Source organism: Methanogenium cariaci JCM 10550 (assembly GCF_001315945.1).
Classification (GTDB): Archaea; Halobacteriota; Methanomicrobia; order Methanomicrobiales; family Methanomicrobiaceae; genus Methanogenium; species Methanogenium cariaci.
Window position 1 is genome coordinate 1 of sequence record NZ_BBBG01000016.1, and the last position, 52,733, is coordinate 52,733.

The following is a 52,733-nucleotide window of genomic DNA, read 5'->3' on the forward strand; positions in this document are numbered from 1 at the left end:
CCACACCGCAAAGGAGACTTCGACCTTCAGACCGGGTGAGACCCAGTGTCTTAACCTGAGCGCGACCTACACTCCGCCCAGCCCGCCCAGTGGTGGCGGTGGTGGCGGAGGCAGTGGCGGCCTCATCAACCAGCCGCCCGTTGTCTCCCCCCCTGACGCTGTTCCGGGAGAAGCAGTGCTCACCACCTCATCCACCGGCAATCTGCTCGGCTCGGTGACGGTCAGTTCTGTGGACAAGAAGGCCTCCCTCTACCTTCCGAAAGGCACCGGAGTCCTTGACTCCGCGGGCAAACCCCTCTCCGCGATTCACATAGAAGAGGTCGCCACGTTACCCGCAGTCCCCGGCGGATTCACCTTTGAAGGCTACTCCTGCGAGTGCAAACCTGCGGGAGCCACCTTCAGCCCGGCCATCACCATCAGCTTCAGCATACCTGCTGACGAGTGGGTGGAAGGCAAGGCCTACACCATCAAATGCTACAACGCTGCCACCGGTCTCTGGGAAACCCTTGAGACCACGGTGAATGCGGCGACGCATACCGTGAGCGCCAAGGTCAGCCACTTCAGCTGCTTTGCCCTCTTCACCGAGTCGGCAACCGTGGCCACGGCAACAAAGGCACCGATCTCCGCGACCGCGGTGCCCACCACAACATCCGCAGCCATTCCCGCTGCTTCAGGATCTCCTGAAGCGGGCACCATTCCATGGATGACCATTCTCGTGGTCTGTATCGTGGTGGGTGTGGTGGCAGGCGGAGCCTACTACCTGAAGAAGGAGTAATCACTCCACCCTATTTTTGGCTGCAGACCTGCAGAAAAAGGAAAATAACCCGGCTCATTTACATCTGTTATCCGCTTTTTGAAGGTCTGCAACAGCACTGTTGATATGTGCTTTATTTTGGATATTTTGCGTGCATCTTCTGGATTTCACAGAATAAAGAAATATTGGAGCTGTGTCCTGACCCGATTCAGTGAATGTGACCAGATGCCACGGATGCCTTCGTGGCATGCACTCCGATAAAAAAGAGATTCTCTTTCTCCCCCCCTGCCTGTTCATTCCGGCTTCTCAATTCCTACTGTCTCACTCCGTCTCAACAGGGGGGGTGCATCTCATAAATGCCTCCCGTTCCTCTGCTATCTCCCACACGCCTGAGTGCAGAATCTTCTCTTTTGCCTCTTCGCGTGGTTGGTGGCCGTCATCTATTACGAGCATCCCGCCGGGTTTCACAATCCGGTGCAGTTCCCTTAGGAATGCATCGGGATCACCTATTGAATGGAACATATCCAGTGCATAGATGAGGTCTGCCGTATTGTCATCAATGGGGGGGACGAATATCCGTTCACCTGCACCGGCACGACATTTTTGAGTCCCTCTTTTTGTATCAGTTTTTGAACAGATGCGATTGCCAGTTCGTGAATATCGGCTGCATAGACCCGACCTCCTGCACCGGCCATCGCCGAGGCGTATTTGATATAACTGCCGGGGCCACATCCGTAATCAACAACAACCATGTCGTTCTCAATTCCAATTTTATCCAGAAGTTTTTCCGGCGGGTTCGCCATGTTTCGCATGCGAAACGAAGTGCCATAAGCTTAAAACCAATATTCGACATCGCTTCATGATTTCTGTTTGATTTTTGGGATTTTGTCATCATTTGATCTCCTCCGAATTTTTGTAGAAATGTGTTTTTTGTGTACCGGTTTTGCCCAGACAAAGAGTGGCAGGGCTGCAATCAGGCAGATTACGGCTGCAACCGTCATTGTGGTTGCACTAACCGATGCAAACATTTCAGGCCCTGCTCCGATACCCGCCTCTTTTGCTCCTGCAAGGGAGAACTGAACGGAAAAAATGATGGCCGCAGCCGCAACGCCGAGCGCCATTCCGAAATGCCTGCCTGTGCCGCTAAGGCTCGATGCGATGCCGGACTTTGCGGGTGGAAGGCCTCTCATAATTTCAATGTTGTTCGGGCTCTGGAAGAGGGCATACCCTGCTGCAAATACTGCCAGCACAGGAACTAAGAATCCGATGTTCCCATCCTGTATCGTGCCTGCAAATGCAAACAGTGCGAGAGCAGCGATACCAAGACCGGCTGTCATGTAATGTTTCCACTGGTACTTGTCATAGAGGCGGCCGGTGAGAGGCGCCCCCAACCGCGAGCACGGCAGGGATGATCATAAAGACCAGTCCTACCTGTGAAGGCGAATACCCGACTGCCTCCTCAAGATAAAACGGCACCGAGACATTCACCATAAACACCACAGTAAAGACGAGTACCATACTTACCACTGGCAGGATAAATGCCCGTTCGGAAAATACGGACAGATCCAGCAGCGGGTCGGGATGTGTTTTTTCACTCCGGTAAAAGAGAATGAACCCTGCCAGACTCGCCAGTCCTGATACAATCAGTGCACTGCTGCTGTGAGAGGCACCCCCCCGGCAACGATACCCAGGAAGAACATCAGCCCGGAGATGCCCATGACAAGCCCTGCTGCACCGCACCAGTCCATCTGTATCTGTCCGGTTGCGGGTTTTTTCAAATCCATCGAGCATACCCCCCCTGTAACCAGAAGCAGCAGTCCGAACGGGATATTAATCAAGAATATCGATTCCCACCCTGAGAGGTCAATCAGGAATCCTCCCAGAACCGGCCCCCCCGTGAGGCTTGCAAGTGCAATCGTTGCACCGAGCGCACCCATTGCTTTGCCATGTTCTTTGTATGAAAAAAGGCCGATGATCAATGCCATGGCGATTGAAGCCGCCATCGCAGCGCCTATTCCCTGCACTGTGCGCAGAGCAATTAACATCGGGAGTGTTGGCGCCAGGGCACAGCCCAAAGACGCAAGAGTGAATACACCCATCCCGGCAAGGAACATCCGTTCTTTCCCGGTGTACTCCGAGAGTTTCCCGAAGATGAGCAGGGTGGATGTCATCGCCACCAGATATGCGGTCATCGTCCATTGTGAAAGGGCAATATCCGCATGGAAGTATTCGGTGATTGTCGGGAGGGCAATGCCTATGATCATACTGTCCAGAACGGACATAAACATGCCAAGCAGGGTTACTGCCATAATCAGGGGGCGCCGGTTTTTTCGGGTGCCTGTTGTCTGGTTCGGATCTGCGTTCATAGTTCCTCCATTTGCCGGTCAGACCGTCTGTCTGACCCCTAAGGTATGTCATATCATCTCGAACAAAATGTATTAAATCAATTACAACTCATGGTGGTTGTAATAATGCCTGAGATGATTGAGAGCCTGAAGAAGCACGGTTTCACAGAGTATGAAGCAAAGGCGTATGTCGCGCTTGTGGGGGGGCTGGGGGGGATGGCAACCGCACGGGAAATCTGCGAAGTCAGCGGTGTTCCCCCAGGGGGGGCGGATATACACTGTGTTAAAAGTGCTTGCAGATAGCGGGTATATTGAGATACAGGACGGGACGCCCACCTTCTATCATGCACAGGATCCTGTGGAAGCATTCAGACTGCTGAAAGAGGAATACTGCAATGCCATTGACAATTCTGTCCTACAACTGAAAAAACTGCATTTTGAAGCCAAACCCCCCCCTTCACCGTTCTGGTCGATTCACAGTGACAAGGGAATCCGCAACCGGCTGAAAATGCTGATCCGAAATGCGGAAGAGGATCTGATCATATTTGCACAGGATCCATACATGCTCAGGCTTGTTCATGACGATCTGAAGACGGCCGGAAAGAGGGTTAATCTCTCGATTCTGGTGCCCGATAAAGGTGCATTCGCAGGGCTGAACCTGAGGGTGTATGAGATGAGTGAGCCACTTGCTGACATGTTTGTGGAAATGGCACAGAAAAGTTCGAAAATGAGGAAAGTTGGGTGGAAAACGGATCTCTTTATGATCATCGATGGTATGGATGCCATTACCGTGGGAAGTCAGTCGGGCAACCGTGTTGCAACCGTCATCAGCATGCCGCCTGTCTGCTTCATGATGAAGAAGCTCATTGAGATGCTGGACCCGGTTGTTGCGGGTTAGGTCAGGGGGGGTGTATGGAAGCAAGGGAGGGAGGTCGCAGGGGGGGTGATGGACGGGCATCACCCCCCCTGCTCCTGTTTTAACCAGTGAATTTTCCCGGAACGGGGGGGAATTTTCCCGCGTATCAGATGTTATAACCAGTGGGGCGAGATCGGTTGCTATTGTTTTAGAGGATTTCTACAGAGTCGAAATTGCTTAGCATATGCAGCTACCTCATAGCAATATTAATATATGAGTAAGTCACATTTTTGTAGCATGAAGATTTTATAATGCTTTTATGTGGTAACATATAATAGTATTACATAAATAATTCATGCCACTTCAACATAGTGGATTTTTTATTATTGTTATTGCCATAATTATATTTGCATTTTTAATGTAAGTATAGTTGTCAATACAATTATTTTTGATATTATTATATGGAGGTTAGTTGCATCGCCAAATGGAAAATGGTTAAAATTACAAATTGAGGAATAAAATGACATTCGAAACAGAATTCGCACAAAATGATATCACCCAGGGCTGTACAACGAGAAGAATTATTGTTGTCCAGCGAAATGATCCGAATTCTGATGCTGCTAAAAATTCGCGGAAACTCTCGGAGCTCAGAGAGTTAGCACATGCTGTAAATTATGTTGTTGTTGGCACATTTGTGCAATCAAGACATCCTGACCGGAAGTACCAGATAGGTCGCGGCAAGGTGGATGAACTTGCGGAGCTTGTGGAATCTCTGGATGCTGAAAAAGTTATTTTTAACAACCAACTCTCAATGACGCAGATCTACAATGTCTCTGAGACGTGCAAATGTGAAGTAATAGACCAGTTTCAGCTTATCCTCGAGATATTTGCTGCAAGAGCCACGACAAAGCGTGCAAAACTGCAGGTCGAGCTTGCGGAACTACAATATGAGCTTCCGAAAACAAAGGCCATCATTTCCCTGGTAAAAAAGAAGGAACGGCAGGGGGGGTTTATGGGCCTTGGGGGGGCTACGAAGATTCGTATGAGCAGGATATTAAGAAAAGGATCGCACGGATCAGGACCGAACTTCAGCAGGGAACCGGGAGCGAGGGACAACGCTTTTTCCGGCATGAAAAAGGATTTTCCCTTGTAGCTCTGGCAGGGTATACGAATGCGGGAAAAAGTACTCTTTTCCAGTCACTAATAGAGGAAGAGACAATCGTCAGGGACATGCTCTTTACGACACTCTCTCCTACAACACGTTCTCTCACGGTAAATTGGAGAAAAATGCTTCTGACAGATACGGTTGGATTTATCTCAGACCTCCCACACTGGATGGTGGATGCTTTCCGGTCAACGCTTGATGAGATATTCCTGGCTGATATCATTCTTCTTGTGGTGGATATGAGTGATCCGGTGGATATTATTCAAGAAAAACTGGCTGTCAGCATGATATCTTCTTGGGGAGAGCAGAGGGTGCTGAGATAGTTACTGCTCTTAATAAGGCCGATCTTATTCCTGAAGAAGAGCTGCAGGAAAAACTGCAGGTGATTCGTGAACTTGCTCCTGCTCCTGTCATGATATCTGCCAAATCAGGAGAAGGTCTTACCGAACTGAAACAATTTCTCTTTGAGAAACTTCCTACATGGGAACATTGCAGGATATCCATCCCGCTATCCGAAGAGGGTATGTCCATGGTATCGTGGCTTCATGATGAAGGCATTGTGCACACAGTCGAGTATGGGGATTCCATTCTTATGGAAATAGAAGCAAGGGATGAGATAATTCAAAAAGTAAAACCGTTTGCCATTTCTTCTTAATACTATTACCATTTTTTTTCTTTCTGGTCTGATGCAGTTTTATGCCGGGACAATAGAATCAGAACAATACAGGAAGATATGATCCGGAGGACGAATGGTTTGGCAGAATCAGATAGCTGCAGGGCCGTGAAAGTATCAGTGATTCAATACAGTGCACCTCACCACATTGATCAAACACCATCAGCATGATGCATACAGAATAACACAAAACAGACCATTCTTCACAATATCGGGATGGGATATAGATTACCCCGATCTCTATTCTTGTAAGAAAGCTCCATTTTTTTGTATTGTTTATGCGGGAACGTGCAAAAAATGGAGAAATTGTTAGTCTTACCGTGCTGGTATGACGAGTGAGCGCTCTCCGGCGGGCATGAACTCGCGGATTGCACCGGAGACAATAGCTGCGTATTCTCCCTGGTGACCAACATTCATTGCGTAGTTTGGATAGTTAGGTCCACACAGTTCGCCCATGAGACCGCGGTCTGCGGCCATAGCGAGTGAGTTTGCTGAACCACACTGGTCCTGAAGATCGTATCCGAAGTAACCAAGACGTGACCATCCTTCCTTGTGCATAAGCATGGAAAGGTACCATCCGTTCAGACCGGCAACCGGATGGCACCCCGTCATCAGCATGCCGCCCGTCTGCTTCATGATGAAGAAGCTCATTGAAATTCTTGACCCGGTTGTTGCGGGCTGAGGTATTCAGCCGTTTTTATTTCTGAATGTCCCCCCCCGCCTGTAGTAGAGTCTGGCGGCATTGGCCACGACAAAGACCGAGCTGATATGGTGGAGGACGGCGGCAAGGATGGGATTGAGCACCCCCCCGGCGGTTGCAAGGGCGATACCGATGGTGTTGAAGCCCACCGCCCAGGCATAGTTCTGGGTGATCGCCCGTTTCATCGCCTTCCCCCCCGCCGCAAGAATATCCGGTACCGCGGCGGGGGGGTCGTCACCGAGGACGACAATCTCCGCCGACCGTACGACCAGACCCGGATTGCGATGTCCGCCAATGGCGATCCCGACATCCGCCGCCGCGAGGGCCGGTGCATCATTGGTCCCGTCACCGACCATCACCACCTGACCTTCCTTCTGGAAGCGTTTCACCAGTGCAGTCTTATCCTCCGGTCTGCACCCGGCATGATACTCATCCGCCCCCCCAATCGCGGCGGCGACCCGTTGTGCCTCACCCTCCTCCTGGTCGCCGGTGGCCAGCACCACCCGGCTGATTCCGCACGCCCGCACGGCGTCGGCAAATCCGTCCACCGTATCGGGCAGGGCATCCCTGATGACAAAGACGCCACGAGGTTCGTCCTCGACGGCGAGCCAGACCGCCCGCCCTTCATACTGCACCGCAGGCAGAGTGATGCCTGCTGCCCGGAGGGTTTCCCCACTCCCGATGAAAACTATACTGTCGTCAATCATCGCCCGCACTCCCTGGCCGGGGGGGAGCTCTTCGCTCTCGGTCACTTCGGGCAGCGCACCGGTCTCCTGTACCTCGGCGTGCGCCGTGATCGCTGTGGCGATCGGATGGCAGAATCGGGCCTCAACCGCGGCTGCATATCTGAGCACCTCCCTCTCGTCGGCACCATTGAGCGTGACAACCTTCCCCACCACAGGCTCGGCCCGCGTGAGTGTCCCGGTCTTGTCGGTCACCAGGGTTTCTGCCCCGACCAGTCGTTCAAGAGGTTCTCCGCCCCGTGTAAGGACATGCATCCGGCTCAGTCGGCCAATTGTCGCGGCGAAGGCGGCCGGTGTGGCCAGGGCCCAGGCACAGGGGGGGCAGGCTACCGAGAGTACGGCGGCCGGGAGGTGAAGGTCACCGGTGATGAAGTACAACAGGCCTGCATACCCGGTCACCCCGATGAGAAATACCTGGACGATAGTCTCGGCATGCTGCTGGGTCTCTGATTTCTGTGCAAGGCTCTCCTCGATCTCCTTTGTGACCACCGAGAGATAGGTATCGTCTCCGTTTCGTGTCGCACTGACATGAATCGGTGCCGAGAGGTTGAGCGTTCCGGAAGTGACCTGGCTCCCGGCCTGCTTGAAGACCGGGTACGGCTCACCGGTGACGGCGGACTCGTCGACCGAAGAGTGCCCCCCCTCGGTGACCACACCGTCGACCGGGACCATCGCCCCCTTGGGGGGGACGATCACCAGATCACCGACAGAGACTTCATGCAGCCCGATCTCTCTGACAGTGTCGTCTTTGATTACCCGTGCGGTCTGTTTCCCTTCTTTCACGAGCCCCCCCTCGATACGCTCACGGTTTTTTCTGATAATGCTGGTGGCGATGAAGAGCCCGAGACCGATTACCCAGGCGACCAGCGCCCCCCCGCTCAGGGGGGGCTGGCCGTCCAGGAAGGTGACAACCATCACCGCGACGATGAGAAGTTCGGCGCTGACACGGTGCATCAGAATGATAGTCTTGAAAAGTCCCTCGGCGTAGAGCAGCAGGCAGATGATATAGGTGACCGTCCCTGCGAGGGCAAGGGCCGGATATCCAAAGACCTGATCCCCTGCAAAACAGAGGACGGAGACAAGTGCGGCGATGACTCGCAGGAGCATCACGTTGTGGTTCGGGCTGACAGCGGCAAGCAGTGCATCAACTCTTTTGAAAATGGCGGCGGCAGTCTGTTGAACTGGCATTATTGGTATCATACTCCTGTATCGTGCATAGAGAGAAAGAGAATGCAGAAAGGCAGTCTGAGATACTCTTTTTCAGAATACATCGATAAATATAGGAATTTCGGTATGGTTGATAATATCCCGAATTTTTGGTTATGCAAAAAACAGAACATTCAAAAGATAATTTGGGGAAACTGATTGGAAATAACAGGGGGGGATGGGGGGGAGAGGTATTGATGAACTAACCCTAACCGGTATGTTGAGCGATCGAACCCTCAGTTCACATCTGACTGACTCGTCTTGAAGTTCTCCAGGATATCCTGATAATCGCCCACCGTCTTTTCATAACTGCCCATTATTTTGGTGACGACAAACGGATAGACGAGAGGATCAATCTCAATGGCCTTCTGGTATGCTTCAACCGCCTTCCGGTTTGAATTGACCGCGGACATGTCTATCCTTTTCACGGAGGAGTCCCGTTCGGATGGTTTTTTGCCCAGTTCCTTGTACATATCCTTTAACTTACCCTGATCGTACATGGATTTGAAGAGGTATGCATCTCCCAGACCAATCCAGGCGGCGCTGCTGGATGGTTCCCGTTCGACTGCTGAATTATAGCAGGCGATCGCCTCGTCATACCGCTGTAGTTTGATCAGGAGGGCGCCTTTTTCAGAGTAGGAGCGCATCAGATCACTGGTTTCAACAGATTCTGCCTCAGCGGGAGAGATGTCATACATGCTGACCAGCGTCTCATAGGCATCAATCGCGCCTCCGAAATTCCCTGCATTTGTATTCAGTTCCGCCAGTTTCGTCCAGTCGGTTTTGGTTGTCAGGGTGCCTTTGTCTGCGAGGAGATGTGTCTGCATCTCTATGGCCGCGTTATATTGTTCAAGGCCGGTCAGTGCATCCACCTGCAGTTCCCTTGCCTCGATATTGGACGTATTTGCCTCGAGCACCCAGTCACTCGTCATCATTGCCAGATCATACTTCTCCACCCCCCCGATCAGGATCCCGGAAAGACCATTCCCTATCCCGGAGCGTACGTCGGTCTCCTGGTATACGTCTGGTGGAATGAGGATATAGGCAACCAGAATGGCAATAATAATTATTAAAATGGTCTGAATTTTCATATCAATGCAATTCTCTCTAAAATTAACGATATTTAATCCTGTTTAATCTGGTCATGCTGCATCGGGGGGGCTCAGGGAACCGGCACTCCGGTCTTCTCCCTCTCATCAGGGAACATGAAATGTTATTACCCGGTAAGTACTAAAAGGAGACTCATGAAACGTGCCGCACTATTGATCTCTTTTCTCGTTGTCGCCATGCTGCTGTTTCCCGCAGCATCCGGGGGGGCAGAACAGGTAGGGAGCATAGATAAACCGGGATCGCAGGTCGGATGGCTGACCATCATCTCCTCACCTTCCGGAGCACCGGTCTATATTGACGGAACCGTGGTAGGGATCACTCCCATCAACAGCAGAGAACTGAAATCCGGTTCTCACACCATCAAGATCACGCTGACGGGGGGGTATGAACCTACACTGCCACAAAGGAGGTCCAGGCCGGTGCGCAGTCTGGCATTGATGCAACGCTGAAGCAGGTACCCGTAACGACGGTGCCCACCACCATACCAACCACCCATGCAACCGCGGTGCCCACCCCCCCCACAAAACCCGTTGGCTCTGACAAAGTGGATACGGGTGAACTGCAACGTGAACGGTGCCGTGGTTACCTTTGACACCTCTTCCGTGGGATGCAGCATTACGAATGGATACTGCGATACCGAGGTTGTGACCACCGGCACGCCATACAAGACGTTTACCGTCAAAAAATCCGGCTACCAGACCTACACCGGCCAGGTGACGTCGTGGCCCGCAAACGGCCAGACTGTAAACCTGTACGCAACCCTGAACCCGATTCCCTCGCCTTCGTACGGGAGTATCCAGGTGACTTCCCAGCCTGCCGGTGCCATTGCCATCCTTGACGGCGGCACCCGGCAGCGTACTCCCACAACCTTCTCCTCCGTGCGTGCGGGTACCAGCCACACTATTCAGATTACGATGAGCGGCTACCAGTCGTACGGGACATCAGTCTACGTGAACGCGGGCCAGACGGCCACCGTGGATGCATACCTGACGCCCAACCCCCCCCAGCAGACCGGCTCCCTCAATATCAATTCCCAGCCCGAAGGGCGGATATCTATGTGGACGGGAGATTTGTGGCGGAAACCCCCCCGCATCTCGTCACCAACCTTGCTCCCGGTTCACATACTGTCCGGCTGCACAAGGCAGGCTATGATGAATATGCCACGACTGTCACCGTGAATGCCGGGCAGCAGACACCCCCCCTCACCGTTACCTTTACTCCCCCCCAGAAGCCGACGCTGGGATCCATCGAAGTGGGATCACTCCGGGCGGTTCATCTGTCTACCTTGACGGGAAATATATGGGACAGACCCCCCCGGCTGGCGGCTCTCTCGATCTCACGAGTGTCCGCGAGGGATCCCATACCATCCTCATCCGGCATACGGATTATCAGGACTACACCCAGACCGTATACGTGAAAGGCGGGAGTGTTGTGACCGTGAACCCCCCCATCTCACTCCAAATGCACCGTCGCCCGTGCCGGACACGACCGGACAGATAGTCGTCTCCTCAACCCCCCCGACCGGTGCCGAGGTGCTCCTCGATAATACGTTCCAGGGCATCACACCGGTAACCCTCTCCGACATCCCCCGCGGGCTCGCATGTCGTGACCGTGAAGCAGACCGGATATACCGATGCCTCCCAGACGGTCACCGTGACCGGTGGCCAGAGCACGACGGTCACTCTTGGTCTGGTGGCCGTTCCCCCCCCGACCACCAAGTCTCCCGTAACAGGGATTCCCGCAGTGGCGGCCTGTGCCATTATCGGTGCGGTTCTTGCCCTCGGGCGCAGAAAAGACTGAACAAATTCCTTTTTTACCTCTCTTTTTTGATTTGCCGTCTCGGTTATGCTCATGGATTACGGCAAAATAGGGGACTATTCAGAGTGCAGAATAATCTGGATAAGGCAGAGTCAAAAAGAATTCAGGAGAGGGTCACCATCGCCCCCCCGGCGATGATGAGCAGCACAATCAGGCAGCCAGCAGGTAATCCGGTCGGCCGAAGGGCTGGTCCAGGCCGGGTGTGCGGGACATCGTCCGCAGTCCCCCCCGGAGGTCAATCGTCAGACCGAGGACATTGGCCTTGCCGAGGGCGTTGGAGACGAGGGGGGGACGATGATCGGGGGGGTCAGCTCCTTTATTTTGCCTCTGAGCCCTGCCCCCGGATTGTATGCACGGGCCCGCTGGGCTTCCTGGATGCGTCTGCCCTCCAGCTGCAGGCTCGGGATGAACCGGATGGCAATCAAAAGCATCAGCGCGTAGTCCACCGGCAGGTGCAGTCTCCTGAGAGCGGTGATCAGATCCCGTGGCTGGGTGGAGATGATCATCAGCTGGAAGGTGAAGAGCATCACAAAGAACCGCAGCGAGAGAACGGCGGCAAAGTGCAGTGCCCCGGTCGTGACCGGTATGTGCCCGCCGATGACCGGAACGGCCGTGGGTATCAGGTAGCCGACCATGTCTCCGCTCTGCATGGTCAGCACCGTCAGAAATATCAGACCCGCACTCAGGAATATGAGCATCGGCACCTGTGCGAGCAGTTCGCGGCCGAAGCGCCCGACCAGCGCGAGGCTGAAGACCAGCAGTATCAGACCGGCGAGCACCAGCGGGTCGGTCGAGAGGATGGCCAGGGCGATGACGACCAGAAGAAAGCCGATCTTGGTGAGGGCGTTCATCCGGTGGAAGACACCGTCGATGCGTTTATACTGAAGAATCTCTGCCATTATACTGCACCTCCCTGATGCGGGTTTATCCGAGGTGATTCGTCCCTGCTCCATGTGGATGATACGCTGTGCATGCCGTCTGACCATGGACATGTCATGGCTGACCATCAGAACGGTGTGGCCCGCCTCCGAGAGGGACCGGATAATGCCCATGATGCGTTCGGCCTCCGCCGGGTCCAGACCGGTCGTCGGTTCATCGAGGATGATGACCTCCGGTCTCATCGCGACCACACAGGCAATAGCGAGGCGCTGGCGTTCCCCCCCCTGCTCATTGCACGGGGGGGAAACTGTGATGCACGTCCGCCGAGCCCCACCAGAGCGAGCACCTCCTGAATTCGTGCCTGTGCTTCTGCGGGGGGGTCGATACCGATGTTCTTCATGCCGAACTGCATCTCACGTTCAACGGTCTCCTCAAAGAGCATCGTGTCGGGGGGGTTCTGGAAGACAAGGCCCGCCTTCTCTGCGAGGCGGGTGACCCGTTCATCCGCCGCGTTCATGCCGCAGACGGTCACCGTCCCCCCCGACGTAGGGCGCAAAAGGCCGTTGAAGTGTTTGACGAGCGTCGTCTTCCCGGAGCCGTTCTCCCCCCCGATGATGGCGACGAGTTCCCCCCCCGGATAGATATCCAGACTGACTCCCGAGAGGGCGGGGGGGTCGTTCCGTAGTGGTGGACAAGGTTCTGCACCACTACACGGGGGGGTTCGCCCTTCCTGGCAACCCCTGCGGTCTCCACCCGGTCTCCGTTTGCTTCAGTCTCATCGGTGTAGGTGGCAAAGAATTCCTCTGCGGTCTCGTCCCGGGTGAGACGGCCGTCTTCGATGGTGATGACCCGGTCGGCGATGGCGGCGAGTGCACGGGGGGGTTTCTGTTCGACCACGATGATCGTCCTGCCCGCCTCCTTGAGCCGGGCGAGGATGGCGATGATGCTCTCGGTTGCTGCGGTATCCAGCTCTGCGGTTGCCTCGTCCAGTATCAGGCATGCGGTGCCGGAGGCAAGGGTCGCCGCCAGTGCCACCCGCTGCTTCTGCCCGCCGGAGAGGGAATGAGGCTCCCGGTAGCGAAACCCGGTCAGGCTGGTGAATGCGAGCATCTCTTCCAGCCGGGTTTGGACGTCTTCGGCCTGCAGGCCACGGTTCTCCAGACCGGAGAGCACCTCCTCTTCCACCGTGGTGAATATCAGCTGGGCATCGGCATCGTCAAAGACGACCCCCCCGACCTGTTTCCCTATCTCCCCCCCCATGTCCGTATAGCTGCGCACGTCCCGGCCGCATATCGAGAGAGTGCCTGTTGTCCTGCCTTCGTATTCATGGCAGAGGACACCTGCCGCCGCCAGACAGAAGGTGGTCTTGCCCGCTCCGGTGGTGCCGTTCACCAGCACACACTCCCCCCCTGTGGGATGCTGAGGTTGATCTTCGAGTGCGGGCCCTGTCCCCCCCTGCGGGTAGGTGTAGGAGAAGTCGGTGAATTGGAATGCCGGGGTATCCGGGTCTGCCGATTCGTCTGTGGCCATATCCGTATGCGCCTGCACCTCCTCTCCCTGTGCCCCCCCCGCATCAGAATCTTTGCGGAAGGGATGTAGAGCAGCTGGGCGATGACGGCGTTGGCAACGGCCGTGAGAATGATGACGGGTGACACCACGAGGATAAAGGAACCGACGGTGAAGCCTTCGCCGGGTGCGGATATGAAGCCTGCCGCAATGACGACGATGCTGATCGAAAGAAAGGTGAACCCGCTGGCAAGGGTGGCGCCGAAGGTGGCCACGGTGGGTGCGACCGGGATATGTTTCCGGGTCGCCGAATACAACGCCATACAGACCAGCGCCCCCCCAGCGGTTCGGATATGAGGTTTGCCGGAGGGAAGATGGAGTGGCTTATAAGAGCGGAGATGATGCCCGCCACGATGCCGATGCCGATGGTGTCCCGTACGTTCGGCCGGATGAGGATGATCGCCAGGCAGTAGAGGGCGATGATCGGGTTGGATACGATTGCCGTCGGAATGATATTCAACAGATAGCGGAGAATGGCGCCGATGGCAAGGAGGATGCCCACGATGGCGATATCACGCGATTTCATGGCAATCTCCTCCGTATCTGTGTCGGGGGGGGTCTTGGGGGGGGATGGGCGAATGCGTATCATCGATGTATATTGTTGTACATCAGTGCTTAAATATGTAATGTTCTTATTCCCATGGTGCAAAAAACGAGAGAGAACGATTACCATCTCATTTTGCCCGTTTGAGCGAATTACCTGAGTAGACTGTAGACTACAGCGATTCATTTTTCCGATTTTCGTCAGGAGAATCTATTTGATAATTCATGATTTCTCCTTCAAAGGAAATGGTTTTGCAAAGGCAGTGAAAATAGTTCCCGTTACTTTCCGTAAATAGCGAAGGGGGGGTAGCATTTATTTAAAAAGTGGATAAAAAATTATGATAAGGATTCAGAAACGTTATTAATATATTCAATGGCAGATTCTGCATTCACGTTTCCCTTATTGATATATTCTTCTGCAGTATCATAATCCTCTTTTCCCATATATTCTGCACCAGTACCATAATTATACCCTGCGTCTGAACATTCTTCCAATGCTTTGATATAATTGTTTTTAGACGGTTCAAGTTCGGGAGATACCGTTAAAGCTTCTAATTCTGCTTTGTAGTTATCAGATATCAGCATTATACCTGCGCTATATATCATTAATCCGTCAGTATCTGAATTATCTGTTGATTTGGTTACATTGTCCAGTAATTTTGTGATTTCATCACTAGATTCCGTTAATAATGAAAGGAATTCCTGATCCTGGTACGAACCTGAAGTTGTACTTTCTGGTGTGGGGGGGGTTAATTCCGGGCTCTCACTATCCGAAGAAGCAGTACATCCGGCAGAGAGCACAATAACCATTCCAATGAATAAAACCAAAAATAGTTTAAAACATTTCATGATATGAAATTATATAATAGAATATTTATCCATTCTGAATTGAAATTTGTGGAGAATATCCCTGCTTTCCCCCCCCGCCTCTGGATCCCGGAAATATTGAGATTTGGTTGGCATAAAAACGAATTTTAACAGCATCCGGGGTGAAAAATATGGTCTCTTCGTAGTGAAAATGAGATCCGGTTCGCTGCAATTCAACAGAACCGCACAAAAAAATGGTCAAAAAAAGGTCAGCGTGCCATGAAGACCGGCACCTGCAGTTTGCTGATCAGTTTAGGGAAGAGGCTGTTGCCGCTGGACCGCGGGTTTCTTCCGTATGCGCCCATGACAATCAGGCCGTATCCATCGCTTTCCGCCTCTCTGATGATCTCTTCCGATGCCGACCCTTCGACAATCTTTGATGTGGTCGAAATTTTTTCCCGGTTAAAGAAGAGCAGGACCTGTGCCATCTCGTCATTGATGTTTTTGCGCATGTCCCGCCAGATCTGGGACTCATAGTTCTCGATTCTGCTGCACATATTGGACTGGGTGCAGAAGTTGAATGCCATCGACTTGGAATCCCGTTTGTCCAGCACCGAGAACAAGACGACCTCCGCCTTCTTCTCGCGTGCAATCCGGAGTGCATAGAGCGCTCCCTTGTGGCTCCACATGGAGCCGTCCAGTAATACCAGTATCTTCATTGTTTCCATCTCCTAGAGCATTCCGAACATGGCATAGAGCATCACCAGGCCGACCGCGACCGTGATCACCAGCGTGAGCATTCCTATCTTCAGGAACTGCATAAAGGTGACGGCAACGCCTTCGCGTTCCGCGACACCGAGCACCACCACGTTTGCCGATGCGGCAATAGCCGTTCCGTTTCCGCCCATGCACGCACCCAGAGAGAGCGCCCACCAGAGCGGATAGACATCCATCGTGGCACTCATGTCATGGATGAGGGGGATGAGTGCAGCGGTAAGCGGGATATTGTCCACGATTGCCGAGGCAAAGGCCGAGAACCAGGCGATCACAAACATCGCCTCAAACTGGTTTGAGACCATGCTGATCATATACTGGGAGACCATCTCGATGATCCCGGTGTTGACGAGCGCCCCCCCACGATGACAAAGAGGCCTGCAAAGAAGAAGAGGGCGGTCCACTCGATCTTCTCAAATATTTCGTCCGGCTGTACCCTGCTCCATATGAGGATGATGGCAGCGCCGATGAGGCGACCTCCGCCGGTTCAAGGGCAAGCGATGGGTCGACGAACGGAAAGATCACGTGCAGGTAGGTGCCGATTGAGCTGTGGATAAAGAAGAGGACGACCACCATGAGGATGACCGTGACCGCCTTTTTAAAGAGCTTCATATCGGTGATCGCGGCCTGTTCATCCAGACTGTTGATGGTCTTGGTGATGACTTCCTTCTCTTCTCTGGTTACCTTCATCGACCTGCCGTAGATGACGAGGAAGATGATGAGCACCAGTACCATGTCGACTGCGGCAATCGGCCCCATTGTCGTGATGAACTCGTTAAAGGTCAGGCCCGCGGATGAGGCGATCATGATATTCGGGGGGTCACCGATGAGGGTGGCTGCACCGCCCACGTTGGACGAGATGATCTCTGCCAAAAGGAAGGGCACGGGATTCAGGTCCATCAGTTTGGTGATGTAGAGCAGCATCGGTGTCAAAAGCAGCACGGTCGTGACATTGTCCAGAAAGGCGCTGACGACGGCTGTTACGATAGAGAACAGGATGAGCACCATGATGGGGGGGCTGCCTTTGGCCATCTTTGCGGTACGGATGGCGATATATTCAAAAAGTCCGCTGTGCCGGGCCACATTGATGATGATCATCATTCCCATCAGGAGGAAGATGGTGCCGAAATCGATGTGCTCCAGCATGGAATCCCAGGGAACGATTCCCAGGAATACGACCACCGCAGCGCCTGCCATGGCGGCAACGGCGCGGTGGATACGCTCATCGATGATGAGGATATATGTCGCAATGAATACGACGAGTGCAAGGAGCTGTACAGTTGTTAACATTCTAAATCACGTCAGAATACGATTGTCGGTTGTGCCAGTGATTGCGCCAGCAGGATGCGTCTCCGCTCACTGCACAGGAATCGGGATGGTTGCTTGCATAACATTTCGGAAGAGCGACCATATCAAAGTCGGATGCTATTTTCAGGATGTCCTGCTGTTTGTTCCCCAGAAGCATGCGTCGCATGCAGGGAATGTTGCGTGAAGCAAGGCAGTGTTCATAGTCGTCCAGAAGACGGGTGCCGTAGTCCTCCTTTTTCTGGATGAACTCCTCGCCTGCCTCTTCGTCCAGAGAGGCCATGATGATCTCGGAGATCTGTGCGTCGGTGATAAATACCAGCGTGACCGTGGCGTTCTCGTATGTCGAGAGCAGTTCGCACAGGGACTCTGACACTTCGGTGACGGAAAAGTCCAGCGGAAGCAGAATCTTTTTGATCTCGTGCGGCCGCATCTCCTCTTCGGTGAGAATATATTCACTGTATTCCTTCTGGATCGCCTCGTATTTTGAGCCGACCACATCTTTGAATTTGCGTTTAATTAGGCCCTCGTAATATCGCATCTGTCTTCTCCTCTGCTCATACATGTATGACGAACTGAAAGGATATATGGGTAATTCATTCCGGGAATAAATAAATCTGTTGTTTCTATTGCAACAACAGAGAAAACAGGATCAGAAGTATCTCTTGGCCGCGTCCAGTTTTCGCTGGCATGCCGGGCAGAGGGTCTTGCGTTTCCGGTCCAGTTCGTCCAGGGTGGTCGGGCAGAACATGATGCATTCGCCGTTTCTGCAGTGGTCAAGGCCGAGCATATGGCAGAACTCGTGGGTGCCTTCCTTTACCACGCGGTCGATGGTATCATACATGTCGGCCTTCCGCCGGTAATAGCGGTTATCAAGGCGGGTCGTCGAGACGATGCCGGCACGCACCGACGGGCGGGCCAGCCCGAAGACGAAATCGCGCCCCCCCGGAATATAGAGGTCTTTTCCGGCGACGATGAGGATGTAGTCTCCGATACCATGCTGTCGGGTATAGATGTCCTGCATGCCGCCCAGTATTTTTGATGCGTTATACTGGCCGCGTGCGCCGTCAAAGCCACGCAGCATGACGGGATTCTCATGGAGGTCAACACGTGTACCTAAGATTGCCCCCCCGATTGCCTGCGCCACGGGGGATCTGAAGACCCTCCGGTGCCGTTGAATCCCAAAATATAAGGAAACTCATCCAAAATAACATTGTCAATGGGGAGCTATAAGCATATTGAAGAGCGTTTTTCCCGTTATATCATCGGAAATTATGTGTCCGCCACAGAAATCGGGGTCGGCAGAAATTTTACGGTGGCAGAAGCCTTCGCCGCGGCGGGGGTGACCGTCAAAACAACCGACGTCTTTGTGCAGCAGCCGCCGGGGGGGATTCCCTTCTTCCGGGACGATGTCTGCGCACCGGATCTCGCATGCTACCGCGGCACCGCACTCATCTATGCCGTCCGGCCGGGGATTGAGATGGTGCCCTGCATCATCGCGCTTGCCCGCTCGGTGAACGCGGACTGCATCATCTATCATCTGGGCAACGAGATATACGAGCGCGGCGGGCGCATCATTGACTGCGGCGTCGTGCTCCACCAGTATCATACCCGCATTTAAAACCCGTCAAAGAGGGTCTTCTGTGAACGGTCCGGCACGGGTTCAGGTTCCGCTACCGGCTCGGGGGGGAGGGCCGCCGTGGGTTCCGGGCGGGGGGGAGCGGGCAATGCCTTCTTCTGCACCTCAGGCACTGTCTTCTGTCCCTTTTTCAGCTTTTTCTTGGTATATCCCGCTCCTCTTCCCGCCGCTCTTTGGCAAGGCCCTTGATGATCCCTGCCGCCTTCTTCTTGTCGCCGATAAAGAACTCCAGTTCGTCCTTATCGAAGTGCAGCAGACGTGCGTAGTCTTCGGGGGGGTCTGCCTCGATCAGTTTGGTGATGGGCGTGAAAAAATCCTCGCGCAATGCAGTGCCGGGGGGGATATGGTAGTTCTCCCCGAGTTTTCCCATGATGCCGCTTCGGAGCGTCTTCTGTTTTCTTCCGGTGCCCATCCTGCGCCAGCGGGATGGGGGGGGCATGATGCGGGCGTGGATGCCCCTGCCTCCTGCCGCCTCCGCAGGCCCCCATCACCATCAGGGCGGAGGCATACTTCCAGAGCGTGTAGTACTGGCGGCGGTAGGTGCGGCCGATGAAACGGTCTGCGGTCGCAAGCGTCTGGTAGGCGTAGGCCTGCTCACCGGTGCCCTTCACCGCGCCCATGGACTCTTCAATCCACTGTTCTATGGTGTCCGGGGTGTCGTCCACCTCACGGGCGTAGCGCAGCAGGGTGTCATCGTCAGCCCCCCCGGCATGAATGGCCGTGATGAGTTCGAATATCGATGTCCGTTCGTCCTTCTGTGAGGTGTGCACATCCTGGCTTCCCACATGGTCGCTGCCGATGGCGGCGGCCTGGAGACTGTTGATGGCAGAGCGCATATCCCCCCCCGAATTATCCGCGATATGCTGCAGGGCCGCAGGGTCGCAGTCCACCTTTTCTGCTGCACAGATATAGCGCAGATGGGAGATGATCGTCGTTGCCCGGATCGCCCGAAACGGAACCGTGTCACAGAGGCTGCGTATGGACGGGTCAAGGCCGTAGAGGTCGTTGGCAATGAGGATGATGGGCTGCCGGGACGAACGGATGACGTCTGCTATCGCCCGTGCCCCCCCGCCGCGGTCGGCGTTGCCGTGAATATTGTCCGCCTCGTCAAAGATGATCAGACGCCGCCCGGTCCCCCCCGTCAGGCTTGCGGTGGTGCTGCCCGCACCTGCAATTCTCTCGATGACCCCCCCTTCGTGCGCTGGTCACTCGCGTTGAGTTCGATGACGTCCCAGTGCATATCACGGGCGAACGCATGGGCTGCGGTCGTCTTTCCGATGCCCGGTTTTCCGTAGAGGATGAGCGGCCGTGCGCCGGTATGCCAGGTTTGTCCCCCCCACTCCGCGATCTGGCGGATTGCCTGGCCGTTGCCGATGATATCCTGCAGACGCTGCGGCCGGTAGTGTGCAGCCCAATCCATGGATAATTCTCTGTGCCTGAAGAGTGAAAAATGCAGTGGTAACGGTTGGAAGCAGCGGAAAAATTCGTCGCCGTCTCCGGTGTCCCGGCCCTGTTCTTCATGGCCGCATGCACCCCCCCCGTTCCCACGGGAAGCCGGGCCCGCCATTGTCCCGGTATCCGGGAGCGATATGCATATTATTAACTAAACTGAACGCTGATGTTTGGTAGAAGATGGTGTAAATTGTGGTAGAATGTTCCACAGATGAGATTGCAAAAGCGGTACGCGATTATGATGGCGTTACCCGCAAACGGGCAATCGGAGAAATAATTAAATCGCTCCGTCTTGTAACCCCCCCCAACGTGCCGGTCTCCTTCGGGGATGACGCGGCACTCATACAGAACGGAGATACCGGCCTTCTTCTGGCAGCCGACGGGATATGGAGTCGGCTTCTGGATGCGGATCCCTACTGGGCAGGTTTTTGCGCAGTGCTGGTGAATGTGCATGATATCGCTGCGATGGGAGGGACTCCCCCCCTTGCCGTCGTGGATATTATGTCGGTCAAGGATGCAAAGGTCTGTCATGAAGTGCTGAGAGGGATGTACGAAGCATCGGAGAAGTTCTGTGTTCCCGTGGTGGGAGGACACCTTCATCCGGATGCGGAAATGAACGTGATTGATGTAGCAATCCTTGGTTGCGTTGACCCTGAATATGCAATATTTTCTCATACCGCAGGGGTGGGCGACCGGGTCATCGCAGCGATTGATCTAGAGGGACGGGTCCATCCGTCCTGTGCCATGAACTGGGACTCCGCGACCCTCCGGACGGCAGAAGAGGTGCGTGCACAGATTAAACTGATGCACACCCTCGGCCAGGAGAGACTGGTGAGTGCCGGTAAGGACATCAGCAACCCCGGTGTGATCGGCACGCTCGGTATGCTGCTGGAGAGCAGCAGGAAGGGTGCGGTGGTCTGCTTGGAAGACATCCCACGACCCGACCTCGATGCACTCGGACTCACCTTTGAACACTGGGTGCGCATGTATCCGGGCATGGGCTTTATTGTCACTGTGCCTGCCGAAGCCGTGGACACCGTTCTCACGCTCTTTTCCGATGTTGGTATGGCCGCAGCGGATATCGGTGTGGTAAACGATACCGGGCAACTCTTCATACGCCATTGCGAGAACGAGACCATGGTCTTTGACCTGAATGAACAGGGGGGGATCATGGGGGGGCTTCCCCCCCGGGATGACTAAGGAGGGGCGGCCAATGGTAATTGGGATTGGTGCCGGGACAAACCCGGAATCCGTCCGGACGACCATGGAACGCTGTTCCAAAACCGTTCCTCTCCGTTGTTTTACCCATCCCGATAACCGGGCATATTTTTCCGATGGGGATGATGTTGTCTACACGACGGTGCCGGAAGAGGCACTGGTGCAGGCGCTCTTCTCCGGCGATATTGATGCGGCGATACGTGGCAGTCTGCCTTCGAGTTCAACCCTGTCCGCACTGAAACAGGTGGCGGGCGTTTCTCGTCTGGAACGGATTGCCTTTCTGGAGACGGGAGATGGCATCAGGTTTCTGCTGGCACCGGTCGGAGTGGATGAGGGCTGGACGGTGGACGAGAAACTCTCTCTGCTTACCCGGGCACGAACGATGGCCCCCCCTGCCTTCGGGGGGGTGACCGACCGGGTGGCGGTACTCTCCGGCGGGCGCCTCGGTGACATCGGGCGTCATCCGGTGGTGGATAAAACCATTGCGGATGCAGAGGAGGTGGCCGCCCGTGCGGGGGGGTGTGACCATGCAGAAATTCTGATTGAGTCTGCCGTCCGTTCCCACGGTGTCATCATCGCTCCGGATGGCATATCCGGAAACCTTATTTTCCGTACACTTTGCCTCCTCGGAGGGGGGGGTTGCCCATGGTGCTCCGGTGGCAAATATCGACAGAATTTTTGTCGATACTTCGCGCGCCTCATCAGATTATTCAAATTCGGTATTCATTGCCAATTCGTTGATTAAAAAATAAAGGCGCATTGTTGCACAATCATATCGTGATTTGGTCACTAAAAATGCGTTTTTTAAAAATTCATCTCTGATTTGGTCAGGGTGTTTGAAATACACCGCGAATACTCCTCATTGTGGATTTCACAGGGCATATTACCTCGAATCGCCAGAAAGTTTATATATTAATTTGCTGATTTTCTTTCTGAGGTGCAATACATATGGCAAATGATCTACCTATCGCTGCAGTCGTGAGGATTGCAAAAAACAACGGCGCTGAGAGAGTTGGCAGCGATGCCGCACAGGCAATCGCAGATGCTGCTCAGGAATACATTGCTGAGCTGACCAGAGAAGCAAGCAAGTATGCCAAGCACGCTGGCCGGAAGACTATCAAGAAAGAAGATGTGGACCTTGCAGTCAACGAACTGAACCTCTAACATCCTTTCTTTTTGAAAAAAAGTTAATTTCAGATTATTCCTTTTGTACTCGGGATGTCGGTTCGCCCGGGAATTACTTCTGCAGCAGTTGAAAACGCGACACCGAAGGTCTTGAAGAGCGCCTCACAGATGTGGTGGTCATTCCTGCCGGTGGCGTTCATGTGTGCAGTGATGCCTGCGTGGATGCAGAGCGTGTAGAAGAAGTGCTCAAAGATGTCCGCGGGAATTGCTCCCAGCCCGTTCGCTGAGAACGTTGCGTCATACACCAGATAGCCCCGGCCCCCCCGAGGTCCAGGGTCACGACCGCGATGGCCTCGTCCATGGGAACTGCCATGTGGGCAAACCTCCGGATGCCCCCCCGCTTCTCCCCCCCCAGCGCTTCGGCGAGCGCCTCTCCGAGGACAATGGCCGTATCCTCGATGGTGTGGTGGCAGTCAATCTCCAGGTCGCCTGCCGCCTTCACGGTCAGACTGAACCTCCCGTGGCGTGCACAGGATTCCAGCATGTGGTCAAGGAACGGTATGCCGGTATCGATAACGATGGTCTCATCGGTATCCAGGTTCACCGCCACCGATATTTCAGTCTCGCGGGTCTTTCGCGTTACGTCTGCCTGTCTCATCTCTCTGCCTCTTCGATTGCTTCTTTCAGGGTGATAGTGCCCTTGTACAGCTGAACCGAGTACAATGGCCTCCACACCTATCTCACGCATTATTCGGACGTCCTGTGGCGTTGTGATGCCTCCTGAGGCGACAATGGGAATTGTCACGGCCTCTTTCAGGCGCCGCACCGGTTCTTCAGCGATGCCGTTGCACAATCCCTCCACATCGACATTGGTGAAGAGCAGGGCACCGGCACCCCGTTCTTCAAAGAGACGGGCCATGGTGATGACGTCACCGGCACTCTTCTCCCAGCCGTGCACGACCACCTTGCCGTCACGGGCATCCACCCCCCCGGCCATCACCGCCTCCTTGCCGTATGCGTCTGCGATCTCGGTGATCGCCTCCGGGCGGTCGGCGGCAAGCGTGCCGATGATCACACGGCTGACACCGGCGTCCAGCCAGCCTGCCGCATCCGCCGTGCTCCGTATCCCGCCGCCCAGCTGTATCTCGCGCCGGTGGAGCGGATGATCTCCTTGATGAGACTGACGTTTTTCTCAGCGGCACCAAAGGCCCCGTTCAGGTTGATCACATGCAGGGCGTCAGCGCCCTGCTGGAGCCACTCCTCTGCACGCAGGACCGGGTCGCCATAGGCCACGCGGTTCTTACGGTCGCCCTGCACCAACTGCACGCAGGTGCCGTCCAGGATATCGACTGCGGGAAATACCTTCATCTGTCTCACCTGATCAGCCGGTCAATCGGCATGACGAGGATATCCCGTGCACCGGCATTCCTCAGACGGGTGATCAGCTGGTAGACCCGTTCTTCATCGACCACCGCATGGACGGCAACAAGGCTCTCGTCCGATGCGACGTCCATCACCGTCGGCCCGCCCAGACCGGGCAGCACACTGCGCACTTCACTGAGGGCGTCCCGCTGCACGTTCATCATCAGGTAGCACTTGCCGCGGGCCGATATGACGCTCTCCAGGGCAAGCGTTATTTCATCAATCTTTTCCCGCCGCTGCGGGTGCTGCATGGCCGCATTGTTCCCGATGAGGATGGTCGTTGACCGGAGAACTTCTTCGATCACCGTCAGATGGTTGGTCTTCAGGGTCGTGCCGGAACTGGTCAAATCCACAATCGCGTCGGCGACCCCCCCGAGATAGGGCGTGGCCTCGCAGGCACCGCCAACCGGGAAGAGGCTGACCTCGATACCGCGTTTCTGGAAGAAATCCTCGGTCGTGTGCGGGAACTCGGTTGCGATGCGTTTGCCTGCCAGCTCCTCTGCGGTTGTGATGCCGGACTCCTCCGGTACCGCAAGCACCAGGGTGGCACTGCCCATCTTCAGATCCAGTATGTCGGTGACCGTGGTTCTGCGTTCCCGAACCATGTCGCGTCCGGTAATTCCCAGATCCGCGGCACCGTTTGCCACATATTCGGGAATATCGATCGGCCGGGCAAAGAGCACCTCGACAGCCGGGTCACAGGTCGGTGCGATGAGCTTGCGGCTGGATGAACTATGGAGGTGGAGACCTCCTTTCTCCAGAAGGTCAAGAATCGGGTCTGATATGCGTCCTTTGTTCGGTATTGCCAGCCGTATGTGCTCTCGTGTCTCGTCTGTCATATGTCTGTGTTCCGTTAGGGGGTGTTTAGAAGGTCTTCATCTCACCGCGGATGACCCGCTCGGTGACGGAGGTGATATTCTCAAGACCGGCATCGATGATCTCCTCGATACCGCGGCTGATGGCAGCTTCATCCGCTCCCTTTGCCGCGACAAACTGTGCGCCTGCGACGAGCGGCTGGTCAATCGGCCGTCCGATCTGGGAGAGCAGTCTGATGTAGAGGTCTTCGATGCCGTCCAGTTCCTGTGCGCACTGCTGGGCCAGTTCGGTGGAGAGGAGATTGTATATCTTACCGATATGGTTGATCGGGTTCTTTCCACTGGTGGCTCCATGCTCATCGGGCGGTGCGGGGTGATCAGACCGTTGGCACGGTTGCCCCCCCGGCCGACCGACCCGTCGTCTCCCATCTCCGCGGAGGTGCCGGTCACGGTCAGGAAGATTGCATTCTCCTTTTCGTAGTTGTCGCCGGTGTTGATGTCCACAGTCACCCGGCGGTCGGTGATACCGGAGGCGACCCGCTGGACCTCTTCGCCGACCCGGATGACGGCATCCTTGTAGTCGTTCATGTCGGCACAGAAGCGGTCGATCATCGGCACGCACAGGGTGAGTTTTATGTCTTCTTCCTGGCGCAGACCCATAATCTTGATATCGGTTCCGATGATGGGATTTTTCGGGCGGTATACATTGTCAAGGTGTTCGCTGACGGCAAGGATCACGTTCTCCAGGTCGGAGAAGGGAGCATGCCCCCACACCGAACGAGGTGTCGTTGGCATACGGCAGGTGTTTCTTTTCACAGGCACGGAAGACGTCCCGGAGATCCGATGAGCCGGTACCCATACGGCAGTCGACGATGACGTCCCGGTTCAGATCCATATATTCCAGGGTTTCGGAGAGATAATTGCGTGCGGCCTCGACAGCGATGGCATCGGTGGGGGGGATGGTCACGCCTTCGAAGGTCTTTGTGGCACGTCCGGTCAGGAGCACGTACGTGGGCCGGGTGATACAGCCGCCGCCGAATTTCGGGAGCGACTCGCCTGCCACGATCTCGCCCTGGTCGGTGTTGTGGTGCAGTACCGCACCGCATTCGTCCAGGTATGCCCGTGAAAGGGCCTGTGAAACGGCCTCTGCAATACCATCCGCAAGACTGTCGGGGGGGTGGCCGATACATTTGCGTTCTGCAAGTTCCAGTCTCTGCCGGTTCAGGGGGGGTGTCTCGTTGAGTGTCTCAACTGCAATATTTCGTACCATTGATATTCACGAACTCCTTAGATAACTAAAATGGGGGGGATTCGTTGAGACATAAGAATTTCCCTTGGGGGGGTAAAATATTACTTCGAGTAATATTCTGTTAAAAAAAGTGGTTCATCGCTGTTTCATGTGGGTTCTTCATATAAGTGAGTATATTTTTCACATGTTCCAAAGTCAGTCAATATCTTCAGAATATTATTGTTTTTTGGTTCTGACGAAAAGCAAGGGAGAGTGTGCCCCCTCCCTGCAAGACCCTCGCCAAGTGTGATGCGTCATACAGGAGGGGTAGGCGAACATCCCTTCTGTTACGCCTATTTTCGGGGATTCTTGTGTGCTGCAATTGTGTTCCCATCTACGTGGAGGGTAATTCCAGAGAAATTTACCCCCCCACAATTCAGCGAAGAGCCAAAAAAGTTTAGCTCTTAATCCGGACGTCAGACCGGACGGTAAGCCAGCACTCGCCGTTCCGGAATACCCGGACCATGCCGCCGCTCTCGGATATGGTGACGCCCACCGCAGATGATGCGGGTCAGGGAGGCTGTCGCCCGGTGCCTGCCGCCCATACCGTGGGGGAGGCTCAGATCCTCTCCTTTGACATCGATATAACGTCCGGCCGACTGGATGGTTCCCGTGGTGTCCACCACAAAGACACCGTCTAACTGGGCGAACTCCTTTACACTCTCCCAGTTGCCCCGGTTGGTGATGTCACGCACCTCCTTCCTGTGTCCCTGATAGGGATTGATGATGGCCGAGTGGGAATGGCTGAATATCTCCTCGGTATTGCCGATGATAAACGCGGTGCCTATCGAGTGGCCCTCCCGGCCTTCGACGGCAATCTCAAGGGCGAGCTGGAGAACCGCGGTCATCACGCCCCCCCGTGGCACGAGGTCGTCAAACTCCTGGACGCTGATGAACTCCTTGCCCTTGTCAATGTCATAGACGAGAATTGCATAGGGGAAGACGCCGACGACCTTGCCGAATTCATATTTCTGGGAGATATAGATCTGAACCGCGGCGTCGTGCAGGTGGCGCTCGGATATCTCCAGAATGTCGTGCATGGTGAGATCCCGCAACACATCGAGCTGCAGGTCCCGCACCCATATGACGGGGGGGATGTCGCAGCTGAACTCCACCGGTTCGATAAATGAGACGATTGCCTTGGCACCGACCTCCTCTGCGAGTGCGGCCGCTGCCTTCAGCATCGTCTGGGTCATACGATCTCCCGCACCAGTGCAGGGATATCGGAGGGCTTTCCCGCCACCGGGATGCCCAGCTTTCTGAGGCGTGCGATCTTGGAGACCGCATCGCCCTCGCCGCCTTCGATGATGGCGCCTGCGTGGCCCATCCGTTTCTCCGGCGGTGCGGAGATGCCCGCAATGTAGGTGACGAGGGGAAGACTGGTTGATTTTGCGCCCTCCTCCTCGAGGTTGCCGCCCACTTCTCCAATCAGGACGACGGCCTTTGTCTGCGGGTCGGACTCAAACCGTTCCAGCACCTCGGTAAAGGTCTGGCCAATAACCGGGTCGCCGCCGATGCCGACGACGGTCGACTGGCCGATACCGGCCCGCGTGAGTTCGTTGATCACCTCATAGGTGAGCGTGCCGCTGCGGGATATGATGCCCACGTTGCCGGGCATCGCAAGATGCGGGGGCATGATGCCCAGTTTCAGCTCGCCGGGAGAGAGCAGACCGGGACAGTTCGGCCGATGACCGTGCAGCCCTCCATCCGGGCAAAGGCAAGCGCCCGCATGGTGTCGTGCACCGGGATGCCCTCGGTGATCGCCGTCACCAGTTCGATTCCTCCGCTGGCCGCCTCCATGATGGAGTCGCCTGCCGCAAATCCGGGTACAAACAATACCGAGGTGGACGCGTCATGCTCTGCCAGTGCCTCGCGTACGCTGTTGTAGACCGGGACGCCGTGCACCTCCTGACCGCCCTTGCCGGGGGGGTGACCCCCCCTGCCACCACGCCGCGTCCGCCGGTCTCTTTTGCGTATTGGTTCATGAGGTCGATGTGGAAGGCCCCCTGATTGCCCGTTGCCCCCTGAACAATTATGCCTGTCGTATGGTCGCCGTATATCATATTGCTGCCTCCTTTACTGCCTGTTTCACGACTGCTTCCATCGTCTCAAGCATCTGGTAGCCGTTCTCTGCAAGGAGAGCCCGGCCTTCGTCTTCGTTGGTCCCGGCGAGCCGGGTGATGACGTGCTGATCGATGCCCGCGTCGATAATGCCTGTGCCACCTCGTCGCACCGGGTGATGCCGCCGAGGAGGTTGACGACGATGACTTTGACATCCGGCATGCCCGCCACCAGGCGCACGGCCTTCATGACGCGTTCGCGCCCGGCGCCGCCGCCGACATCGAGGAAGTTTGCCGCTTTGCCGTCGTAGTGCGCAATGAGGTCGAGAGTGGACATCGTCAGGCCTGCACCGTTCCCGATGACTCCAATCGAGCCGTCGAGTTCGACATAGGAGAAGCCGTTCTCTTCCGCCTCGCGTTCCCGCGGGGGTCAGGTCACGGTTCGCCGTGATGCCCTGACGTATCAGGCGTTGTCGTCGATGATGAGTTTAGCGTCTGCCGCAAAGACACCCTTCGGGGTTGTCACGAGGGGGGGTTGATCTCGGCTAAGAGGGCATCCGACCCGCAGAACGCCTTGTAGAGGTTGTTGATCACCGGGCCGAGTGCTTTCGGGGCAGTTCCCAGAATCTGGCGCATCAGGTATCCCGGCACGTCCGAGAGCAGGGAAGAGAACCCGGCACGCCGGAGGGCCTCCGGTCTCGTCCGGGCGGTCTCCTCGATATCGACCCCCCCGCCGGTCTCGGCAAAGAGGATCATCGGCTGGCGTGTCGTCCGGTCGATGGTGATGCTCACGTAGTATTCGTGTTCGATGGGCAGCTTCTCCTCGACGAGGATGGCCTTCGGGAGCAGACCTTTGATCGGGTGGGAGAAGAGACGGGTGGCCGCATTGACGGCGTCTGTCTTCGGTGCGATGATGACGCCGCCCGCCTTGCCCCGTCCGCCCACGTCCACCTGGGATTTGACGACGACGTCATTGGTGAACGGGTCGAGCTGGTCACTGAGTTCCTCCGGGCTGCTGATCACCACACTCTCGGGAATGGGGGGGATACCGTATCTGCTGAATATTTTTTTGCTTCAAATTCTAGGAGTTTCATCCGTTCGTTCCTCACTTCTGTCTTCCGAGTTCAAATCCGAGGTGCAGGGCCTTGAGGTTCAGGTCCTCCGTTCCCTTGGGCACGCTGTCAAGCACCGCCCGTTCAATGGCATCCTCGGAGACGATATTGGTGGCCGAAACCAGCGCACCGAGCATGATAATATTTGCAACGATCACCCGGCCCAGCGTATCCTTTGCCTCGGTGGTCGCGGGGGGGATTTCGATGCAGGTGCATCCCGGCCGTGAATGCACCAGTTCCGCGTCCACCAGCATGAGGGCATCGTCCGGTGCGTCTGCCCCCCCGTACTTCTCGAACCCCCCCTGCTGGGACATGATCACATAGATGTCCGGTATAGAGACCTTGGGTAGAGGATTGGTTCGTCGTCGATGACGTCCGCACTCATCGATGCCCCGCCTCGTGCCTCCGGGCCGTATACCTGTGTCTGCACGGCGTATTTGTTGCCGTAGAGAGCCGCCGCCCGACCGAGAATCACCGCAGAGAGAATGACGCCCTGTCCTCCGAACCCGGAGAAGATGACCTCGTGCCTCATCGGCGCACCCCCCATTGCCGGACGGTTACGATTGACGAATTCCCCCGACGGTGAAGTGCCCTTCGGGGGAAGGGTTTGCCTTCCTGTTCCATCCGGCGGGCCTTCTGGAGGAGGACGGCATGCGTCCGCATCCAGTCCACCTGATCGGTCACCTTGCGGAACTTGTTTCTCCTGCCGAATGCGGTCGGGCACTGCACCATCGCCTCGACAAACGAGAGCCCTTCGTTGGCAAGACCGGTCTCAATGGCTTCGTGAGTTCCTTGGTGTGGTAGGAGGTCCACCGGGCCACATGGTTCGCCCCCCCGGCGGCGACCGCGAGTTCTGCGAGGTCAAAGACCGGCTCGGCAGCCCCCCCGTAGGGGGGGGTGGTGGTGGAGATCATGCCGACCGGGGTGCAGGGACTGCCCTGTCCGCCGGTCATGCCGTAGATCATATTGTTCATACAGATGACGGTCAGATCGATATTACGCCTGCAGGCGTGAATGAAATGGTTGCCGCCGATGGCAGAGACGTCTCCGTCACCGGTGAAGACCACCACATTGAGATCGGGGTTTGCCATCTTCACGCCGGTCGCAAAGGCAAGGGCTCTCCCGTGGGTGGTGTGCAGGGAGTCGGTGGATATGTATCCCGGTGCACGGGAGGAGCAGCCGATACCGGAGACAAATACGGTGTCGTCTATCTCCCACTGCATGGTGTCCACCGCCTTGATGGCGCAGTTCATCACGGTGCCGTTCCCGCAGCCGGTGCAGAAGATATGCGGCAGCCGGTCTTCGCGGTACCATTTCTCAAAGACGCGGGTGGTCATTGTCTGACCTCCACTGCGGCATAGAGTTCCGCGGGGGTATGGATGTGCCCGCCGAGTTTGGGCATGGAGAGCACCTCTTGACCGGTCGTGTGCCGGGCGACTTCACGGGCCATCTGGCCGAGGTTCAGTTCGGGTACAATGAAGGTCTTCGCATTGGAAAAGAGCTTCAGCAGATCCTCCGGGAAGGGCCAGACGATGCGCAGGTTCAGGTGACCGATCTCTTCATTGGGGGGGTGGTCGTGCAGCACCTGCCGGACCGTCCGGGCACACGGCCCGTAGGTGACAAAGACAATCTCCGCGTCGGTATTGACCGCGTCATAATCGGCTATTTCGTGGCGTTTGGACTCCACCTTGTTGTAGAGACGTTTCACCAGTTTTTCGTGGACCTCGGGGGGGTCGGTGGTATCGGGATAGCCTCGCTCGTCGTGGGTGAGACCGGTGACATGCACCCGGTGGCCGCTCCCGAACTGTGCGAATCCGGGGGACGCCGTCCTCATCCGCCTCGAAGGGCAGTTTTCCCTCGGCGAGGGGGGGTTTTCTGGGCACGATATCGACCGCATCGGGGATGACAATCTTCTCCCGCATATGGCCTATCGTCTCATCCGACATCACAAAGGTGGGGGGGACCCGGAACCGGTCGGCGAGATTGAAGGCCTTGGCGGTCAGGTCATACATCTCCTGCACGGTTGACGGCACAACGGCAATCGTTGCCATATCGCCGTGGGAACCGAAGCGGCACTGCATCATATCTCCCTGTGCGGACATCGTCGGCTGGCCGGTCGAGGGACCGCCCCCCCGCTGGATGTTGACGACGACACAGGGTGTCTCGGTCATCACCGCGTAGCCGATGTTCTCCATCATGAGGGAGAATCCCGGCCCGGATGTGGCGGTCATCGAACGGGCGCCGGTCCACGACGCACCGATGATGGCCCCCATGCTCGCCAGCTCGTCCTCCATCTGGATGAAGGTGCCTCCCGCCTTCGGGAGTTTTAATGCCATCAGCTCTGCGACCTCGGTGGACGGAGTAATGGGGGGGTAGCCCCCGAAGAAATCACATCCGGCGGCAAGGGCCCCCTCACAGCAGGCCCTGTTTCCCTGCATGAATTCAATGTTGCTCAAAACTCAATCACCACACTTTCTTCAGAATAGGGATCTTCTTCGACCCAGTATATCGCCTGGTCGGGACAGATCATCTGGCAGGCACCGCATAGCTGCCTGCCGTAGAGCTTTCTCAGGCGGCAGTTGGTACACCGTTCGGGCCGGTCAAGGATGGGGGGGATCATAATGCCCCCCCGTTCATTGAGTTTCCTGCCTTCCTGAAATATATTGTATGGGCAGACAGTGGTGCAGAGGTTACAGCCCTTGCACCGCCGTTCATCGATTTTTAGTTTCATCCGGCACGTCCTGCTATTATTATTGTTCCGATCATTTACTAAAGGTATCGACAGTACTGATTAACATCCCGGATTGGGGGAAAATCAGAACATTTTGTCAAATCGTTTCTCTGCTTTGCGGCGGACGTCAAAGAAGAGGTCATTGCCCTCAGAGTCGATTGCAACGGTCAAAGGGAGGTCTCTGCACTCGATGGCCCAGACGGCCTCCGGCATGCCCAGGTCTTCAAAGAAGACGCCTTTCAGGGTCATGCGTGACGCCGCAAGGGCCGCACAGCCGCCGGTAAAGGCGAGGTAGACCCCCTCTGCCCGCAGCTCTTTTCGCACCGTCTCGCCCATGCCGCCCTTGCCGATCAGTGCCCGCACGCCCGCATCCACCAGAAACCCGGAGAGTTCGTTCATCCGTGCACTGGTCGTGGGACCCGCGGCGATGATCGTGTTGTCCTTCACCACCGGCCCACAGTGATAGACAGCCGCTCCCTGCGGGTCGAAGGGGATGCCTTTCTCCTGCATGCGCAGATGCGCCTCGTCGCGGGCGGTGTATATCATCCCGGAGAGGCTGACCCGTTCGCCCGCTTTCAGGCTGAGCACCTCGTCGCCGAGCGGGGTCGAAAGGCGGATCATGGATACTGCACCTCGACTGTCGCCCGGCGTGCGGCCCAGCACTGGACATTGAGCGCAACGGGAAGGGAGGCAGTGTGGCATCCGGCCTCCCGTATCCGCACCCCCCCCAGGCAGGTCGTCTTGCCGCCGAGGCCCATCGGGCCGATGCCGAGGGCGTTTACCGCGTCATAGATCTCCTGTTCGAGCGGGTTCATCTCTCCCAGCGGTCTGAGGAGCGCCTCTTTTGCAAGGCTCATCGCCCCGTCCGCGGTGGAGCCGATGCCGATGCCGAGGATGACCGGCGGACAGGGTTTGCCCCCGGCCCGCAGGACGGCCTCGGTGATAAAGCGGGCAATGTCTCCTGCCTCCGAGGGCAGACACATCTTCAGGGCGGAGACGTTCTCGGAACCGGCACTTCGGGAGCACCGTGAGGCGGAACGTCTCTCCCGGTGTGATATGCAGTGCAGGCATCCCTGTGCCGCAGTTGGTGCCCGTATTCTCCCGCGTCCGGGGGGGGAGACGACGTTGGGGGGGCGGAGGGGGGGAATTGCTGCGGTCGCCTCTCGCACGCCGTCCCGCACGCCTTCGGCGATCGCATCCGTGAACGGCACGTGGGGGGGGTATCGTGATGTAGAACACCGGGACCCCCCCGGTGTCCTGACAGATCGGGACCTGCTCTCGCTCTGCAGTGTTGATGTTTTCAAAAATGGCTTCCAGTTCACTGCGGGCAACCGGGTTATCCTCTGTGGCATACGCTCTCTCAAGTGCTGCCCTCACATCATCCGGCAGGTGTATCTCTGCCTCTCTCAGCGCATCGGTCGCTGCCTGTGCCACGGCTCTGCGCAGCTTCTCCTGATCGCTACATTCGGTCATAAATATCGTTCCATCTCTTACGTGTATCTGTTGAGATGTGCAATGCGATGGTAAAAAAAGTATATGCCCCCCCTCTGGGGGGGAATATAGATATTATTCTTTTCTTTCGACAACGATTCTGCCGGGTGACGGAAGCTTCTGGATACCGTGTTTCATGATATCCTTTACTCTGTCAACATTTGCCTCGGTGGTGTAGCAGGTGAAGATCTTCTGGTTTGCCTCGACACGTGCTGCACTGCTCACCGGTTTGCCGAATGCCTGTCTCATACCCTGTGAAACACGGTCAGCACCGGCACCGGTTGCCTGCTTGTTCTCACGGAGAACGTGGTGCGGGTAGGTGCGCAGCTTGAGGTGGAAGTTCATTCTGCCGATATCCTTGATGAGTTTACGGTTCACGTTAATACGAGCCGCTTCCATTGCGGTGTGGCGGATCTGGCATTTCTCATCAACCTGTATTGAGACGGCAACCGGGAAATCAGCCTGAAGATTTCCCATATCGAACTGCACAACTTTGCTTCCGGGTACGCCGCCCATATATTTTCGGCGTGTGTATGCCCTCTTTGTGACAGATCTGTACATTACTGCGGGTTTTCGGACCATTGCTTGTGACTCCTCTATGAATAAATGCGCTATAAAAAATGGAAATATATCCTTATATAACTTACCGAATAGTTGCGCTCTTTTCCATCGTTTCGAGGATATGTTTGCGCAATTCGGCAAATTTCGGTGCGGTCCGATCCCGCATACGGGGGGGCAGGTCGACCGTGATGACCTCTTCGATTCGGCCGGGCCCCGGACTCAGGATCACGATATTATCCGCAAGGAACACGGCTTCGTCCACGCTGTGCGTGACAAAAATAATCGTCTTCTGCGTCTCGGCCCAGATCTCCAGGAGTTCGCGCTGCATCACATTGCGGGTCTGTGCGTCCAGTGCCCCGAAGGGTTCGTCCATCAAAAGCACCTTGGGCTTGTTTGCAAGGGCCCGTGCAATGGCGACCCGCTGGCGCATGCCCCCGGAGAGTTCATGCGGGTAGCGTCCCGGAATTTCTCGAGATGGATGATCTTCAGGTATTTCTCCGCCTGTTCCCTGCGCTCTGCCTTGGGGATGCCCTGCATTTCCAGACCAAAGGCGATATTGTCGATGACACTCTTCCACGGAAAGAGGGAATACTCCTGAAAGACCATGCCGCGGTCGGTGTCTGTTCCTGTGACCGGTTTCCCGTCCAGGAGAATCGTGCCTTCCGTGCTGGTCTCCAGCCCTGCGATGATACGCAAAAGCGTGGTCTTTCCACAACCCGAGGCACCGACGATGCAGATGAACTGCTTATCCTCGATCTCCAGGTTTACGTCTTTGAGGGCGACGGTCGGTTCCCCTTCGTCGCGGGCAAAGAGTTTGGTTATATGCTGAACTGATACGACTGCCATCCTCATCACTCCATATTGTTCTGCCAGCGGACGGTCTGTTTGTCTACGTAATGCCGGAAGAGGATGTCAATCACGATGCCGATGACACCGAGGACCAGCATATAGACGACCACACTGTCCATCTGGTGCAGGTTGTAGTAGGTCCAGAGGTTCTTTCCCAGCCCGAACTTTCCGGTGCCCGCACCGAAGATCTCGGCACCGACCAGGCACATCCAGCCGATACCCATCGAGACACGGATGCCTGCCGTGATCTCGGGGGGGATGGCCGAGGGGGGGAACCCGATCTTCCGGATCAACGCGAGGTTCTTTGTACAGCCGAGCACCTTTCCTGCCTCGATGAATACCTTCGGCACATTGCGAAATCCGGTGTAGGTATTGATGATGATGGGAAAGACGGCGCCGATAAAGATGATGAACCCTGCCGCCTCGTGCGTGAGCCCGAACCAGATGATCGCAAACGGGATCCACGCGAGGGGGGGCGGGATGGGACGGATGATCTCGACAATCGGGTTCAGGGCGATATCGATGTCACGGAACCAGCCCATGCAGACCCCGGTCGGTATGCCGACGAGGAGGGCTGCTGCCATGCCAATGGCAAAGTGGTACAGACTCACCACGATGTCCTCGGGAAGGGTGCCCCCCCGCGGCCGAACATGTCTTTTATAAAAGCACTGACTACTTCGGTGAAACTGGGCAGTTTAAACGTGTTTCCGACGAGATATACGGCAACAATCTGCCAGATGACGATGACCACGGCAACGGAGGCAAGTGGTATCAGTATGTTCCGGTAGGAGGTTTTTTTCTGTGTACGCATGGGTGAGTGCTCCACGGTGCGTGCCGGGGGAATACGGTTCCCGGTCTCTTCTCAAGAACTGTGCAGGCAGGGAAAAAAAGGTTAGGCTTCTGTTGCCTTCCGGTAGAAGGACAGATCAAAGATTTCATCCTCGGTGAGCGGATGGTCGATGTAGCCGAGGTCTGCCTGCACCTTGGTGTAGTCAACAACGGATGTGATGATGATGGACGGGTCGGTGATCCAGCGTCCGTCCCAGGTGGCAAACGAGTCCTCGATGACTGCCATGTCCACCTTGTTCATGTCGTGGTATATTTGTGCGGTCTCGTTCTGGTTTGCAATCACATACTCGGTTGCTTTGATGTGGGTCCTGACAATCTGGTCCACCATGTCGGGGTGGTTGCGGATGAGGTCGCCGGAGACAACCAGTACACAGCAGGCATGGTCTTTTTCCATCTCACCGGACTGCACGGCAATCTTTCCGTTCCCTTCCGCAACGATGGTGGAAGGGGGGGCCGGGTGCGGCAGGAATACGGCGTCTACTGCACTCTCTGATATGGCGACGGTAGCGTCACCGGGGGGGCCCATCGGGCGGATGTCCACATCGGTGTCGGGGTTAATGCCGTTTGCCTGGAGCCAGTCACGCAGGAGGGTGTCCTGTATGGTGCCCGGCGGGAATGTGGCAATGGTCAGTCCCTTCAGGTCTTCGGGGGGGCCGGTGTAGTTGACTTCAGGCCGGACAACAAGATCCGATCCCTGCACCTGCACGGCGGCAACAATTTTTGCGTCAAGGCCGGTGGCAAGTGCGGAGATGACGGGTGCTGCACCCACGTAGGCGACATCGATGTCACCTGCGAGCATGGACTGCATCTCGGGTGCTCCGGTGGGGGGGAACTTGTGGTCTTCAATCTTGGTGATGCCGAAGGGGGGGCAAGGTCGGCTGCCCACCAGCCTTCTCCTTTGCGACCATGTATGCCACCTGATGGGTGGACGGCTGGTAGCCGAAGGAGAGAGTGTCTTTGGTTTCCGTCGTCTTGGAGCCGGTGTCGGTGCATCCGGCGACAAGCAGCACGGCTGCAATGGCGCAGATGGCCAGGATGAATAGTCCTTTTGATTTCATGTAATCGGTTCTCCTGATGTAGGTGATTGATTATATGTTCTTCTTTTCCGGGTATTATTAAATTTCTCTCATTTTGGTCAGATCATTGTCCGCCTGTGTCAGATTCGTAACACAATCTGACAAAACCTGATCGGGCTGGCCGGAGGGCGGCCGGGGGTGGATATCCTGGAAATGCATTGCTTTAACATTTTTCATTTCGTATACCATAGGCAGGAGTTTTGTGAAAAATGTCGAGCGATCCGGTGAGGAGGGGGCGGCTTGCGGGCGGACGGCCCGCAGAAGTTGCTGCCTTCCTCTCGTCAATGGATGCAGACCGGTGGATTGCTGATGCCGATATCCGGGTGGATATCGCCCATCTTCTGATGCTGGATCAGCAGGAAATCATCGAACGGGATGCGTCATCCGCGGTCATGGCCGCACTGCTTGAGATGTATGAACACGGTGTGCCGGAGACGGTATTTGATGACGAGTACGAGGATGTGCACGCCGGTATCGAGGCCGGTCTGATTGCCGCTTCCGGTATGGACAAGGGCGGACGGCTGCACATGGGTCGGTCACGCAACGATGAGGTGGCGACCTGTATCCGTATCCGTCTGCGGCAGGCGCTGCTTTCCCATATGGAAGGCATCTCCTCCCTGCGTGCAGCGCTTCTGGCACAGGCGGAGAGGCACACCCAGACGGTGATGCCGGGATTTACCCATCTCCAGCACGCCCAGCCGACCACTCTCGGGCATTATCTTTTGGCCTACGAACAGGCGCTCTCCCGTGACTTCGAGCGTCTGTGGGATGCCTATGGCCGGGTGAACCGCTGCCCGCTCGGTGCGGCGGCGTTTGCCTCCACCGGCTACCCGATTGACCGGGATATGACCGCCGGATTACTGGGATTCTCGGAACTGGTGCTCAATACGATGGATGCCGTCTCCGCACGGGACTTCGTTATTGAGGTTACCGCGGCCTGCACGATTCTCATGTCCACGCTCTCCCGTATGGCCGAGGAGATCGTGCTCTGGAGCTCTGCCTTTGTCCGGTTTGTGACGCTGGACGACGCCTACTGCTCGACCAGTTCGATCATGCCGCAGAAAAAGAACCCCCCCGACACCGCAGAGATCCTGCGGGGGGGCAAGAGCGGGGGGGTTGTCGCAGGCAGCTTTACCGCGGCGTTTACTGCGGTGAAGGGTCTGCCGATGAGCTATAACCGCGATCTGCAGGACGTGACTCCCTCGCTCTGGCGGGCCGTCGCCGAGTCCGGCGCCTGTATCGGCATCGCCACCGGGATCATCAGCACCGCCACCTTCCACCCCCCCGACCGGATGCGGGAAGAGGCGGGGAGAGGCTTCTCCACCGCGACCGAACTCGCGGATGTCCTGGTGCGGGAGTTTGGTCTGCCGTTCCGTGCAGCCCACAATATCATCGGGCGGGCAATCCGGAGCGGGATGATCACACTCCCTGTCCTTGAGGCGGCGGCACAGACCCTCTCGGGCATCTCCCTCGTGGAGCGGGGGGGCCTGACCGAAAAGCGCATCCTCGAGGCACTGGATGTGGACGTGAGCGTGCGTCTGCGCAGCGCCCCCGGCGGCCCGGCACCGAAGACGGTGAAGCAGGCGATCGCCATACAGCACGCGACCCTCGAGGACGACTGGCACTGGGTCCGGTCGGAAGAGAAACGTCTGCAGGCGGCAGAAGATACAATGATCCGTGACGCACGGAGACTGGTTGAAGAATGATGGAATCAGGAACAGAGGTGACCTGCCAATATGCAGGCATGGAACAGACCGCGACCTACATCACCGAACGTGACGGGATGGCGGTCATTAAACTGAACAGCGGATACAATATCGGGGGGGTCGACCCGGCATGTCTGACCGTGGTCGCAGCACCGGAGATGACAGAGACCGTGGGAATGACCATCGAACAGAACCCCTCCCTCCCGCAGCTCTCCATCATCTCCACCGGTGGCACGATTGCGAGCCGCGTGGACTACCGGACGGGTGCGGTGACGAGCCAGTTTACCGCAGACGATATCATGCGGGCCATTCCCGGCCTTGCGGATATCGCCCGGTTCCGTTCCGAGGTGCTTGCAAGCATCCTCTCGGAGAATATGACCCCCCCTGCCATCTGGCAGACGCTGGCGACAAGCATCTGCAACGAAATAAAGAACGGGGGGGCCGAGGGGGGGGTCATCGTGACCCACGGCACCGATACGCTCGCATACTCGGCCGCCGCCGTCTCATTTATGCTGGACACCCCCCCGGCACCGGTCATCTTTGTCGGCTCCCAGCGCTCCGCCGACCGGCCGTCAAGTGACAATGTCATGAACGGCCTCGCGAGTGCGGCGGCCGCGACATCCGATCTCGGTGAGGTGGCCGTGGTGATGCATGCGTCCACCAACGACGACACCTGTGCTATCCACCGCGGAACACGGGTGCGCAAGATGCACACCTCGCGGCGTGACGCCTTCCAAAGCCTCGGTACGGCACCCATCGGCTCGGTCGCCTATCCCTCACTGGATGTGACGCTCTCAAAGGATGCGGTGCGCCGACGGCCGGACACCGAACCCGTGCTCTCCCCCCCGAAGCTCGAGGAGAAGGTCGGGCTGTCCACCTTCTATCCCGGCATGCACCCCCCCGACCTGATCCATGCCTTCGAGGGCTACCGGGGCCTCGTAGTCTCCGGCACCGGTCTGGGCCATACCTCGGCGCCGGTGATCGAGGCGCTGCGTTCGCTGACGGATGCGGGCACGGTTGTGGCCATGACCTCCCAGTGCCTCAACGGCCGGGTCTGTGACCGGGTCTATGACACCGGCCGCGACCTTCTGGCCGCAGGTGTGCTGGAAGGGGGGGACGAGATGCTGCCTGAGGTGGCCTATGTCAAACTGATGTGGGTCCTCGGGCAGACGAATGATACCGAAGAGGCGGCCCGTCTGATGACAACGCCCCCCCTGCGGGGGCGAGTTCGGGAGGTGTCTCTGATGGCGGACTACGATTATGCCAGACTCGGCCTGAAGGCAGGCATTGAGATTCACCAGCAGCTCGACACCAAAGAGAAACTCTTCTGCCACTGCCCCACCGTCCTGCGGGATGCCGAAGAGCACAACGCCGAATTCTTCCGCTACCTCCGGGCGACGGTCTCCGAGATGGGCGAGATTGACCGGGCGGCCCGCGAGGAGATGATGGTCATGCGCCCGTTCACCTACTATGCGTATGACACCACCTGTCTCGTGGAAAATGACGAAGAGCCCCCGGCACCCCTCAACCCCGAGGCGCTGGCGCTCTCACTGACCATCGCAAAGATGATGGGCATGACGCCGGTCGAACAGGTGCATGTGATGCGCAAACTGGTCATCGACGGCTCCAATACGAGCGGGTTCCAGCGCACCGGTCTGGTGGCGCTCAACGGCTCCCTGCCCACGGGAGAGCGGATTGAGTCCATCTGTCTCGAAGAAGAGGCCGCCCAGCGTATCGAGGACCAGCTCTTCTCCCTCGACCGTCTGGGTATTCCCCTGGCCGAGATCACCACGGCACCGGACATGCACACGCCGGAAGCCGTGAAGGCCGTAGCTCCTACATCGGGATGCTCCTGCGTTCGACGATGCAGGTGAAACGCGGTATCGGCACCATCCGGCAGGATGTCAATGTCTCTATTGCCGAGGGTGCCCGTGTCGAAATCAAGGGCGTGCAGGAACTCCGGCTCATTGATGAAGTGGTCCGGCGCGAGGTGCAGCGGCAGGTGAATCTCCTTGCCATTAAGGACGAACTTCTCTCAAGGAATGCCTCGGTGGACGAGGATACCCACGATGTGACTGCCCTCTTTAAAGAGACCGGTTCCTCAATCCTGAAGCGGGCCAAGACGATTCACGCGGTCTGTCTTCGCGGATTTAACGGTCTGGTCGGCTGTGAGATTCAGCCCGGCAGGCGTCTCGGCAGCGAGATGTCCGACTACGCCAAGAAATGCGGCGTGGGCGGGCTCTTCCACACCGACGAACTGCCCGCCTACGGGGGGGTCACCGAGGCGGAGGTTGCTCCCTGAAACAGGCCGTGGGTGCTGGCACGGATGACTGTGTGGTGCTCGTTGCGGATGCCAAAAAGAAGGTTGTCTGTGCGATTGCACAGGTCCGCAGGCGTGCACAGATGGCCATGGACGGCGTGCCCGAGGAGACCCGCAAGATGCTCGAAGAGGGCAGCTCGGCGTATATGCGTCCCCCCCTGCCCGGTGCGGCCCGGATGTATCCGGAGACCGATGTCCTGCCGGTGCCGGTGACGGATGCCTACTATGACGGCCTCGTTCTGCCGGAACTGCTCACCGACAAGGCCGAGCGGTATGTGCGGGAGACCGGGCTGGACGCGTCCCTTGCCCACCAGATGGTCTACTCCCGACAGTGCCGCCTCTTTGATGCGGCGGTCGGTCAGGGTGTGAAGGCCAGTCTTGCGGCGCACACCCTGCTGGGCACGCTCAAGGAACTCTCCCGTGACGGTGCCGACGTTGCCGCCGTGCCGGGAGCGGCACTCGTGGATCTGCTCGTCCGGGTGGAAACGGGTGCGGTCGCAAAGGAGGCCATCCCACCGGTGATCCGCGCCCTCGCGAAGGGGGCAGGATATCGATACGGCGATCAGTGCAGTTGCTCCGTCCATCAGCCGGGAAGAGGTGCGGGCCGTCATCTGCGCCGCGATTACCGAACGTGAGGCGTTTGTCCGCGAACAGGGCATGCGTGCGGTCGGCCCCCCCTGATGGGTGTCGTAATGAAGGAACTGCGGGGACGGGCGGACGGAAAGGTCATATCCGAACTGCTGAAAGAAGAAGTGGGAAGGATTGTCTGAGGGGGGGACTGCTCCCCCCCTCTCGGTTACATTTATCCGTTTCCCTGTGTTAATTAGTAAGGAGTTGTTCTATGGGAAAAACTGGTACCACAACATGGACGCAGATCAAAAGCGTAACGGGTCAGGTCAGACTTGTCCCGGCAAAGGAGACAAACTATAAGAAACCCGGTCCAAACCAGCGGTTTAAGACCGGAAACCAGCTCAAGAAGGCCCTGAAGGCATCGCAGGATGACGGCCGCAAGGGCGGTCGCGGTGGACGCGGTGGCCGTGGAGCTCGTGGTCGCGGCAGAGGACCGGAGAACGATCCCCGGTTCCGCAGGAGAATCCGCCGTTCCCCCGCCTCCATCAAAGGGTCCAAATAGATAATATTGATAGCGGGGGGGTGAGTTGTCTCACCCCTCCCGTTTTTATATGAGATTATCGGTAGGTTTTGTGATGAATGCAAAAGAAGCAGTTGCAGCGTATCAGTTTTCCGAGCGGTCAAAGTCTGAATTGATTGCCGCCTCACAGATTGTTGCGACATTATATGATTACAAGGGTGCAGAGAAGGCCGCTGCAAAACGCGTGACGACAAACTTTCTGGAACTCTTCCGGTCGAATCTGTTGCTCGGGTTCAATATGACGAAGAACATGAATTTCCAGAAGGCGGCAGACTGCGTGAGCGAGGCCATCTCCCGCATTGAGGCGGACGATTTCGCCGGGGGGGCAGGTCAGAAGCTGGGCGATGCCGTCAGTTTTACCACGACACCCGCACAGGAAGCCTGGGGGTTCCTTTCCGAACATGGATTCCTCTGAATTTTTAGGATTTTTACGGACCCGTTCATCGGTCCGTGAGTATTCCGACGACGAACTGACGTCAGAAGAGATTGCCTCCGTCATCCTCCCGGCAGAGCGGGCGCCCTCGGCGGGCAACCGCGAGTCGTGGGATGTGATTATTGTCACCGACGAGAGTGTCAAAGAGGGTCTTTTTGACGCGGCGTATCAGCAGCAGCACCTGCTTCAGGCACCCTGTGTGTTTGTGGTCTGTGCAAACTACGTGCGTTCGATGTCCCAGTACGGCGAGCGGGGGGCATTCTCTATGCGGTGCAGGACGCAACGATTGCGGCGACCTATATGATGCTCGGAGCGCACGCAGCGGGTCTGCACACCTGCTGGACCGGTGCCTTTGATGAGGAAGGTATCCGCGAAACCCTGGGGGGGCTGCCGGAACATATCCGTCCGCTGGTGCTGCTTGCCGCAGGCAGGGGTCATCTGCCCCCCCGTCCTACGCAGGCCGGATGCCCATCGGGGAACATGTGCACGAAAATATCTGGTAAGAGGCGATAAAGAAAATGACTGACTACCGCGTAACACTGGAGTCCGGATGGGTTGTCCGCGATGTGGATACCCTTGACGATGCCATCGGCATTGCCATATCCGAGGCTGGAAAACGACTGAACCCCCCCGGGCCAAGTTCGTTGAGATTGAGATCGGGCAGGCCATCTGTCCCTTCTGTGAAGAAGAACTGAACAATGCCCTGATCGTGGCAAACATCGCCCTGGTGGGACTTACCCTTGAGATGAAGGTCTTCAAGCAGAGTCGGAAGCCCATGCGGAACGCATCGCAAAGTCCGTTGTCGGAGCGTCACTGCGTGACATTCCGCTGAAGGTCCTTGAGGTCGAACTGATCGCATGATCTCGGTAGTGGGTCACACCACCACGGATCATCTTTTTACGGTTCCCGAACTGATTGCAAAGAACCATTCTACGTTTATTACCGCACATCAGATCTTCTACGGCGGCGGTGCGGCAAATATTGCCGCAGGCATTGCCGTTCTGGGCGGTGAGGCCGAATTGGTGACGGCGGTCGGGGGCGATTTTGCCGGGAGCGAGTATGATCACTGGCTGACCAAACTCGGTGTGTTACGACGATTTATTGTAAAACCGGAGATGCATTCTTCGACCTGTTACCTCTTTAATGACGGGACGGACGATCAGGTCACCTACTTTGAGTGGGGGGGGCCTCCGAGGCGCTCAACGATGCCGAGGCACCGGTGCTGGACCGCGTGCATCTCGCACCGAGCGAACCGAATTTCTGTGTGCGTGTGGCGGAGAAGGCGTCCTGGGGTCTCGTTTGATCCGGGTCAGGACCTGGTGCGGTTCTCCCGCGACCAGATTGCGCAGATCCTCAAGCGAACGGACCTGCTCTTTGTGAACCGTCACGAGGCCGAGGGTATCTGTGCGATTGGCGGGTTCTCACGGGAGGCCCTGATCGCGATGGTGCCGCGTGTCATCATCACGATGTCGGGCGACGGCAGTCTGCTCTACCAGGACGGCGAAGAGGTGCAGGTACCGGCGGTGCCGGTGACACTCGCCGACCCGACGGGTGCGGGGGGGGATGCCTTCCGTGCCGGGTTTTTAACGGCGGAAAAGCGGGGGGGCTACGACCCGGTGACGGCGGTTGAGATCGGCACCACCGCGGCTTCGTTTGTGGTGGAGAAGGCGGGCTGCCAGACCAATCTGCCCGACTGGGAACGGATGGCCGCACGCTACCGGACGCATTTCGGGGGGGAACTCTCGTCCCTGCCTGCACCCTGAATCCGATTCCATATATAGACGTTGATCAAATCTTGTTAGATATGTTCCGGGGGCGATGAATCTGACCGATAAAGGCGGAAATAATGCACTGGAAGATCTTTCCCGCTACATTTTTGCAGCGCCCGCGTGGCCGCGTTCGGTGGCAATTGTCGTTCTTCTGGGGGATTGTCATCGACGGGGGCCGGGTTTATCGGCGGACGTAATTACCTGCTGGTATTCGGGTTTCTGGGATATGTGATACCCGCACTCTTCGCGTTTGTTGTGACAAAACCTCTGGTTGAGGTTTTTGGCGGCAAGATCACGTGGAACCGTTCGGCCCTTTTGGCGATGGCCTGCATGGTCTTTCAGGTGATCGTGAGTCTTCTCTTAACGTTTCTGCCCTACCCGAATTTCTATGCCGTACTCTTTGCGGTGGCGCTGGGCGTGGTCTTCGCGGTCCGGCTGATCGTGCTCGCCGGTATCGCCGATTACCGGATGAAGCGGATGGTGCCTGCGGCGGCCCTGCAGAGTATCGCCGCAGCGGTTACGGGGGGGTCCTACTATTTCGGCATGGACTTCCTGTATTTCGTGCTCGCGCTGCATCTGCTCTTTGGCTGCGGGGGGGTGCTGCTCTTTCTTTGGCTGGTGGAACGGCCCCTGAAAAAGAATTTCCGCATCAGTGCGCTGCACTTTATCAACGCGTTCATCGCCCACAATACCGACGGCGACAAGGCGCTGGACGAGTTCTTTATGGAGATAGGCGAGGACGTCTACGTCCAGCAGGCGTCCCTGTTCTTTTCCCGTGCAGGGCGGGGTGACATCACGTTTACCGTGCCGAACCTGCACCCCCGGCCCGATGGGGGGGAGATCGGCGGGGGGCGAATCTGCCCAAGCTTCTGCACGATATGCTGGGCCCGGACTCGTTTGTCGCCCACGGCTGTGCGACGCATGACTTCAACCTGGTCTCCGAGAGCGAGGTGACCCTGATGGCCGATGCGGTGCGGGCGTCCCGGCGGGATGCGGTCTTCTTTTCCCAGGCGACGGCGTCGCACCGATATACCTGCGGGACGGTGGATGTCTGTGCACAGGGCTTTGGCGACACCCTGCTTCTGGTCGCGACCCGTTCGCCGGAGATGACCGAGGATCTGGAGTATGCGATAGGGCTTGCGGTGATGGCGGAGTGTCAGGGGCAGTATGCGCATGTGGCGTTTGTGGATGCCCATAACTGCATGGTCGATATCACCGAACCGGTCGTGTCCGGGTCGCTGACGGCCTATGAATACTGGCAGGCAGCGCAGGCAGCGTCCGTCGGGCGTGCCGCAGCACCGGTCTCGGTCTTTGAAGCGGGTTCGGCCCACCGGGCGGTGCCGTTCTCCCGCGAGGAGGGTTTTGGCGATTTGGGGGGGATTATGGCGCTCGTGGTCCGTGTGGAGGATCAGCTGACGGCCTACGTGATCTTCGACGGCAATAATGTGGAGCACGGGTCCGCGAGGTGCTGCGGGCGCATCTGCTGACTATGGTCGATGAGTGTGAGGTGATGACCACCGATTCGCATGTGGTGAATACGCTCTCCGGCCGGAACCCGGTGGGCTACCGCGTCACGGCCGAGGAGTTTCTTCCCTATGTCGAAGACACGGTGCGGGCGGCGATAGCAGACCTTGCCCCCCCGGCAGAGGCGGCCGGAGGCACCGGCTGGGTGGAGGGGGTGACGGTCTTCGGGTCGAACCGTATATCACAGCTCGCGAGTACCGTGAATGCGATGCTCACCTTTATCGCTCCTCTTGGGGGGGTGGCGATTCTGTTGTTTGCGTTCCTGCTATGCTGGTCGCGTATCTGGTGTTGTTGTAGGCGGGGATCTCCTGTTTTTCTGATGGGCAGATTATTGCCGATACTTCACCCGTACCTTGGAAAAATAATACCTTTCAGGCATGTCTTTGCATTTTTTATCGAATATTACTCGCAACTCGATCCGGAAACAGCAAATATTGTCGTTATCAGATAAATCACTGTATATTTATTGCACAACGTGAACACTGATATCAAATCAGGATCCTCCCGGAAAATATTTTACATGCTCTCTGAACCAAGCGATGAGCGTTTCCCGGGGGGGACAGATGCGGGTGAATATTTTGAAAGTAAAAATAATAATTATAGTAGCCATCCTCCTTTTTGGGTTATGTGTATCCGGGTCTGCACTTCCGGAAGTGAATGCGACACCGGCGGAAAATAATTCGCCACAGCCGACAGAAGATGACCCAGTGGTATCCGTTATTGCGGAACCAGACAGCACACTACCCGCGATGGAAAATAATTCGGGTATTCTTTCCACAGCACAGCCCTGTTTTACTACCGTAGGGATAGACGCTGATAGCTCCATTACCCATCCGGCACTCTGGAGTGTCTCCCCCCCTATTGGGGGGGGCGGGAACTATAGCGAGATCTCTGAGATTCACTTAATCGGCGATGGCGATACTATCCGCGTCTGGGGGGGTGCTGAGGGCCACACCTATGAGGACGACATCACCATAAGAAATTCAAATGTTATTATAGAACAATGGGAAGGATCTCCGGTTCGTCCGCTGATTACCGCTAAAACAGATGGAACGTCAACACTAACCATACAGACAGTCGATAATGTCACCTTACGTGGCCTGGACATCTCAAATAACCATCATTCCCCTAACCGGGGGGGCGGCGGGGGGGTCTATGTCAGAGATGCCACGCTGACCATTGAAGACAGCATCATAGATAACAACACCGCCAGTCTCCGTGGTGGTGGGGGGGTGTATGTTTCTGAGGGCGGCGCTCTCACCATCAGAGACACCGCCATACACAACAACACCGCCACTGACTATGGCGGTGGGGGGGTCTGTGCAGAATCTGCCACCCTTACCATTGAAAACGCCATTGTAAACAATAACACAGCCAATTACGGCGGAGGGGGGGTCTATGTCCAGGATGCCACGGCAACCATCGAAAACACCAACATACACAACAACACAGCCAGTGAGTTTGGCGCCGGAGTCTATGGCAATAATGCGAGGCTCACCATCGGAAACACCACTCTGAGTAATAACACAGCCAGTTCCCGTGGTGGCGGGGGGGTGTATGTTTTTCAGGACAGTACTCTTGCCATCAGAGACACCATCATACGCGACAACACAGCCAATTACGGTGGTGGGGGGGTCGATGCAAGATCTGCCACCCTTACCATTGAAAACGTCACCATGCACCACAACACAGGCCAAGGTAGTGGTGGCGGTGTCTATGCAAGTTCTGCCCCGCTCACCATCAGGGATGCTACCATATACAACAACACAGCCACGACTGGCGGCGGGGGGGTCTATGCCAATTCTGCCACATCAACCATTGAAAAGACCGCCATATCCAACAACACAGCCCTGAGTAATGGCGGTGGGGGGGTCTCTGTCTCTGGTGGTCTGCTGGCCATTGGAAACACCACCATACACGACAACACAGCTGATTACGGCGGCGGGGGGGGTCTCTGTCTCTGATGGCACACTGACCATCGGGGGGGACACCACCATACACGACAACACAGCCGATTACGGCGGCGGGGTATATGCATATGACAGCAGACTGACGCTCAGAAACAATCTCTTCAGCAATGAGAAGAATTTCGATGCATATACCAGATCATCATATGTCTGGGATGCGGTCTTTAACCAGACCCTGCTTCTGAAAGACAACATTGCCGGCGGGCCCTACTGTGGGGGGGAAATGTCTGGGCCAGTCCGGCAGGCACCGGCTTTTCAGAGACTGCCAGGGATGCCAATTTCGATGGCATCTGTGATGAAAATATCACGTTTACTGAAATGAGTTTAAGCGCCACCCCCCCTCCCGTCGTCGGCACCGACGAACTTCCCCTGGTGTATAACCGTTCCCGCGGGACACTGACCATTGAAACAGATCCTGCCGGAGCAATCCTCTTTGTGGATAAAAGGGATATCAACCGCACCACAGATGCACCGGCCGCGCTCTATCTTCCGACAGGAACACACACAATTCTGGCAAAGAAGGATAATCTTGTCAATACCACCGGGGGGGTGAGCGTCAGTGCAGGAGAGAAACGAGCCCTTGCTCTTACACTTGAAGAGGCGCAGATTATTCCCGTCATCTCTGCCAGTCCCGGACAGGGTCTCACGCCATTACGGGTTGTCTTCAACGGCAGTGCAACAGGAAATATTGAAGCAGACACCTGGAACTGGACATTCTATGATGGTAAAGCCACCTCCCGGAATACCACACACACCTTCAGCCAGGTCGGAATTTATTCGGTTGTGCTGAATGCCACCAACACGATAACCGGATTCTCAAACGAGACATCCCGGAACATAACGGTCTTAATGCCAGAACCAGTGCTGGCACTCTCTCCGGATGCAGGAGAGGCACCTCTGTCCGTAGCGCTGAATGTCTCATGCAGGGACGAACCAACCGCATGGAACCTGTCTCTGGGAGATGGCAGATGGATCAATGCGACCAGTTCAAACGGAATTAATAGCACCATTTCCTACCCGCAGGCCGGTGAGTATACGCTCATCCTGAACGTATCTGCGAACGGTTGCTCGAACGAAACGTCACAGGCAATAACCGTCTCAATGCCGGAACCTGGCCTCTCTGTTTCACCTGTTTGTGGGCTCGCTCCACTGGATGTCAGGATAGAAGCAGCAGCATCCGGGCAACCCACTGCATGGAACCTATCTCTGGGGGACGGGAACTGGATTAACGCAACCCGTTCGGATGATCTGAACAGAACGGTTACCTACCCGCAGGCGGGCGACTATACCTCACTCTGAATGTATCTGCGAACGGGTGTTCGAACGAAACGTCACAGGCAATAACGGTCTCAATGCCTGAACCTGGCCTCTCTATTTCACCTGATCATGGATCCGCACCACTGGATGTCATCATTCAGGCATCTTCAAATGGAGGACAACCCACCGCATGGAATCTCTCTCTGGGGGGGATGGCAGGTGGATTAACGCAACCCGTTCTGATGATCTGAACAGAATGGTTACCTACCCGCAGGCGGGCGACTATATCCTCACTCTGAATGTATCTGCGAACGGTTGCTCGAACGAAACGTCACAGGCGATAACAGTCTCAATGCCTGAACCTGGCCTCTCTGTTTCCCCCCCGGATCACGGATCTGCTCCACTGGATGTCAGGATAGAAGCAGCAGCATCCGGGCAACCCACTGCATGGAATCTCTCTCTTGGTGATGGCAGGTGGATTAATGAAACCCGTTCGGATGATCTGAACAGAACGGTTACCTACCAACAGGCAGGCAACTATACCCTCACTCTGAATGTATCTGCGAACGGGTATTATAACGAGACATCCCAGGCAGTAATGGTCTCGATGCCTGAACCGGTTCTCTCCGTTTCACCTGTTTGTGGGCTCGCTCCACTGGATGTCAGGATAGAGGCAGCAGCATCCGGGCAACCCACTGCATGGAACCTATCTCTGGGGGGGACGGGAACTGGATTAACGCAACCCATTCAGATGATCTGAACAGAACGGTTACCTACCCGCAGGCCGGTGAGTATACCCTCACCCTGAACGTATCAGCCAGCGGCTATTCAAACGAAACGTCACAGGAAATAATGGTCTCGATGCCTGAACCTGCTCTCTCCGTTTCACCTGTTCGTGGATCCGCTCCACTGGATGTCATCATTCAGGCATCTTCACACGGAGGGCAGCCCATCGTGTGGAATCTCTCTCTTGGTGATGGCAGGTGGATTAACGCAACCCGTTCGGATGATCTGAACAGAACGGTTACCTATCCGCAGGCGGGGTACTATACCCTCACTCTGAACGTATCTGCGAACGGTTGCTCGAACGAAACGTCACAGGCAATAACGGTCTTAATGCCTGAACCTGCCCTCTCTGTTTCACCTGATCACGGATCCGCACCACTGGATGTCATCATTCAGGCATTTTCATCCGGAGGGCAGCCCACCGCATGGAATCTTTCTCTTGGTGATGGCAGGTGGATTAACGCAACCCGTTCTGATGATCTGAACAGAACGGTTACCTACCCGCAGGCAGGCGACTATATCCTCACTCTGAACGTATCTGCGAACGGTTGCTCGAACGAAACGTCACAGGCAATAACCGTCTCAATGCCTGAACCTGGCCTCTCCGTTTCACCTGTTTGTGGGCTCGCTCCACTGGATGTCAGGATAGAAGCAGCAGCATCCGGGCAACCCACTGCATGGAATCTCTCTCTGGGTGATGGCAGGTGGATTAATGCGACCCGTTCGAATGATCTGAACAGAACGGTTACCTACCAACAGGCGGGGGATTATACCCTCACTTTGAACGTATCTGCGAACGGGTATTATAACGAGACATCCCAGGAAATAATGGTTCTAATGCCAGAGCCTGCCCTCTCTGTTTCACCTGATCACGGATCCGCACCACTGGATGTCAGGATAGAAGCAGTAGCATCCGGGCAACCCAGTGCATGGAATCTCTCTCTTGGTGATGGCAGGTGGATTAACACAACCCGTTCAGATGATCTGAACAGAACGGTTACCTACCAACAGGCAGGCGACTATACCCTCACTCTGAACGTATCTGCGAACGGGTATTATAACGAGACGTCACAGGGAATTGCCGTATCAATGCCGGAACCGAACATCTCGCTGTCACCTCAAACAGGAATAGCCCCGCTGGATGTCAGAATGGAAGTGTATTCATCAGGACAGCCAACCACGTGGAACTTCTCGTTTGGCAACGGCACATGGATTAATGCGACCAGCCCGGATGAAATCAACCGAATGATTACCTACCGGAGGTTGGTGACTACACTCTTACTCTGAACGTATCAGCAAATGGGTATTATAACGAAACATCAGAGGTGATAACGGTCTTGCCCCCCGATTCCCTCGCCAGGATCAGGGAGTGCTTCCCATACCGGTATTGGTTCAGTATCTCATCTGAAAGCAGGTGACCGGACCTCAATGACATTTAAAAACACCGCAGTGACAAAAGCCATGATTCTCCCTGCGGCAGATATATCGGATCTGATGATCACCATCGAAAAGAAATCCGGTCCTGAAAATGGCATTTTACCTCCCGATGCACCGATTTACCAGTATGATCTCGTGCACCTCTACAAAGCAGATGCCTCTGACATTGCTGAGATCACCTACACGTTCAGCATCCCGAAAGACTGGCTTACCGAACGAAATGCCATTCCATCATTGTGGTGGTATAATGCAACCGCAGGGGGGGAATGGACGGAGTATTCCGCTGAAATAACCGGCGATGACGCCGGATAGTCATTGCGGGGCAACCTGTCCGGGCATTGGGTGGATTGCTCTTGGCGGTGTGTCTGGTGACACGCCGGTTGCCGGAGAACAGACGACACCTGACAGCCCCCCCTTACACCAGGTGATTCGGGATCTGTCTCTACCACTGAAGAACCAACGCCGATGCCGGAAGAAACCACCACACCGGTCGGGTATGCAGGTATACTCATGGGGGGGCTTGGAGCAGCGGCACTTATCCGGCAAAAAACGAGATAAGAGTGATGGGGGGGCTTTTTCCCCCAATTTCATCTGTCATCGGTTCTCTTTTTTTCAAGTCGGGCTAATACCCGTACTCCGTTGAAACGAATTCGATGAGGGAGGAGACGGAGGCGTGGGTGATGCCTGAGAGGGGGGGTCGCTTTGCGGTCGGGTCCATTCCGTATACCTGTTGGTTTTTTGCCGGTGCCGTCACATCCGGATATCCATTCGCGATCTCATGCAGCGGTCGTATTACCGGTGTCTCGTTGGGATCAGTCCAGGGGGGGAGCGGTCGGCAGTCAGGTATGGATGTTGCCATGAAGATGACGGGGATGTTTTCAATACCTCTGTTTTTGGCTTCTGCGTCAATGATGGCATAGATGTCATCCCGGGTTTTTTTGACGGTATCTGCCTCTTTCCAGATGCGACGCAGATGGTTCCCAGGAGATCTGATCCATAGAGAATGATTGGGCCTTGGGGGGGAAAGTAATACGCCTTCATGTCGGACCGGGTATCGTTTACGATCTGTTTGGTCTCGTAGCGCCAGTCCCACATCCCCTTTTCATCGGGAATGTCTGCGATGACGCCGGTGGAGATGACGGTTCCGTCCCGGCCGTAGATCGGCACGTTCCCGTAACCTGCGATGACATCGGTGTAGCAGTCTGAAACCAGTTGATATGTGCTCTCGCTCATGGTGTATCCAGAGACCGGCCCGGATACGCCAGACAAAAACAGGACTGCCACGACGAAGAGTATCGGTATTTTTTTCGGTATCATGTTCTCTCTCCGGGATTGGTTCCCTGTTTGAGATCTGGTATTGGATGCGTATTATATCCACCTCTGACGGGGGGGTGCATCCTTCCGGTGGGGGGGGCAGGGGGGGGAATTTTTTGCGGGGGGGGTTGGGGGGGG

The 52,733-nt window shown here is 56.3% G+C and carries 52 protein-coding genes and 21 pseudogenes; 31 read left to right on the forward strand and 42 right to left on the reverse strand.

Translation table 11 applies throughout. The features are described from left to right. A pseudogene (locus tag JCM10550_RS19770) lies at positions 1–775 on the forward strand (hypothetical protein); the annotation flags it as partial. A gap of 300 nt (positions 776–1,075) precedes the next feature. On the opposite strand, the gene JCM10550_RS18960 reads toward JCM10550_RS19770, so the two are convergent. The 5 genes from JCM10550_RS18960 to JCM10550_RS11970 all read right to left on the reverse strand — a co-directional run bounded on the left by JCM10550_RS18960 (position 1,076) and on the right by JCM10550_RS11970 (position 3,120). Then, complete coding sequence (locus JCM10550_RS18960) at positions 1,076–1,276, reverse strand: class I SAM-dependent methyltransferase (RefSeq protein ID WP_062399450.1); 201 nt, start codon at positions 1,274–1,276, stop codon at positions 1,076–1,078. Beyond that, a complete protein-coding gene (locus JCM10550_RS11960; protein ID WP_172673887.1) occupies positions 1,261–1,557 on the reverse strand; it encodes a cyclopropane-fatty-acyl-phospholipid synthase family protein in 297 nt (98 codons plus the stop codon). Before JCM10550_RS11960 ends, JCM10550_RS18960 begins: the two co-directional genes overlap by 16 nt. Positions 1,558–1,611: 54 nt before the next feature. Beyond that, a complete protein-coding gene (locus JCM10550_RS11965; protein WP_062399453.1) occupies positions 1,612–2,145 on the reverse strand; it encodes an MFS transporter in 534 nt (177 codons plus the stop codon). Beyond that, the gene (locus tag JCM10550_RS19775) at positions 2,114–2,272 is read right to left on the reverse strand and encodes a hypothetical protein (RefSeq protein ID WP_218185200.1); all 159 of its coding nucleotides are present in this window, start codon (positions 2,270–2,272) and stop codon (positions 2,114–2,116) included. The genes JCM10550_RS11965 and JCM10550_RS19775 overlap by 32 nt, the downstream gene beginning before the upstream one ends. A 125-nt stretch (positions 2,273–2,397) precedes the next feature. Further along, complete coding sequence (locus JCM10550_RS11970) at positions 2,398–3,120, reverse strand: MFS transporter (RefSeq protein WP_062399455.1); 723 nt, start codon at positions 3,118–3,120, stop codon at positions 2,398–2,400. 105 nt (positions 3,121–3,225) lie between these two features. Between JCM10550_RS11970 and JCM10550_RS17345 the strand changes: the two genes are divergently transcribed. The 4 genes from JCM10550_RS17345 (at position 3,226) to JCM10550_RS20730 (ending at position 5,775) form a co-directional block, all read left to right on the forward strand. After that, positions 3,226–3,402 carry a helix-turn-helix domain-containing protein gene (locus JCM10550_RS17345; RefSeq protein WP_218185201.1) on the forward strand — a complete coding sequence of 59 codons (177 nt, stop codon included), beginning with the start codon at positions 3,226–3,228 and terminating at the stop codon, positions 3,400–3,402. Then, a complete protein-coding gene (locus tag JCM10550_RS11975) occupies positions 3,380–3,997 on the forward strand; it encodes a TrmB family transcriptional regulator (RefSeq protein WP_157200231.1) in 618 nt (205 codons plus the stop codon). The genes JCM10550_RS17345 and JCM10550_RS11975 overlap by 23 nt, the downstream gene beginning before the upstream one ends. A 478-nt stretch (positions 3,998–4,475) precedes the next feature. Continuing rightward, a complete protein-coding gene (locus JCM10550_RS20720) occupies positions 4,476–5,108 on the forward strand; it encodes a hypothetical protein (RefSeq protein ID WP_218185202.1) in 633 nt (210 codons plus the stop codon). Between the two features lie 307 nt (positions 5,109–5,415). After that, positions 5,416–5,775, forward strand: coding sequence for a hypothetical protein (locus JCM10550_RS20730; RefSeq protein ID WP_218185203.1), 360 nt, complete (start codon positions 5,416–5,418; stop codon positions 5,773–5,775). A gap of 333 nt (positions 5,776–6,108) precedes the next feature. On the opposite strand, the pseudogene JCM10550_RS11985 reads toward JCM10550_RS20730, so the two are convergent. The 3 genes and pseudogenes from JCM10550_RS11985 to JCM10550_RS11995 all read right to left on the reverse strand — a co-directional run. Then, positions 6,109–6,408: pseudogene (locus JCM10550_RS11985) on the reverse strand (methyl-coenzyme M reductase subunit alpha); the annotation flags it as partial. A 72-nt stretch (positions 6,409–6,480) separates the two neighbouring features. Next, positions 6,481–8,424: a cation-translocating P-type ATPase gene (locus tag JCM10550_RS11990; protein ID WP_062399461.1), complete on the reverse strand. Its 1,944-nt coding sequence runs from the start codon at positions 8,422–8,424 to the stop codon at positions 6,481–6,483. A 254-nt stretch (positions 8,425–8,678) separates the two neighbouring features. After that, positions 8,679–9,533 carry a lipopolysaccharide assembly protein LapB gene (locus tag JCM10550_RS11995; protein ID WP_062399463.1) on the reverse strand — a complete coding sequence of 285 codons (855 nt, stop codon included), beginning with the start codon at positions 9,531–9,533 and terminating at the stop codon, positions 8,679–8,681. A 153-nt stretch (positions 9,534–9,686) separates the two neighbouring features. Here JCM10550_RS11995 and JCM10550_RS12000 point away from each other — a divergent pair, with 153 nt between their 5' ends. The 4 genes and pseudogenes from JCM10550_RS12000 to JCM10550_RS17355 form a co-directional block, all read left to right on the forward strand. Then, positions 9,687–10,001 (forward strand): PEGA domain-containing protein, encoded by a 315-nt coding sequence (locus tag JCM10550_RS12000; RefSeq protein ID WP_062399465.1) that lies wholly within the window; start codon positions 9,687–9,689, stop codon positions 9,999–10,001. Between the two features lie 81 nt (positions 10,002–10,082). Then, positions 10,083–10,730: a PEGA domain-containing protein gene (locus JCM10550_RS12005; RefSeq protein ID WP_172673890.1), complete on the forward strand. Its 648-nt coding sequence runs from the start codon at positions 10,083–10,085 to the stop codon at positions 10,728–10,730. 79 nt (positions 10,731–10,809) lie between these two features. After that, positions 10,810–11,052: a PEGA domain-containing protein gene (locus JCM10550_RS23205; RefSeq protein WP_281175387.1), complete on the forward strand. Its 243-nt coding sequence runs from the start codon at positions 10,810–10,812 to the stop codon at positions 11,050–11,052. A 99-nt stretch (positions 11,053–11,151) separates the two neighbouring features. After that, positions 11,152–11,352 (forward strand): annotated as a pseudogene (locus JCM10550_RS17355) (PEGA domain-containing protein); the annotation flags it as partial. 260 nt (positions 11,353–11,612) lie between these two features. Here the strand turns inward: JCM10550_RS17355 and JCM10550_RS12020 are convergent. The 9 genes and pseudogenes from JCM10550_RS12020 to JCM10550_RS12060 all read right to left on the reverse strand — a co-directional run bounded on the left by JCM10550_RS12020 (position 11,613) and on the right by JCM10550_RS12060 (position 18,391). Continuing rightward, positions 11,613–12,491 (reverse strand): CbiQ family ECF transporter T component, encoded by an 879-nt coding sequence (locus JCM10550_RS12020; RefSeq protein WP_245619141.1) that lies wholly within the window; start codon positions 12,489–12,491, stop codon positions 11,613–11,615. Next, positions 12,488–12,862, reverse strand: a complete 375-nt coding sequence (locus JCM10550_RS23210) for an ATP-binding cassette domain-containing protein (RefSeq protein WP_245619160.1) — start codon at positions 12,860–12,862, stop codon at positions 12,488–12,490. Before JCM10550_RS23210 ends, JCM10550_RS12020 begins: the two co-directional genes overlap by 4 nt. After that, positions 12,778–13,797, reverse strand: coding sequence for an energy-coupling factor ABC transporter ATP-binding protein (locus JCM10550_RS23215; RefSeq protein WP_245619143.1), 1,020 nt, complete (start codon positions 13,795–13,797; stop codon positions 12,778–12,780). Before JCM10550_RS23215 ends, JCM10550_RS23210 begins: the two co-directional genes overlap by 85 nt. 17 nt (positions 13,798–13,814) lie before the next feature. Continuing rightward, positions 13,815–14,341 (reverse strand): annotated as a pseudogene (locus JCM10550_RS23220) (ABC transporter); the annotation flags it as partial. A 353-nt stretch (positions 14,342–14,694) separates the two neighbouring features. Continuing rightward, positions 14,695–15,159 (reverse strand): hypothetical protein, encoded by a 465-nt coding sequence (locus JCM10550_RS18970; RefSeq protein WP_157200232.1) that lies wholly within the window; start codon positions 15,157–15,159, stop codon positions 14,695–14,697. Between the two features lie 275 nt (positions 15,160–15,434). Then, positions 15,435–15,884, reverse strand: a complete 450-nt coding sequence (locus JCM10550_RS12045; RefSeq protein WP_218185205.1) for a universal stress protein — start codon at positions 15,882–15,884, stop codon at positions 15,435–15,437. A gap of 12 nt (positions 15,885–15,896) precedes the next feature. After that, positions 15,897–17,229: pseudogene (locus JCM10550_RS12050) on the reverse strand (ArsB/NhaD family transporter). Position 17,230: 1 nt separating this feature from the next. Next, positions 17,231–17,785: a universal stress protein gene (locus tag JCM10550_RS12055; protein ID WP_172673892.1), complete on the reverse strand. Its 555-nt coding sequence runs from the start codon at positions 17,783–17,785 to the stop codon at positions 17,231–17,233. A gap of 111 nt (positions 17,786–17,896) precedes the next feature. After that, a complete protein-coding gene (locus JCM10550_RS12060; protein WP_245619144.1) occupies positions 17,897–18,391 on the reverse strand; it encodes an archaemetzincin family Zn-dependent metalloprotease in 495 nt (164 codons plus the stop codon). 72 nt (positions 18,392–18,463) lie between these two features. On the opposite strand from JCM10550_RS12060, the gene JCM10550_RS12065 reads away from it, so the two are divergent. Continuing rightward, on the forward strand, positions 18,464–18,865 hold the full coding sequence (locus JCM10550_RS12065; RefSeq protein ID WP_062399484.1) for a UPF0146 family protein: 402 nt from the start codon (positions 18,464–18,466) through the stop codon (positions 18,863–18,865). Here JCM10550_RS12065 and JCM10550_RS25160 read toward each other — a convergent pair. Both JCM10550_RS25160 and JCM10550_RS12070 read right to left on the reverse strand, forming a co-directional pair. Beyond that, positions 18,862–18,996, reverse strand: coding sequence for a hypothetical protein (locus tag JCM10550_RS25160; protein WP_281175384.1), 135 nt, complete (start codon positions 18,994–18,996; stop codon positions 18,862–18,864). The genes JCM10550_RS12065 and JCM10550_RS25160 overlap by 4 nt on opposite strands. A 17-nt stretch (positions 18,997–19,013) precedes the next feature. Beyond that, entirely contained in the window at positions 19,014–19,253 is a 240-nt protein-coding gene (locus tag JCM10550_RS12070; protein WP_062399486.1) for a hypothetical protein, read from the reverse strand. On the opposite strand from JCM10550_RS12070, the gene JCM10550_RS19785 reads away from it, so the two are divergent. Both JCM10550_RS19785 and JCM10550_RS19790 read left to right on the forward strand, forming a co-directional pair. Continuing rightward, a complete protein-coding gene (locus tag JCM10550_RS19785) occupies positions 19,252–19,644 on the forward strand; it encodes a hypothetical protein (protein ID WP_062399488.1) in 393 nt (130 codons plus the stop codon). The genes JCM10550_RS12070 and JCM10550_RS19785 overlap by 2 nt on opposite strands. A gap of 1 nt (position 19,645) precedes the next feature. After that, positions 19,646–19,795 (forward strand): hypothetical protein, encoded by a 150-nt coding sequence (locus JCM10550_RS19790; protein ID WP_172673893.1) that lies wholly within the window; start codon positions 19,646–19,648, stop codon positions 19,793–19,795. Positions 19,796–20,024: 229 nt separating this feature from the next. Here the strand turns inward: JCM10550_RS19790 and JCM10550_RS12080 are convergent, their stop codons facing one another. Next, complete coding sequence (locus JCM10550_RS12080) at positions 20,025–20,450, reverse strand: AAA family ATPase (protein WP_062399490.1); 426 nt, start codon at positions 20,448–20,450, stop codon at positions 20,025–20,027. 74 nt (positions 20,451–20,524) lie between these two features. Here JCM10550_RS12080 and JCM10550_RS12085 point away from each other — a divergent pair, with 74 nt between their 5' ends. The 3 genes from JCM10550_RS12085 (at position 20,525) to JCM10550_RS12095 (ending at position 22,717) form a co-directional block, all read left to right on the forward strand. Next, positions 20,525–21,535: a methanogenesis marker 2 protein gene (locus tag JCM10550_RS12085; protein ID WP_062399492.1), complete on the forward strand. Its 1,011-nt coding sequence runs from the start codon at positions 20,525–20,527 to the stop codon at positions 21,533–21,535. Positions 21,536–21,548: 13 nt separating this feature from the next. Next, positions 21,549–22,298, forward strand: coding sequence for a phosphotransacetylase (locus JCM10550_RS12090; protein WP_245619148.1), 750 nt, complete (start codon positions 21,549–21,551; stop codon positions 22,296–22,298). A 203-nt stretch (positions 22,299–22,501) separates the two neighbouring features. Then, positions 22,502–22,717: a histone family protein gene (locus JCM10550_RS12095; RefSeq protein WP_062399494.1), complete on the forward strand. Its 216-nt coding sequence runs from the start codon at positions 22,502–22,504 to the stop codon at positions 22,715–22,717. A gap of 29 nt (positions 22,718–22,746) precedes the next feature. Here JCM10550_RS12095 and hisB read toward each other — a convergent pair. The 20 genes and pseudogenes from hisB to JCM10550_RS23235 form a co-directional block, all read right to left on the reverse strand. After that, positions 22,747–23,336 (reverse strand): annotated as a pseudogene (gene hisB, locus JCM10550_RS12100) (imidazoleglycerol-phosphate dehydratase HisB). Further along, positions 23,333–24,046, reverse strand: a pseudogene (gene hisA, locus JCM10550_RS12105) (1-(5-phosphoribosyl)-5-[(5-phosphoribosylamino)methylideneamino]imidazole-4-carboxamide isomerase). The pseudogenes hisB and hisA overlap by 4 nt, the downstream one beginning before the upstream one ends. Positions 24,047–24,051: 5 nt before the next feature. Continuing rightward, complete coding sequence (gene hisG / locus JCM10550_RS12110; RefSeq protein WP_062399496.1) at positions 24,052–24,939, reverse strand: ATP phosphoribosyltransferase; 888 nt, start codon at positions 24,937–24,939, stop codon at positions 24,052–24,054. Positions 24,940–24,964: 25 nt separating this feature from the next. After that, positions 24,965–26,185: pseudogene (locus JCM10550_RS12115) on the reverse strand (methionine adenosyltransferase). Positions 26,186–26,619: 434 nt separating this feature from the next. Next, positions 26,620–27,399 (reverse strand): diadenylate cyclase, encoded by a 780-nt coding sequence (locus JCM10550_RS12120; protein WP_245619150.1) that lies wholly within the window; start codon positions 27,397–27,399, stop codon positions 26,620–26,622. Then, a pseudogene (gene sucD / locus JCM10550_RS12125) lies at positions 27,396–28,266 on the reverse strand (succinate--CoA ligase subunit alpha). Before sucD ends, JCM10550_RS12120 begins: the two are co-directional and overlap by 4 nt. Then, a pseudogene (locus JCM10550_RS12130) lies at positions 28,263–29,357 on the reverse strand (acetate--CoA ligase family protein). Before JCM10550_RS12130 ends, sucD begins: the two co-directional pseudogenes overlap by 4 nt. An 11-nt stretch (positions 29,358–29,368) precedes the next feature. Further along, positions 29,369–29,907 (reverse strand): annotated as a pseudogene (locus tag JCM10550_RS12135) (2-oxoacid:acceptor oxidoreductase family protein). 9 nt (positions 29,908–29,916) lie between these two features. Beyond that, positions 29,917–30,712, reverse strand: a pseudogene (locus JCM10550_RS12140) (thiamine pyrophosphate-dependent enzyme); the annotation flags it as partial. Then, positions 30,709–31,813: pseudogene (locus JCM10550_RS12145) on the reverse strand (2-oxoacid:acceptor oxidoreductase subunit alpha). The pseudogenes JCM10550_RS12140 and JCM10550_RS12145, both read right to left, overlap by 4 nt. Positions 31,814–31,827: 14 nt before the next feature. Next, positions 31,828–32,106: a ferredoxin family protein gene (locus JCM10550_RS12150; RefSeq protein ID WP_062399498.1), complete on the reverse strand. Its 279-nt coding sequence runs from the start codon at positions 32,104–32,106 to the stop codon at positions 31,828–31,830. Between the two features lie 84 nt (positions 32,107–32,190). Further along, complete coding sequence (locus tag JCM10550_RS12155; protein WP_062399499.1) at positions 32,191–32,727, reverse strand: FumA C-terminus/TtdB family hydratase beta subunit; 537 nt, start codon at positions 32,725–32,727, stop codon at positions 32,191–32,193. Next, the gene (locus JCM10550_RS12160; protein ID WP_245619162.1) at positions 32,724–33,287 is read right to left on the reverse strand and encodes a fumarate hydratase; all 564 of its coding nucleotides are present in this window, start codon (positions 33,285–33,287) and stop codon (positions 32,724–32,726) included. Before JCM10550_RS12160 ends, JCM10550_RS12155 begins: the two co-directional genes overlap by 4 nt. Continuing rightward, positions 33,181–33,579, reverse strand: a pseudogene (locus JCM10550_RS23225) (fumarate hydratase); the annotation flags it as partial. The gene JCM10550_RS12160 and the pseudogene JCM10550_RS23225, both read right to left, overlap by 107 nt. 93 nt (positions 33,580–33,672) lie before the next feature. After that, on the reverse strand, positions 33,673–34,179 hold the full coding sequence (locus tag JCM10550_RS12165) for a 50S ribosomal protein L16 (protein WP_062399500.1): 507 nt from the start codon (positions 34,177–34,179) through the stop codon (positions 33,673–33,675). Positions 34,180–34,240: 61 nt separating this feature from the next. Then, positions 34,241–35,004 (reverse strand): annotated as a pseudogene (locus tag JCM10550_RS12170) (ABC transporter ATP-binding protein). A 5-nt stretch (positions 35,005–35,009) separates the two neighbouring features. Continuing rightward, on the reverse strand, positions 35,010–35,621 hold the full coding sequence (locus JCM10550_RS12175) for an ABC transporter permease (RefSeq protein WP_245619152.1): 612 nt from the start codon (positions 35,619–35,621) through the stop codon (positions 35,010–35,012). Then, positions 35,615–35,818 carry a hypothetical protein gene (locus JCM10550_RS23230; RefSeq protein WP_245619154.1) on the reverse strand — a complete coding sequence of 68 codons (204 nt, stop codon included), beginning with the start codon at positions 35,816–35,818 and terminating at the stop codon, positions 35,615–35,617. Before JCM10550_RS23230 ends, JCM10550_RS12175 begins: the two co-directional genes overlap by 7 nt. Before the next feature lie 81 nt (positions 35,819–35,899). After that, positions 35,900–36,742, reverse strand: a complete 843-nt coding sequence (locus JCM10550_RS12180; RefSeq protein ID WP_245619156.1) for an ABC transporter substrate-binding protein — start codon at positions 36,740–36,742, stop codon at positions 35,900–35,902. Beyond that, positions 36,699–36,914, reverse strand: coding sequence for a hypothetical protein (locus tag JCM10550_RS23235; protein WP_245619158.1), 216 nt, complete (start codon positions 36,912–36,914; stop codon positions 36,699–36,701). Before JCM10550_RS23235 ends, JCM10550_RS12180 begins: the two co-directional genes overlap by 44 nt. A 227-nt stretch (positions 36,915–37,141) precedes the next feature. Here JCM10550_RS23235 and argH point away from each other — a divergent pair, with 227 nt between their 5' ends. From argH to JCM10550_RS12255, 16 genes and pseudogenes are all read left to right on the forward strand, one after another. Continuing rightward, positions 37,142–38,638 (forward strand): argininosuccinate lyase, encoded by a 1,497-nt coding sequence (gene argH / locus JCM10550_RS12185; RefSeq protein ID WP_062399501.1) that lies wholly within the window; start codon positions 37,142–37,144, stop codon positions 38,636–38,638. Between the two features lie 38 nt (positions 38,639–38,676). Next, positions 38,677–39,867, forward strand: a pseudogene (gene gatD / locus JCM10550_RS17365) (Glu-tRNA(Gln) amidotransferase subunit GatD); the annotation flags it as partial. A 15-nt stretch (positions 39,868–39,882) separates the two neighbouring features. After that, positions 39,883–41,728, forward strand: a pseudogene (gene gatE, locus JCM10550_RS18980) (Glu-tRNA(Gln) amidotransferase subunit GatE). Between the two features lie 71 nt (positions 41,729–41,799). After that, positions 41,800–42,090, forward strand: coding sequence for a DUF5350 domain-containing protein (locus tag JCM10550_RS12200; protein WP_062399502.1), 291 nt, complete (start codon positions 41,800–41,802; stop codon positions 42,088–42,090). Between the two features lie 70 nt (positions 42,091–42,160). Next, on the forward strand, positions 42,161–42,523 hold the full coding sequence (locus JCM10550_RS12205; RefSeq protein ID WP_218185206.1) for a hypothetical protein: 363 nt from the start codon (positions 42,161–42,163) through the stop codon (positions 42,521–42,523). Then, positions 42,510–43,044 (forward strand): annotated as a pseudogene (locus JCM10550_RS12210) (nitroreductase family protein). Before JCM10550_RS12205 ends, JCM10550_RS12210 begins: the two are co-directional and overlap by 14 nt. Before the next feature lie 15 nt (positions 43,045–43,059). Beyond that, positions 43,060–43,402 (forward strand): annotated as a pseudogene (locus JCM10550_RS12215) (DUF555 domain-containing protein). Then, positions 43,399–44,304, forward strand: a pseudogene (locus JCM10550_RS12220) (carbohydrate kinase family protein). Before JCM10550_RS12215 ends, JCM10550_RS12220 begins: the two co-directional pseudogenes overlap by 4 nt. Positions 44,305–44,469: 165 nt before the next feature. After that, the gene (locus JCM10550_RS25165; RefSeq protein ID WP_281175385.1) at positions 44,470–45,264 is read left to right on the forward strand and encodes a DUF2070 family protein; all 795 of its coding nucleotides are present in this window, start codon (positions 44,470–44,472) and stop codon (positions 45,262–45,264) included. Further along, a pseudogene (locus tag JCM10550_RS25170) lies at positions 45,189–46,285 on the forward strand (DUF2070 family protein). The gene JCM10550_RS25165 and the pseudogene JCM10550_RS25170 overlap by 76 nt, the downstream one beginning before the upstream one ends. A 112-nt stretch (positions 46,286–46,397) precedes the next feature. Beyond that, entirely contained in the window at positions 46,398–47,798 is a 1,401-nt protein-coding gene (locus JCM10550_RS12230) for a right-handed parallel beta-helix repeat-containing protein (RefSeq protein WP_172673894.1), read from the forward strand. Then, on the forward strand, positions 47,734–48,123 hold the full coding sequence (locus JCM10550_RS12235) for a hypothetical protein (protein ID WP_062399507.1): 390 nt from the start codon (positions 47,734–47,736) through the stop codon (positions 48,121–48,123). The genes JCM10550_RS12230 and JCM10550_RS12235 overlap by 65 nt, the downstream gene beginning before the upstream one ends. Further along, positions 48,120–49,100: a PKD domain-containing protein gene (locus JCM10550_RS12240; protein WP_062399508.1), complete on the forward strand. Its 981-nt coding sequence runs from the start codon at positions 48,120–48,122 to the stop codon at positions 49,098–49,100. The genes JCM10550_RS12235 and JCM10550_RS12240 overlap by 4 nt, the downstream gene beginning before the upstream one ends. A 148-nt stretch (positions 49,101–49,248) precedes the next feature. Next, on the forward strand, positions 49,249–49,818 hold the full coding sequence (locus JCM10550_RS12245; protein WP_062399509.1) for a PKD domain-containing protein: 570 nt from the start codon (positions 49,249–49,251) through the stop codon (positions 49,816–49,818). Next, entirely contained in the window at positions 49,758–51,131 is a 1,374-nt protein-coding gene (locus JCM10550_RS12250) for a PKD domain-containing protein (RefSeq protein WP_062399510.1), read from the forward strand. Before JCM10550_RS12245 ends, JCM10550_RS12250 begins: the two co-directional genes overlap by 61 nt. 141 nt (positions 51,132–51,272) lie before the next feature. Next, positions 51,273–51,593 (forward strand): hypothetical protein, encoded by a 321-nt coding sequence (locus JCM10550_RS12255; protein WP_062399511.1) that lies wholly within the window; start codon positions 51,273–51,275, stop codon positions 51,591–51,593. A gap of 310 nt (positions 51,594–51,903) precedes the next feature. Here the strand turns inward: JCM10550_RS12255 and JCM10550_RS25175 are convergent, their stop codons facing one another. Together JCM10550_RS25175 and JCM10550_RS12260 are read right to left on the reverse strand one after the other, a co-directional pair. Further along, positions 51,904–52,035: a hypothetical protein gene (locus JCM10550_RS25175; RefSeq protein WP_281175386.1), complete on the reverse strand. Its 132-nt coding sequence runs from the start codon at positions 52,033–52,035 to the stop codon at positions 51,904–51,906. Between the two features lie 38 nt (positions 52,036–52,073). Beyond that, the gene (locus tag JCM10550_RS12260; protein WP_062399512.1) at positions 52,074–52,598 is read right to left on the reverse strand and encodes a hypothetical protein; all 525 of its coding nucleotides are present in this window, start codon (positions 52,596–52,598) and stop codon (positions 52,074–52,076) included. Positions 52,599–52,733 lie beyond the last annotated feature (135 nt).

Excerpts from the sequence above, each read along its gene's own strand:
- JCM10550_RS12165 (WP_062399500.1), bottom strand. The coding sequence starts at position 34,179 with ATGGTCCGAAAACCCGCAGTAATGTACAGATCTGTCACAAAGAGGGCA.
- JCM10550_RS12255 (WP_062399511.1), top strand. The coding sequence starts at position 51,273 with ATGACATTTAAAAACACCGCAGTGACAAAAGCCATGATTCTCCCTGCG.
- JCM10550_RS12055 (WP_172673892.1), bottom strand. The coding sequence starts at position 17,785 with ATGCGATATTACGAGGGCCTAATTAAACGCAAATTCAAAGATGTGGTC.
- JCM10550_RS23235 (WP_245619158.1), bottom strand. The coding sequence starts at position 36,914 with ATGAAATCAAAAGGACTATTCATCCTGGCCATCTGCGCCATTGCAGCC.
- JCM10550_RS12045 (WP_218185205.1), bottom strand. The coding sequence starts at position 15,884 with ATGAAGATACTGGTATTACTGGACGGCTCCATGTGGAGCCACAAGGGA.
- JCM10550_RS12090 (WP_245619148.1), top strand. The coding sequence starts at position 21,549 with ATGGTAATTGGGATTGGTGCCGGGACAAACCCGGAATCCGTCCGGACG.
- JCM10550_RS23230 (WP_245619154.1), bottom strand. The coding sequence starts at position 35,818 with ATGCGTACACAGAAAAAAACCTCCTACCGGAACATACTGATACCACTT.
- JCM10550_RS19775 (WP_218185200.1), bottom strand. The coding sequence starts at position 2,272 with ATGGTACTCGTCTTTACTGTGGTGTTTATGGTGAATGTCTCGGTGCCG.
- JCM10550_RS12260 (WP_062399512.1), bottom strand. The coding sequence starts at position 52,598 with ATGATACCGAAAAAAATACCGATACTCTTCGTCGTGGCAGTCCTGTTT.
- JCM10550_RS11970 (WP_062399455.1), bottom strand. The coding sequence starts at position 3,120 with ATGAACGCAGATCCGAACCAGACAACAGGCACCCGAAAAAACCGGCGC.
- JCM10550_RS12020 (WP_245619141.1), bottom strand. The coding sequence starts at position 12,491 with ATGAGACCGGAGGTCATCATCCTCGATGAACCGACGACCGGTCTGGAC.
- JCM10550_RS19785 (WP_062399488.1), top strand. The coding sequence starts at position 19,252 with ATGATGCCGCTTCGGAGCGTCTTCTGTTTTCTTCCGGTGCCCATCCTG.
- JCM10550_RS12240 (WP_062399508.1), top strand. The coding sequence starts at position 48,120 with ATGAGTTTAAGCGCCACCCCCCCTCCCGTCGTCGGCACCGACGAACTT.
- JCM10550_RS12120 (WP_245619150.1), bottom strand. The coding sequence starts at position 27,399 with ATGACCCAGACGATGCTGAAGGCAGCGGCCGCACTCGCAGAGGAGGTC.
- JCM10550_RS12070 (WP_062399486.1), bottom strand. The coding sequence starts at position 19,253 with ATGGGAAAACTCGGGGAGAACTACCATATCCCCCCCGGCACTGCATTG.
- JCM10550_RS12150 (WP_062399498.1), bottom strand. The coding sequence starts at position 32,106 with ATGAAACTAAAAATCGATGAACGGCGGTGCAAGGGCTGTAACCTCTGC.
- JCM10550_RS12095 (WP_062399494.1), top strand. The coding sequence starts at position 22,502 with ATGGCAAATGATCTACCTATCGCTGCAGTCGTGAGGATTGCAAAAAAC.
- JCM10550_RS12230 (WP_172673894.1), top strand. The coding sequence starts at position 46,398 with ATGCGGGTGAATATTTTGAAAGTAAAAATAATAATTATAGTAGCCATC.
- JCM10550_RS12065 (WP_062399484.1), top strand. The coding sequence starts at position 18,464 with ATGGGGAGCTATAAGCATATTGAAGAGCGTTTTTCCCGTTATATCATC.
- argH (WP_062399501.1), top strand. The coding sequence starts at position 37,142 with ATGTCGAGCGATCCGGTGAGGAGGGGGCGGCTTGCGGGCGGACGGCCC.
- JCM10550_RS18960 (WP_062399450.1), bottom strand. The coding sequence starts at position 1,276 with ATGTTCCATTCAATAGGTGATCCCGATGCATTCCTAAGGGAACTGCAC.
- JCM10550_RS12245 (WP_062399509.1), top strand. The coding sequence starts at position 49,249 with ATGGAATCTCTCTCTGGGGGGGATGGCAGGTGGATTAACGCAACCCGT.
- JCM10550_RS11995 (WP_062399463.1), bottom strand. The coding sequence starts at position 9,533 with ATGAAAATTCAGACCATTTTAATAATTATTATTGCCATTCTGGTTGCC.
- JCM10550_RS11960 (WP_172673887.1), bottom strand. The coding sequence starts at position 1,557 with ATGGCGAACCCGCCGGAAAAACTTCTGGATAAAATTGGAATTGAGAAC.
- JCM10550_RS17345 (WP_218185201.1), top strand. The coding sequence starts at position 3,226 with ATGCCTGAGATGATTGAGAGCCTGAAGAAGCACGGTTTCACAGAGTAT.
- JCM10550_RS12250 (WP_062399510.1), top strand. The coding sequence starts at position 49,758 with ATGGAACCTATCTCTGGGGGGGACGGGAACTGGATTAACGCAACCCAT.
- JCM10550_RS12200 (WP_062399502.1), top strand. The coding sequence starts at position 41,800 with ATGGGAAAAACTGGTACCACAACATGGACGCAGATCAAAAGCGTAACG.
- hisG (WP_062399496.1), bottom strand. The coding sequence starts at position 24,939 with ATGACAGACGAGACACGAGAGCACATACGGCTGGCAATACCGAACAAA.
- JCM10550_RS12000 (WP_062399465.1), top strand. The coding sequence starts at position 9,687 with ATGAAACGTGCCGCACTATTGATCTCTTTTCTCGTTGTCGCCATGCTG.
- JCM10550_RS20720 (WP_218185202.1), top strand. The coding sequence starts at position 4,476 with ATGACATTCGAAACAGAATTCGCACAAAATGATATCACCCAGGGCTGT.
- JCM10550_RS11990 (WP_062399461.1), bottom strand. The coding sequence starts at position 8,424 with ATGCCAGTTCAACAGACTGCCGCCGCCATTTTCAAAAGAGTTGATGCA.
- JCM10550_RS12155 (WP_062399499.1), bottom strand. The coding sequence starts at position 32,727 with ATGATCCGCCTTTCGACCCCGCTCGGCGACGAGGTGCTCAGCCTGAAA.
- JCM10550_RS12080 (WP_062399490.1), bottom strand. The coding sequence starts at position 20,450 with ATGGCGGGCCCGGCTTCCCGTGGGAACGGGGGGGGTGCATGCGGCCAT.